The following is a 46,827-nucleotide window of genomic DNA, read 5'->3' on the forward strand; positions in this document are numbered from 1 at the left end:
ATCTCACCGGCGCCTTTCTCATCGGGCGCGAGGCGATCAAGCATTTCCGCAACAAGGGCCTGCGCGAGGAGGTCAGCCGCGCCAGGGGCAAGCTGATCTTCAATTCCTCCGTGCACCAGATCATCGCCTGGGCCTTCCACGTGAACTACGCGGCCTCGAAGGGCGGCATCCACATGCTGATGCAGTCGCTGGCGCAGGAAGTCTCCTGCGAGAAGATCCGGGTGAATTCGGTGGCGCCGGGCGCGATCGCCACGGCGATCAACGCGGCGGAGCGCGAACGCAACCTCGCCGGCATGCTCAAGCTCATCCCCTATGGCCGCGTCGGCGAGCCGGAGGATGTCGGCCGCGCCGTCGCCTGGCTGGCCTCGGACGCGGCGGATTACGTGGTCGGCCAGACGATCTTCGTCGACGGCGCCATGACCCTCTATCCGGAATTCCGGGGCAACGGCTGAGCCGTCGCCCCTTTTCGATCACGCCGAAGCGGGACCGCCTCAGTAGCGGTCCTCGTCCTCGTCCTCGGCCGGGTTGCGCTTCATCGAGGAGAGCTTGGCGAAGACCGCCGCCGCGTCGAGCTCCTCCTCGTCGTCCTGGCGGTCGCGCGAGCGGTAGTTCTGGGTCTGCGCGGCGGAGAGCAGGCGCTCCTCCTCCGCCACCTCTTCCGGCCGCACGATGCCGCGCGAGGCCTTCTCGATCTCGATGTCGAGATCGATCTGCGAGCAGAGGCCGAGCGTCACCGGGTCCATCGGCTGGAGATTGGCGGAGTTCCAGTGGCTGCGGTCGCGGATCTGCTGGATCGTGTTCTTGGTCGTGCCGACGAGGCGCGAAACCTGCGCGTCCTTCAGTTCGGGATGGTTGCGCACCAGCCAGAGAATGGCGTTCGGCCGGTCCTGGCGCTTGGAGACCGGCGTGTAGCGCGGGCCCTTCTGCTTGGCCTCCGGCACGCGGACCTTCGGCGGGGCCAGCTTCAGGCGGTGCTTCGGATCGGTCTCGCCGCGCTTGATCTCCTCGCGGGTGAGCTGGCCGGTCAGCGTCGGATCGAGGCCCTTGATACCCTGGGCCGACTCGCCGTCGGCGATCGCCTTCACCTCCAGGGGATGCATCGTGCAGAACTCGCCGATCTGCTCGAAGGACAGGGACGTATTGTCCACGAGCCAGACCGCCGTCGCCTTCGGCATCAGAAGCTGCTCGGCCATGAATATAGTCCTTTAACGGGCCAGCTCCTTGTCGGAGGCAGGCGGTGGCAATCGATCACGAATGCGGGGATGCAGCTTTTATATGAATTCGCCGCCGCTTCCGCAAGAAACTCCGCGCCGAACCATCAGGAATCCGAAGCGAATTTCGTGGTGAGCACGATTTTCCCGATATGGTCGGCCTCTATCCGCCGATGCGCCTCGGCGGCTTCGGTCAGCGGAAAGGTGCTGTCGATCAGCGGCCGGACGCGCCCGTCAGTGAGAAGCGGAAAGACCTTCGCCTCGATCTCGCGGGCGATGGCGGCCTTGTAGGCGGGGCTCTGGGCGCGCAGCGTCGAGCCGGTCAGCGTCAGGCGCTTCGTCATGATCAGCGAAAGGTCGATCGCCGCGTCCTTGCCGCGCAGGAAGGCGATCTGGACCACCCGGCCCTTTTCGGCCGCCGCCCGGAGATTGCGGTTGAGATAGTCGCCGCCCACCATGTCGAGGATGAGGTCGACGCCGCGCCCGCCCGTCGCCTCGCGCGCCGCCGCGACGAAGTCGCTCTTGCGATAGTCGATCGCATGGTCGGCGCCGAGCCGGCGCGCCGCCTCCGCCTTGTCGGCGCTGCCGACGGTCGCGAGGACCGTGGCGCCGAAGGCCTTGGCGAGCTGGATGGCGGTGGTGCCGATCCCGGACGTGCCGCCATGGACGAGAAAACTTTCGCCCGCCGTCAGGCCGCCGCGCTGGAAGACATTGTGCCAGACGGTGAAGAAGGTCTCGGGAATGGCCGCCGCCTCGATCAGGCCGAGGCCTTCCGGCACCGGCATGGCGCTCGTTTCGGCGACGCTCGCATGGTCGGCATAGCCGCCGCCCGGCAGGAGGGCCATCACCCGATCGCCGACGCGAAAGCGCGTCGCGCCCTCCCCCACCGCCGCGACGAGCCCCGCGATCTCGAGGCCCGGCCAGTCCGGCGCGCCCTTCGGCGGCGGATAATGGCCGAGGCGCTGGAGCACGTCCGGCCGGTTGACGCCGGCGGCATGGACCTCGACCAGGATCTCGCCCGGCCCGGCCGTCGGACGCGGCACGTCGCGGGGAACCAGCACCTCCGGCCCGTCGAAGCCGTCGAGGACCACCGCCGTCATCATCTGCGCCATAGCGTCGCCCCGCCGCTTCTCCACGTCATTTGGCGATTGAGGTAGCCGAAATCGCAAGGCTTCAAGATGGTGTTAACGCTTCATCAACCTTGTTCGGCGTAAATGTCCCCAGCCAGTTCGCTGGCTGGCATTGTGGTTTCCACCGTGTCTCCCTGTTGCGACTCCAAAAGCCGTACCTCGCGTACGGCTTTTTTTTCGCGCCGAGGCGCCCGCGCGACGGTTAACCAGCTTTGCCGAGGCGGCTTGCAAATGCCGGCGGAAGGACGCACCCTTGCCCCCGTCGCGCCGCCGTCGGCGGAACCCTTCCGTCGCCAGGCGCGTTGACCCGACAGTTCCCGAAAGTCGCCTTCTGCCATGACGAATCGAAAAGCCGACACGGACGAGCAGGACAAGCCGATCCGGCTCGCCGAGCACATGGCCTTTTCCCGTTCGTTCCAGACGCTGTTCAACGACGGCATGGCGCTTGTCGACGAGACGGCGGTCTATCTCGATGGTCCCGGCCGGACGGAGGCGAAGGCGCTGTCGCGCCAGGCCGCGACGCTCTATGCCGCCGAATCGATGCGCCTGACGACGCGCCTGATGCAGATCGCCTCGTGGCTGCTCCTCCAGCGCGCCGCCAACCAGGGCGACATGTCGCGTGCCCAGGTCGAGGCGGAGAAGTCGAAGGTGCGGCTCGAAAGCGTCGGCAGCGGCCAGGACTCGCATTACTTCACCGAACTGCCAGTGGATTTCCGCGATCTGGTCGACAAGGTCATCAAGCTGGAACGCCGCATCGCGATGCTCGATCGCGAGATCTATGGCACGGTGCCGGAAGCGGCGGAGCCGCCAAGCAATCCGGTGGCCGAGCAGCTCAGCCTGCTGAAGACCGCGTTTCGCGGCTGAGCCTCAGACCTTCGAGCCTTCCGACGATCCCGGCCACCGCGCCGGGATTTTCGTTTCGGCAAGGCCTCGTCCCGCGTGGCGCCCCTCCACCCGCCTCCCCCGACATTCCGAACGGAGCCCGGAGGACAGGCAATAAAAAAGGCCCGGCTTCGCGCCGGGCCTTCTTCGTTTCCAGCGCGGCAGGCGCCGATCAGATGCCGAGACCCTCGTAGCGCTTCTTGAAGCGCGACACGCGGCCGCCGCGATCGAGAAGCTGCTGGTTGCCGCCGGTCCAGGCCGGATGCGAGGTCGGGTCGATGTCGAGGTTGAGGCGGTCGCCTTCCTTGCCCCAGGTGGAGCGGGTCTGGTACTCGGTGCCGTCCGTCATCACCACGGTGATCGTGTGATAATCGGGATGGATATTCGCCTTCATGGTCGGGTCCGTCTTCTTCTTGGCGCGATCATGAAGAAAGACCTCGGAACGCCAGGGTCCGGAGGCAAAACCGCGCGGTCGCTTTCAAACTGTCGGGCGAGCCTTTACATGATCGGCCGCGACGGCACAAGGCGAGACGCCCGGGCCGGCGCCGGAAGCAGCGGAGCATTCATGAGCAGACGGACGGCGACGGCGAAGGAACCGGGCTCGCGGCGCACGCTCGGCCCCCTGAAGCGTCTTTCCCCCTATCTCGCGCGCCAGCGGGCGCGCATCGCCGGCGCGGTCTTCAGCCTCGTCGTCGCGGCCCTCACCACCCTGTCCCTGCCGATCGCCGTCCGCCGCGTCATCGATCACGGCTTCATCGGCGAGGACACGCGCTTCATCGACGCCTATTTCGGCATGCTGGTCATCCTGGCCTGCATCCTCGCGATCGCCAGCGCCGCTCGCTACTATTTCGTCATCACGCTCGGCGAGCGGCTGGTGGCGGATCTGCGCCGCGACGTCTTCGCCCATGTCATGCGCCTGTCGCCGGCTTTCTACGACCGGACGCTGTCCGGCGAGATCGTCTCGCGGCTCACCGCCGACACGGTGCAGATCAAGTCGGCGGTCGGCGCCACCGCCTCGGTCGCGCTGCGCAATCTCATCCTCTGCTTCGGCGCGCTCGCCATGATGGCCTGGACGAGCCCGGGCCTTTCCACCATCGTCATCGGCGCGCTGCCGCTCATCGTCCTGCCGCTCGTCGCCTTCGGCCGCTCGGTGCGCCGCAAGTCGCGCCTCGCGCAGGACACGCTCGCCGATGCCGGGGCCTATGCCGGCGAGGCGATCGGCGCGGTCAGGACCGTCCAGGCCTTCACCAGCGAGGCGACCGTGACGGAGCGCTACCGGCGCGCCGTCGATGCCGCCTTCGAGGCGGCCCGCGCCTCCGTCGTCTCGCGCGCCGGGCTGACGGCCGTCGCGATCTTCCTGGTCTTCGCCTCTGTCGTCGCCGTGCTCTGGGTCGGCGCCCACCGGGTCGCGGCCGGCACGATGAGCGGCGGCACGCTCGGCCAGTTCGTGCTCTATGCCGTCTTCGCCGCCGGCGCCCTCGGCGCGCTGTCGGAAGTCTGGGGCGAGCTGACCCAGGCCGCCGGCGCGACGGAGCGGCTGACGGAGCTTCTCGGCGAACCGGCCTCGATCGCCGCCCCCGCCGCGCCCCGGGCGCTGCCCGTGCCGTCGCTCGGCACGCTCGCCTTCCAGGGGGTCTCCTTCGCCTATCCGGGCGACGACCGGCGGCCGACGCTCCGCGACGTGTCCTTCACTGTCGCCCCCGGCGAGACGGTGGCGATCGTCGGCCCGTCCGGCGCCGGCAAGTCGACGCTCTTTTCCCTGATCGAGCGCTTCTACGATCCGGTGCAAGGCGCGGTTTCGATCGACGGTCTCGACCTGCGCGAGGCCGATCTGGAGGCCCTGCGTCGGCGCATCGCCATCGTGCCGCAGGACGTGACGGTCTTCGCCGCGAGCGTCGCCGAGAATATCGCCTTTGGCTCGCCCGGCGCCTCGCGCGCCGCCATCGAGGCGGCCGGCAAGGCCGCTCTGGTCGAGGATTTCGTCCAGCGCCTGCCGCGAGGCTACGACACGCAGATCGGCGAGCGCGGCGTGCTCCTGTCGGGCGGCCAGCGCCAGCGCATCGCCATCGCCCGGGCGATCCTGCGCGACGCGCCGATCCTCCTCCTCGACGAGGCGACCTCGGCGCTCGACGCCGAAAGCGAGCTTCTGGTGCAGCAGGCGCTCGACCGGCTGATGCGCGACCGCACCACGCTCGTCATCGCCCATCGCCTCGCGACCGTCCTGAAGGCCGACCGCATCCTGGTAATGGATCAGGGGCGGATCGTCGAATCCGGCACCCATGCCGAACTCGTCGCCGGGGGCGCGCTCTATGCCCGCCTCGCCCGGCTGCAATTCGACATGGCCGACATGGCGACCGCCGCCGAATAGGCGTCAGCGCTCGGTCAGCTTCAGTTCGATGCGCCGGTTGCGGGCCCGCGCTTCCGGCGTGTCGGCCGGATCGAGCGGCTGATATTCGCCGAAGCCCGCCGCCGCCAGATGGTCGGCCGGCACGCCCTGCGAGACGAGGAAGCGCACGACGGAGGCGGCGCGCGCCGAGGAAAGCTGCCAATTGTCGGTGAAGCGCCCGCCGCCGATCGGCACATTGTCCGTATGGCCGTCGACGCGGATGATCCAGTTGATGTCGGAGGGGATCTCGCGCGCCAGCTGCTTCGCGGCATCCGCGAGCTTGGTCATCTCGGCGGCGCCCGCCGGCTGAAGCTGGTCGCCGCCGGACGGGAACAGCACTTCCGACTGGAAGACGAAGCGGTCGCCGACGATGCGGATATTCTCGCGGTCGGCCAGGATCTCGCGCAGGCGGCCGAAGAAGTCGGAACGGTAGCGCGCCAGTTCCTGCACGCGCTGGGCCAGCGCGATGTTGAGGCGGCTGCCGAGATCGGCGATCTTGGTCTGGCTTTCGCGGTCGCGCGTCTCGGAGGCCTGGAGCGCGTCCTCCAGCGCGGCGATCTGCTGGCGCAGCGCCGCGAGCTGCTGGTTGAGAAGCTCGACCTGGGCCTGCGCCCGCTGCGAGATGGCCGTCTGGGAGTCGAGCGCGGTCTGGAGGCCGCCCGCCTTCGCCTCGGCGCTCGCCGCCGCGCCGGAGCCGGACGACAGTGCCTCCTGCAGACGCGAGCGCTCGGTCTCGCTCGACTGGAGCGAGGCCTGGAGCCCGGCGATCTGATCCTGATAGTCCTGGCCGGTCGAGCGCTCCAGCGCGAGAAGCTGGGTGAGCTCGGCGATCTGCGAGTTCAGCCGGTCCAGCACCTCGTCCTTGCCGCTCACCTCGCGCGTCAGCAGGAACTGCGCCATCACGAAGACGGAGAGCAGGAACATGATGGCGAGGAGCAGCGTCGAAAGGGCGTCGACGAAGCCCGGCCAGTAGTCGACGGTGCGCTCGGACCGGCGGTTGCGCGACAGCGCCATGGCTCAGCGCCGCTCCGTCTCGGCATCCGCGACGCGGGCGAGGCGATCGAGCACCGCCCGCAATTCGCGCTGCTCGTTGGCCTGCGCCTCGACGAAATCGCGCAGCAACTGCTGTTCGCTGCGCATGTGCTGGACGAGGCCCTGGATGCTCTCGGCGAGGCTCGCCATGGCGGTGGAGGTGCGCGGGCTCGCCGCCTGGTCCTGCACCAGCTTGGTCAGGCGCTCGGAGATGATCCGCATCTCCTCGCTGCTATTGCTCGCCACCGGCACGATCGGGGCCGCGCCGCCGGGCGGGAGCAGCATGTCCGAGCCGACATCGGTGATGGAGGAGAGCCAGTTCTCGAACTCGGTATAGAAGCGGTTCTGCGCGCGGCCGACCTGGAGGTCGAGAAAGCCGAGGACCAGCGAGCCGGACAGGCCGAAGAGCGAGGAGGAAAAGGCGGTGCCCATGCCGGACAGCGGCGCCGACAGGCCGGCCTTCAGCGCGTTGAGGACGCTCGCCGCGTCGCCCGCCCCCGGATCGAGCCCCTGGATCGTCGCGCCGATCGAGCCGATCGTGCCGAGAAGGCCCCAGAACGTGCCGAGAAGGCCGAGAAAGACGAGGAGGCCGATGAGATAGCGGGCGATGTCGCGCGTCTCGTCGAGACGCGTCGCGACCGAATCGAGCACGGCGCGCATCGAGGTGGTGGACAGGGCGATCTGCCGGCGGCGGCCGATCAGCCCGCGCATCGGCGCGAGCAGGACCGGATCGCGCAGCCGCTCGAAATTCGGAGCGTTCTCGCGGAAGGCGTTCACCCAGCGCACCTCGCGCGCGAGGCGGATGATCTGCGCCAGCGCCAGGAGGATGCCGATGGCGAGGACGCCGGTGATGAGGCCGTTAAGGCCGGGATTGGTGACGAAGGCCGTCCTCACCTGCCGCGACAGGATGAGGGCGACGAAGCCGACGAGGCCCAGGAAGACCAGCATCGACCACAGGAACACCATGGGGCTGCCGAGCCGCCCGACCGCGTAACCGTCCGGCCTCGTCCGATCGTTCGGCGAAGTGAAGACCTGCATGACCCGTCGTGGTTCCCGAAAGCCGCGCGAAACTGGCCGGGACCCTAGCCGACAAAGCGCTCCGAGGAAATGGAGGCGCTTCGCAAAGCGCCGGAAGGGTTTACCGGCGCTTCGCCCCTCTGTCAGGCCGCGCTGGTCTTCGTCATGCGGATCGCGTCGTCGGCGCGCTTCAGCTGGTCGAGCAGCGCCTTGTGGATCGCCTCGTTGCCGCAGGCGATGTCGCCGGCGATCGGATCGAAGCGGCTACCGTCGAGCGCGGTGACGATGCCGCCGGCCTCGCGCACGATGATCGAGCCGGCCGCGCAGTCCCACGGCGCGAGGGCGTGTTCCCAGAACGCGTCGAGGCGGCCGGCCGCGACCGCGACGAGATCGAGCGAGGCGGCGCCGAAGCGGCGGATGCCGGCGGTGTTCGCCATGATGTTGCGCGCTTCGTAGAGGAAGCGCGCATGGTCGCCATGGCCGAGAAAGGGCGCGCCGCAGCCGATCAGCGCGTCGTTCAGCTTGCCGCGCGCGGCGACGCGCAGGCGCCGGTCGTTCGAGAAGGCGCCGCCGCCGCGCTCGGCGGTGTAGAGCTCGTCCGTCGCCGGGTTGAAGACGACGCCGGCGACGATCTCGCCGGCCCGTTCCAGCGCGATCGACACGGCGAAATGCGGAATGCCGTGGAGGAAGTTGGTGGTGCCGTCCAGCGGATCGACGATCCAGCGATGCTCGGGATCGCGCCCCTCGACCGCGCCGCGCTCCTCCATCAGGAAGCCCCATTCGGGACGGGCGCGCGACAGTTCCTGGAAGACGATCTCCTCGGCCTTGCGGTCGGCGGCCGAGACGTAGTCGGCCGGCCCCTTCATCGAGACCTGGAGGTTCTGCACCTCGCCGAAGTCGCGCGTCAGCGAGCGTCCGGCCTTGGTCGCGGCCTGCGTCATGACGTTGAGGAGCGCCGAGCGGGCCATGATCTTGATCCTTTGCGAAATGATGGAGGGCGAAGCCCCGCGTCGGGTCCGGGGCGGCGCGAGAGCCGCTCGCCGCCGGTCCGGTCGCGACGGGCGGCGGAAGACACCCCCGGCCCTTCCCCGCTCAAGACCACAAATGCGCCGGAGCATCAAGACCGACGCGGCGGCGGCCCGGCCTCAGCTCGGCCGGAAGCGGTTCGCGGCCTCCAGCGCCGACTTCTTGGTGTCCTCGTCCAGCTTGCGGAAGAAGTCGTCCAGCGTCGCGTCGTCGTTGTCGGCGCGCTTGGCGAGCACCGACCATTTCGCCGCCTCGACCTTGCTCGCCTCGACGCCGACGCCGTCCTTGTAGAGATGGGCGAGCCGGTTCATCGCGATGGGATTGCCTCGCGCGGCGGCGCGGCGCAGCCAGCCGGCGCCGAGCGCCGCGTTCTTGGCGCCGCCCTTGCCGTTGATCATCCAGATGCCGAGCTCGATCTGCGAGACGACATGGCCGTTGCGCGCGGCGGCGGCGAGAAAGGCGCGGGCCTGTTCGAGATTCGGCCGCTCGACGCCCCGGCCATAGGCGAGGACCTGCGCCATGGCATATTGCGCGTCGGGCACGCCGGCGCCGGCCGCCTTGGCGAAATAGGGCATGGCCTCGGCGAAGCCGGCATTGGGCGAGGCCTCGATCAGCATCTGGCCGTAATTGTAGCCGGCGAGCGGGATGCCGCCATCGGCCGCCGCCTTCATCAGCCGCTTGGCCTCGGCGTAGTCCTTGTAGCCGGCCGAGCCGTCGAGCAGCATCAGCCCATAGCGGAACTCGCCATAGGGATGGTTGGCCTTCGCCGCCGCCTTGTACCAGCGCGCGGCCTCCTCGTCGCTGCGCGGCACGCCGAGGCCGCGCCCGTAGATCTCGCCGACGAGCGTCTGAGCGACGGGATCGCCGAGCTTGGCGATCGGCAGGGCGATCTTGAGCGCCGTCAGGTAATAGCCGCGCTGGAGCGCGCCATAGGCCCGGTCGTCCGCCGAGACGGGCTTGGCCGACAGCGCCTTGCCGCCCGGCACCTTCGTCGCGGCCGGATGCGGCAGGATATGGGCCGCCGGCTTCTTCTTCGTCTCGGCGCCGGCCGCGAGGCCCGGCACGAGAAGCGCGAGGACGAGGAGCGGCAGGAAGCGCCTCATGCGGTCAGACCCTCCGAGACTTCGTCGATGAGCCGGTTCGCGCGCTCGACCTTGGCCGCGACGGCGGCCGGCGCCGGATCGGCGAAGACGGCCGCCGAAAGCGCGACGAATTCCGCGCCGCTCCGCACCGCCTCGCCCAGCGTCTCGACATCGCCGCCGCCGAGGACGATGCAGGGCACCTCGACGATCTCCGCCCACCATTCGGCGAGTTCCAGATCCTCCGGTCGCGGGCCGGCGGCGCGGTCGGCCCCGAAGGCGCCGAAGAGGATGTAGTCGGGCAGGAGCTCGCCCGCCTCCAGCGCCTCGTGGCGCGTAGTGAAGCCGGAGGCGCCCACCATGGCGCGGGGCGCGAAGCGCTCCACCGCCTCGCGCAGGGCCTCCAGATCGTCGCCGACGAGATGGAAGCCGTCCGCCTTCGCCCGCCCGGCGACGCGCGTGTCGCCCGCCACCATGACGGCGACCTCGTATTCGCGGCAGGCCGCCACCGCCGCCTCGGCGAAGGGCTGGAACTCCGCCTCGCTCCGCCCCGCCGGATCGACGATGACGCTCGCGACGTCGCCGGCGCCGAGCGCGGCGCGCAGCGCCGCCGCCGCGCCCGCCGGATCGGCGAGCGGCGTCGTGATGAGAACGAGTCTCGGGCGGGCGAAATCCTGGCGCATGGGCACTTTCGGCGATCGATCCGTGAAGCGCCCGCGAATATCACGGCGAAAACGACTTTCGAAGGGCCGGCAAGCGGATCGGCGCGGCGGTTGTCCCCTCCCCGCCCGCCGGTGTATCGGCAAAGGTCCGCGCCGAGTGCCCCCATGATCACCGATCCGCTTTTCTACGCCCTCGCCATTCCGGCGGTGATTCTCGTCGGCCTGTCGAAGGGCGGCTTCGGCGGCTCGATCTCGATGATCGGCGTGCCGCTGATGGCGCTGGCGATCTCGCCGGTGGCGGCCGCCGGCATCATGCTGCCGATCCTGATCCTGATGGACATCGTCGCGCTCGTCGCCTGGCGCGGCGTCTACGACGCCCGCGTGCTGCGGCTGATCCTGCCGGCCTCGCTCCTCGGCATCGCGCTCGGCTACGCGACCTCGGCTTCGATCCCGGAGGCGGGCGTCCGCCTCACCATGGGGCTCCTCTGCCTGATCTTCGCGGTGCAGTGGTTCTTCTCGGGCCGGCACAAGACGGTGCCCGCCGAGGCGAGCCGGCCGATGGGCGTCTTCTGGGGGGCGGTGGCCGGCTTCACCAGCTTCGTCAGCCATTCGGGCGGACCGCCCTTCCAAGTCTATGTGATGCCGCTGAAGCTCGATCCCGCCGTCTTCGCGGGCACGACGGTGATCTTCTTCGCCGTCACCAATTTCGTGAAGCTGATCCCCTACTTCCTCCTCGGCCAGTTCTCGGCGGAGAATCTCGCGACCTCGGCGATGCTCCTGCCGCTGGCGCCGATCGCCACGGTGGTCGGGGTCTGGCTGGTGAAGCGCACCGAACGGGAGAAGTTCTACCTCATCACCTATTCGCTGCTGATCCCGGTCGGGATCAAGCTCGTCTATGACGGCTTGCGCGGCTGGATGTTCTGAAAAATCTTTCCTTGGCCGGCGGCCGAGGACCGGGCGCGGGCCATGCCGCACCCGGTCCCCGCCGGGATTTCGCGTCAGTGCCTGCTGTTGCGCAGTCTCTCCATCTCGTCCTTCAGCAGCAGCTTGCGCCGCTTCATGTCACGGATTTCCACATCGCTCATGGCCGGGCTGAGGATAGCGGCTTCGAGTTCGGCTTCGATCGCCGCGTGCTTCTGCTGCAGCGTGGCCAGATGCCCATCCAAAGACATGATCGCTCCTTTCGATCTGTTGGGGTGATGAGGCCCGTCCTTGCCTCAACTCCACTCACGGACCTCACGTGACGAGGCTGTCATAAAAGCGCGCGTCCGTCGACAGGTTGCAAAAGCTTTCGGTTCCCCTAGCGCGAGCGGACTGCTAATCGATCACGAACATTTTGAAGAGTCGGCCGCCCGGCCGTCGACGAGGAGGCCGAAGGGAAACGAATGGCCGATCAGGAACAGGCGGCGCTCCGCATGCTCGCCGCTCGTCTGCGCCAGGAACATGCCGACTACGACGCCGCGATCAACGCGATGGAGAAGGTCGGCTGCGATCGCCTCCAGGTCCAGCGCATGAAGAAGAAGAAGCTGCAGGTGAAGGACCGCCTGCAGGATGTCGAGGACCAGATCGTGCCGGACATCATCGCATGAGCGGCGACCGACGCGACGTCGCGGTGGTGATGGGCAGCCAGTCCGACTGGGCCACCATGAAGAACGCGGCCGACATGCTGGAAGGGCTCGGCGTTTCCCACCGCGCGCTGATCGTCTCCGCCCATCGCACGCCCGAGCGGCTGTTCGAGTTCGGCCGCGGCGCGAAGGCCGCCGGCTATCGCGTCATCATCGCCGGGGCCGGCGGCGCGGCCCATCTGCCCGGCATGCTCGCCTCGCTGACGCCGCTGCCGGTCTTCGGCGTGCCGGTCGAATCGAAGGCGCTGTCCGGCGAGGACAGCCTTCTCTCCATCGTGCAGATGCCGGCCGGCATCCCGGTCGGCACCCTGGCGATCGGCCGGGCCGGCGCGGTGAACGCCGCCCTTCTCGCCGCCAGCGTCCTCGCGCTCTCGGACGAGGTGCTGGCCGAACGGCTGGAGGCGCATCGCCGCGCGCAGACGGAAGCCGTCGCGCTGGCGCCCGCGCCGGAGACGGCCGGATGACCCCGCTGCCGTTGAACGCCGCGATCGGCATCGTCGGCGGCGGCCAGCTCGGGCGCATGCTGGCGCTCAGCGCGGCGCGGCTCGGCTATCGCATCGTCGTGCTCGATCCGAATCGGCACTGCGCCGCGGCGCAGGTCGCCAACGAGATCATCGTCGGCGCCTATGACGATGCCGGGGCGCTGGCCGAGCTCGCCTCCCGCGTCGCGGTCGTCACCTACGAGTTCGAGAATGTCGCCGTCGACCCGATGCGCCGCATCGCGGAGACCGTGCCGGTCCTTCCCCCGCCTCATGCCCTCGAAGTGTCGCAGGACCGCGTGGTGGAGAAGGCCTTCCTCAACGGCATCGGCGTCGCCACCGCCGAATGGCGGGCGGTGGACGACGTGCAGGAGCTCGACCACGCCTTCCAGGATCTCGGCGGCGACTGCATCCTGAAGACGCGGCGCTTCGGCTATGACGGCAAGGGCCAGGCGACGATCCGCCAGCGCAGCCCGCATGCGGAGGCCTTCGCCAGCCTCGGCGGCGTGTCCTCGATCCTGGAAAAGAAAGTGCCCTTCGACTTCGAGCTCTCGGTCGTCGCGGCGCGCGGCGCGGACGGCGCGATCGCCGCCTTCGATCCGGCCGAGAACGTCCATTCGCTCGGCATCCTGCGGACCTCCACCGTGCCGGGGCGGATCACGCCGGAACTCGCCCACGCGGCCCAGGCCGTGGCCGCCCGCATCCTCGAACATCTCGACTATGTCGGCGTCATCGGCGTTGAGTTCTTCGCGACCGATGGCGGGCTGGTGGTCAACGAGATCGCGCCGCGCGTCCACAATTCCGGCCATTGGACGGAGGCCGCCTGCACCGTCTCGCAGTTCGAGCAGCATATCCGCGCCGTCGCCGGGCGCCCGCTCGGCTCGCCCGCCCGCCATGCCGACTGCGTGATGGAGAACCTGATCGGGGCGGAGATCGAGCAGGCGCTGGATCGGCTCGCCGAGCCGGACACGGTGGTCCATGTCTATGGCAAGGGCGACGCCAAGCCCGGCCGGAAGATGGGCCACGTGACCCGTTTGCACCGCCGGGATCGTTGACAAAACGACACCCTGGCTTTACCAAGCCGTCACATAAGGCGCGCCAGAGATGGCGCGCTTTTCGTTGGACGGCGAGCCCTCCGGGCCGAGCCGGAGAAAGGACGCAAGGTCGATGAAGATCAAGAACTCGCTAAAGACCCTCAAGGGCCGTCATCGCGCCAACCGCATGGTTCGCCGCAAGGGCCGCATCTACATCATCAACAAGGAGGCCCCGCGCTTCAAGGCGCGTCAGGGCTGAGCGGTCCGGCCGCCGATTCGGGCGGCCGATCACGCGATTTTCGATTTGTCGGGCGCGCGGCGGGACCTTAAGGTTTCCGGATGCGCGCCCTTCTTTTTTGCCTGCCTCTCCTCCTTCTCGCCGCCGTGCCGCCGGCACCGGCGCAGACGGGTGCGAATTCTCCCGCCGAGCCGGCCCTCCCGCGCGGCGCGGGTCCGTCCGGCGGCGGGCGCGGCGCGCCATCGGGCGAGACGCCGCTGAAGGCGCCGGAGGAGCCCGGCGCGCAGGCGCGGCGGCTCGACGCGCTCTTCGCCGAATTGAAGCAGGAAGCCTCCGCCACCAAGGCCGCCGCCATCGCCGAGAAGATCAATGCCGAATGGGGCCGGAGCGGCAGCGCGACGGTCGATCTCCTGGTGCAGCGCGCGACGCTCGCTATGGCGAAGCAGGACGGCGCGGCGGCGCTCGACTTCCTCGATCAGGCCCTCGTGCTCGACCCGGATTATGCCGAGGCCTGGAACCGCCGCGCGACGCTGAACTACACGAACGACGATTACGGCAAGTCGCTGGACGACATCCGCCAGACCCTGCGGCTGGAGCCGCGCCATTACGGCGCGCTGATGGGCTTCGGGGCGATTCTGGAGGAGACCGACCGCAAGCCCCAGGCGCTCCAGACCTATCTGAAGGTTCTTGAGCTCTATCCGACGCTGAAGCCCGCCCAGGACGCCGTGGCACGGCTGTCGGACGAATTGGCGGGACAGGCGCTGTAGGGGGAGCCAAGCCCCCGAGAGCGCCGGCAAGGCACCGAAACGAAGAAGGCCGCCCGGAGGCGGCCTTCGCATTCGCTTGATGAGGAAAGGCGCTCAGACCGCCGAGAGGCCGTCCGAGCCGATATGCGCGATGCGCAGCATGTTGGTCGAGCCGGGGATCTTCAGCGGCACGCCGGCGATGATGATCACGCGGTCGCCGGCATGGGCGAAGCCCTCCTCCACCGCGACGCGGCAGGCGGTGTCGATCATCGCGTCGATCGATTCCTCGTCCTTGGTGATGACGCAGTGGAGACCCCAGACCACCGACAGGCGGCGGGCGGTGTTGATGACCGGCGACAGCGCCAGGATCGGCAGCTGCGGGCGCTCGCGCGCCGTGCGCAGGCCCGTCGTGCCCGTCGCGGTATAGGCGACGATCGTCGCGACCTTCAGCGTCTCGGACATCTGCCGCGCGGCGAGCGACACGGCGTCGGCCCCGGTCGGCTCCGGCGCCGGCCGCTGGGCGAAGATGATGCCCGGATAGACCGGATCGCGCTCGGTCGCCTCGGCGATGCGACTCATCATCGAGACCGCCTCGATCGGATACTGGCCGGCCGCCGATTCGGCCGACAGCATGATCGCGTCGGCGCCCTCGTAGACGGCGATGGAGACGTCGGAGACCTCGGCGCGGGTCGGCACCGGCGCGGTGATCATCGATTCCAGCATCTGCGTCGCGACCACCACCGGCTTGCCAGCCTTGCGCGCGGCGCGGGTGATACGCTTCTGAATGCCCGGCACCTTTTCCAGCGGCATCTCGACGCCGAGATCGCCGCGCGCCACCATCAGCGCGTCGGACAGCTCGATGATCTCGTCGAGACGCTCGACCGCCTGCGGCTTCTCGATCTTGGACATGAGGCCGACGCGGCCGCGCGCCACCTTGCGCGCTTCCGCCAGATCCTCGGGGCGCTGGATGAAGGACAGCGCCACCCAGTCGACCTCGGCCTCAAGCACCGCGTCGAGATCGCGCCGGTCCTTCTCGGTCAGGGCGCCGGTGCCGATCGTCGTATCCGGCAGGCTGACGCCCTTGCGGTTGGAGATCTTGTTGCCGGCGACGACGCGGCATTTCACGCGCTTGCCATCGGCCTCGATGGCGATGAGCTGGAGCTTGCCGTCGTCGATCAAGAGGCGATGGCCCGCTTCGACGGCTTCCAGGATCTCGGGATGGGGCAGATGGACGCGCGTCGCGTCGCCCGGCTCCGGATTGTTGTCGAGCGTGAATTCCTGCCCGACCTCGAGCGACACGGCAGTGTCGTGGAAGGTGCCGACGCGCAGCTTCGGCCCCTGGAGATCGGCCAGGATGCCGATCGGCCGGCCGACCTCGGCCTCGACAGAGCGGATGCGCCGCACCAGCTCGCGCATCAGGTCATGGTCGGTATGGCTCATATTGATGCGGAACACGTCCGCGCCCGCCTCGTGCAGGCTGCGGATCATCCGCTCCTCGGAGGAAGCGGGTCCGAGCGTCGCGAGAATCTTGACCCGTCGGTTGCGTCTCATGGGTTGGTCGCTTCTCCGCGGGGCGCCTCGGTGAGCTGCACCATCCAGCTCCCCTGTTCGCCCGTGTCGTATTCACGGAACCCTAATTTCTGAAAGCCGCGCGCGAAGCAATCCTTCACGTCGACGATCTTGAACTCTTTGTCGGCGACGCAGAAGTTCACGTTGCCGGCCCAGAGCCCGCGCCCGTCCTGATCCTCCGCATAGAGGTAGTAGTAGCGCGAGGCGAGCGGGCCCTCGATCACCGACTTGCAGGTGGTCGCGGGGATCTGCCACCAGCCCTCCGCCGTCCAGCCGCCCTCGGCGCGATAGCCGACGGCCACGCCCACCAGCGACTGCGTGCCGTTGCAGACGCGGAAATCCGCCCGGGCGCTGCCGGCGGTGAAAGGCGCGAGAGCCAGAAATCCGAGACAGGCAAGCGCCAGCGGCGCGCGGAAGCGACGCCAGCGGGCAAGCGTTCGTGGCAGCATCGATCGATCCTGAATTGGCAGGCGCGAACCTGGCGGTTCCCGCGAATTGTCCGCTTCGCCGCAATTTGTGTCAACGAAGGGGCGGGATCAGCCGACCCAGCCGCGCAATTCCCGCCGGACCATGGCCTCGATCACGTCCATGCCCGGCTCGCTGTCGTTGAGACAGGGAATATGCGAGAAGCGCTCGCCGCCATTGTGCAGGAAGCTTTCGGCCACCTGGCCGGCGATCTCCTCCAGCGTCTCCAGACAATCGGAGACAAAGCCCGGATTGAGCGCGGCGATTCGCTTGACGCCCTGTTTCGCCAGTTCCTCCACCGTCTTGTCCGTATAGGGCTGGAGCCATTCCTCCGGCCCGAATCGCGACTGGAACGTGGTGAGGAGCCGGCCCTTCGGCCAGCCGAGCCGCTCTTCCAGGAGCCGCGAGGTCTTCTGGCAATGGCAGTGATAGGGATCGCCATTGCGGAAATAGCTTTGCGGAATGCCGTGATAGGAGGCGATCACCTTCTCGGGCTCGAAGTCGAGGCCGGCGAGATGCGTCTCGATCGAGCGGGCGAGCGCGTCGATATAGACCGGCTCGTCGTGATAGGCCGGCACCGTGCGCAGCGCCGGCATCCAGCGCTTGGTCATCAGATGCTCGAAGGCCTTGTCGTTCACGGTCGCCGTGGTCGAGGCCGAATATTGCGGATAGAGCGGATAGACGAGGATGCGGTCGCAGCCGGCCTCCTGCAATCGGTCCAGCTTCTCGGCGATCGAGGGCGTGCCGTAGCGCATGCCCCATTCGACCATCACCTCTGCCTCGTCCGCCAAGCGTTCGGCCAGCTTCTCGCCCTGGGCGCGTGTGAAGGTGCGCAAGGGCGATTCGTTGCGCTCCCGGTTCCAGATGAGATCGTAGGCGCGGCCCGACTTCTTCGGCCGCGTGTTGAGGACGATGCCGTAGAGGATCGGATACCAGGCGGCGCGCGGCCATTCGATCACGCGGCGATCGGACAGGAACTCCTTCAGATAGCGCCGCATCGGCGCATAGGACGTGCCGTCGGGCGTGCCGAGATTGACGAGGAGGACGCCGACCTTGCGCGCCTTCACGGGCGGGTGGCCGGCCGGCAGAGGTCCGACGGCACGGCCGTTCGAGGGCGGAGAATGCATGTTCATGAAGACGCCTTACGAGCGCGGAGACGGGCTGCTGGCGCTCATATAAGGGCAAAGCCCGGCCGTGGAATGGCTCCCATTCCGATCGAAGCCGCCCTAAGCCGGGAATCGCGCCGCGGCAAGGCGCGGCGCGTCAGCCGCGGCGGGTGAATTCGAAGCGGCTGCCGTTCGAGGAGGCGCAGGCGAGACGGTCGGGCTCGACCTGATTGCAATTGGCCGCGATCCGGGTGCCCCGCACCCGGGACGTATATTCGATCGTCACCTGGCCCGGTCCGAGCGGGCGATAGGTGCCTTCGGCGAGAACGGCGCCGGTGCCAGATTCCGTCGAGGTGAAGGTGCCGTTGGTGAAATTGGCGTTGTAGGCGACGGCGCCGCCGGTCGAGGCCCAGCTGCCCTCGATGCCGCGCGGGGCCGGCGGCGGCGCGACGGCGGCCGTCTGCTGCGTGGAGGCGCAACCGGCGAAAGCCGCCAGCGCGGACAGAAGGGCAACGATGGTCTTCCGGGACATGGGCCGATCCTCGCCGTCGGGAAATCCTAGAGCTTGATGAAAATTGCTAGCGAAGCGGCGGCGTCCTGTCACCCGGCCGGCGGGGCGACGGATGGCGGACGCGACGGTCATCCACCAGAAATCGCTCGCCCGTCCCGTCAGGCGGGGGCGACCTCGCCGACCTTGGCCGGAAAGACGGAATGGATCGAGCTGATCGTCTCGACGCTGCGGATGCGCGAATCGGAAGTGAAGACGAACCAGCACATGGTGGTGCCGGTGACGAGCGTGCCGTTGCGCTCGTCGCGCCGCGTCCAGTTGTAGAGCGTCGCGGCCGACTCCTCCTCGACCACCAGACCGCGCTCCTCGTAGGAGATGTATTTCGCCCGCCGCATCAGCTCGCTGAGGAAGGACCGCGCCTCCACCTCGCCTGCCAGCCGGAAGTCACCTTCCAGCCGGTCGAACCAGGGCGCGTCGATCACCCCGGCATTCGAGCGGTTGGAGAAGACGAGACCCGGCGCGAAATGACGCGAGACGACGCCGATCCTGCCGGACATCAGGGCATCCAGCACTTCCCGCAGAACGATGCGCTTGCGATCGGCGTTGTCCACGGCGACGACCATCGGTCCGTTTCCCACTGACTAACTCGGCGGGAAGGACAGTTAGGAGTCAACTCCTAGTAACAAATGCTCACGAACGCGATCGGGCCTCGCCAAGCCTTTGAAGTTGCACAAACTCCACCGGGGCGAGCAGAGATATGGGTCAAGAGACCGTCGCCGTTAAAAGCCGCCCCCGAAATAAGCCAACCAGGTCAGCGGTTTAGCAAATTTGCAGACCGTCTGGCTCGTGACCGAACGCAGGAATTGCGTCATTTCGACGCAAGAAAGGTCGGAGGCGGCGGCAAGCGCCGCCTCCGAAAGACCCGAACTCGTCAGTGGTCGTGGACCAGCACGTTGCGGAACTGCCAGGGATCGCTCTCGTCGAGATCCTCCTTGAACAGGCCCGGGCGGTCGGTCAGCGGATTCCAGTCGGTGAAATAGCCCTTCACCGGACCGAGATAGGGCCTCTGGATCTCCAGGCAGCGATGGAAGTCCATCTCGTCCGCCTCGACGATGCCGGCTTCCGGGTTCTCCAGCGCCCAGACCATGCCCGCGAGCACGGCCGAGGTGACCTGAAGGCCGGTGGCGTTCTGATAGGGCGCAAGGCTGCGCGCCTCGTCGAGCGACAACTGCGAGCCGTACCAATAGGCGTTCTTGGCATGGCCATAGAGCAGGACGCCGAGTTCGTCCGCGCCGTCGACCAGTTCCTCCTCGGTGAGGACATGATGGACCGGCTGGATGCGGCCGGCCGCGCCGAACAGCTCGTCGATCGACAGAAGCGCGTCGTTGTTCGGATGGTAGGCGTAATGGCAGGTCGGCCGATAGACGATCTCGTCATGCTTGTCGCGCACGGTGAAATAGTCGGAGATCGAGATCGCCTCGTTATGGGTGACGAGGAAGCCGTGCTGGGGGCCGGGCGTCGGGCACCAGGTCCGCACGCGCGTCGCCGCGCCCGGCTGTTCGAGGAAGATCGCCGGCGCGTCCTCCTTCTTGTGGAGGCGGGCGGTCTTCGGCATCCAGGTCTCATGGGTGCCCCAGCCGAGCTCGGCCGGCTGCATGCCTTCCGAGATGAAGCCCTCCACCGACCAAGTGTTCCAGAAAACGTTGAGGGGCTTGGGCTGCCTGGCGCGCTGGGTGTCGCGCTCGGCGACATGGATGCCCTTCACGCCGGCCTTGCGCATCAGCTTGGCCCAGCCCTCGCGATCCCGGGCGCCCGGCTCCTCGAAGTCGAGGCCGATCTCGCGGGCGACGTCGAGCAGCGCCTGCTTGACGAACCAGGAGACCATGCCCGGATTGGCGCCGCAGCAGGACACCGCCGTGCGACCGCCCGGATGCTTGCGTGCCTCCTTCTTCACCGCCTTGCGCAGCGCGTAGTTGGTGCGGTCGGCATTGGAGAGCTTGTCGTCGAAATAGAAGCCGAGCCAGGGCTCGACCACCGTGTCGATATAGAAGGCGCCGAGCTCGCGGGCGAGGCGCATGAGATCGAGCGAGCCGGTATCGACCGACAGGTTGACGAGAAAGCCCGGCCCCTCGCCGCCGGAAAGCAGCGGCTTCAGCACGTCCTCGTAGTTCTTGCGCGTCAGCCCCTGCTGGACGAAGCGGATGCCGCGCTCGTCCAGAAGCTTGCGATCGGTATCCTTGGGATCGATCACCGTGAAGCGCGACTTGTCGAAGCGGAAATGCCGCTCGATCAGCGGCAATGTGCCTCTTCCGATCGATCCGAAGCCCACCATGACGATGGGTCCCTGGATTTCGGCATAGACGGGATCGTGCGTTGCGTCGCCCATCGCAGCAGGTCCTTTTTGGCTGGAGATGCTCTCGAGGTTTCACCCTGCGGCTATCGGAAGCGGGACCTAAAAGAAAGCGGCGAGTTTCCTGTTCTTGAACTTTAGCGAACTTCCCTCGCCGACTTCGTTGGAAAATCGGGACTTTCGAGAACTCCGGCACGGCGCTCGCGCCGTGCCGTTCCACTCTCGGCGACCCCTCGGCCGCGAAGAATCGCCGGTGCGTCCGGGCGGCGACCGGCGCGGGCGACTCAGCGGTCGAAGCTTTCCAGCTCGTCGATGAAGCCGGAAATGACGGAGAGGCCCTTCGACCAGAAGGTCGGATCGGAGGCGTCGAGCCCGAAGGGCGCGAGGAGTTCCGAATGGTGCTTGGTGCCGCCCGCCCGCAGCATGTCGAAGTATTTCTGCTGAAATCCGGCCTCCGAGTGCTGGTAGACCGCGTAGAGCGAGTTCACCAGACAGTCGCCGAAGGCATAGGCATAGACGTAGAAGGGCGAATGGATGAAATGCGGGACATAGGTCCAGAAGGTCTCGTAGCCGGCGCCGAGCCGGATGGCGGGACCGAGGCTCTCGCCCTGCACCTTCAGCCAGATCTCGCCGATCCGCGCCGAGGTCAGTTCGCCGTTGCGCCGCTCCTCGTGCAGCTCGCGCTCGAACTGGTAGAAGGCGACCTGGCGCACGACCGTGTTGATCATGTCCTCCACCTTGGCGGCGAGGAGCCCCTTCCTTTCGCGCGGATCGGCGGCGCCGTCGAGCAGCGAGCGGAAGGTCAGCATCTCGCCGAAGACCGAGGCCGTCTCGGCCAGCGTCAGCGGCGTCGGCGCCATCAGCGCGCCCTGCGGCCCGGCCAGGACCTGGTGGACGCCATGGCCGAGCTCGTGGGCGAGCGTCATCACGTCGCGCGGCTTGCCGAGATAGTTGAGCAGCACATAGGGATGGGCGGAGGGCACGGTCGGATGGGCGAAGGCGCCGGGCGCCTTGCCGGGCCGGATGGCCGCGTCGATCCAGCGCTTCTCGAAGAAGCGGTCGGCGATCTCGGCCATCTCGGTCGAGAAGCCGGAATAGGCCGAAAGGACCGTGCGCCGCGCCTCGTCCCAGGCGATCTCCCGGCGCGGCGCCTGGGGCAGCGGGGCGTTGCGGTCCCAGAACTCCAGGGCGTCGAGCCCCAGCCAGCGCGCCTTCAGCGCGTAGTAGCGATGCGAGATCGCGCTATAGTTCGCGCGGACGGCGCCGGCGAGCGCGTCCACCACCGGCCGCTCGACGCGATTGGCGAGATGGCGGGAATCGGCGACATCCTCGAAGCCGCGCCAGCGATCGGAAATCTCCTTGTCCTTGGCGAGCGTGTTGGTGATCAGCGTGAAGATGCGCAGATTCTCGGCGAAGACCTTGGCCAGCGCCTCGCCCGCCGCGCGGCGGCGGTCGCGATGCTCGTCCTGCAGAAGGTTCAGCGTCTCCTCCAGCGCCAGATCCTCGCCGCCGACCTCGAAGCGCAGCGCCGTCATCGTCTCGTCGAAGAGGCGGTTCCAGGCATTGCGGCCGGTCATCGCCTTCTCGTGGAACAGCTCTTCCACCCGGTCCTCGAGCTGGAAAGGCTTGTCGCGCCGGAGGTCGACGATCCAGGGCCGGTAATGGGCGAGCGCCGCATTGGCGGCCATCGCCGCGTCGAGGAGCTCGTCCGGCACGCGGTTCAGTTCCAGCGGGAAGAAGAGAAGGCGCGAGGAGATCTCGGTGATCCGCCCCTGGATGTCGCCGTAGAACTTGGCCTTGGCGCTGTCCGACGTGTCGCCCGAATAGACGAGGCCGGCATAGGAGATGAGGCGGCCGAGGATCTCCTCCAGCGCCTCGTAATCGGCGAGCGCCTCGGCCAGCGCGCCGCCGCCCGGCTCCGCCGCGGTTTCGGCGAGCCGGCCGCGCCAGCGCGCGCCGAAGGCGGTCGCCATCGCGTCGCCGCGTTCGAGATCGGCCTCGATCTCCGGCGCGTCCATCGCGGCATAGAGATCGCTCAGGTCCCATTCGGGCAGGGTGCCGAGCCCCGCGCGCGCGCCGTCGGAGGCGGCGGAAAAGCTCAAGGTCGCGTGGGGCATCGGACTATCCGGTTGCGGCTGGTCGGTTGACGCCCCGTTAACTTCGCGGCAAGCCTCGCCGTCAAGCGGCTCGAAGGACGGCGCCGCGCGAATTAGGTTCCCCAGCGCGTGCCGACGAGCCGGAAGGCCTTGATGACCCAGCAGCTTCTTCTCGTCGATGACGATCCGGTGCAGCGCCGCCTCCTGGAGGCGCAGGTGGCGCGCATGGGCTACCGGTCGATCAGCTGCGAGGGCGGACGGGCGGCGCTCGACGCGCTGCGCATGGCCGCGCCCGGCCGGCTGCCGGCGGCGATGGTGCTCGATCTTTCCATGCCGGACATGGACGGCGTGGCGGTGATGGCGGAAATGCGCCGGGCCGGGCTCGACGTGCCGGTGGTGGTGCAGACGGCGAAGGGCAGCGTCGACACCGCCGTCGAGGCGATGCGCGCCGGGGCCTTCGACTTCGTCGTGAAGCCCGTCTCGCCCGAGCGGCTGCGGGCGACGCTGGAGGATGCCGTGCGCCTGTCGCAGGCGCGCCGGCGGCGCGCGCGGGCCGAGCGCGACGCGAGCCCGGCGGCCCGGCTGGAGGCGGCGAGCGAGGCGATGGCCCCTGTGATCTTCCAGGCCAAGCGCGCCGCTGCCTCGCAGATCCCGATCCTTCTCGAAGGCGAGACCGGCGTCGGCAAGGAATGGCTCGCCGCCGCCATTCTCGCCGCAGGGCCACGGGCGGCCAAGCCCTTCGTCGCCGTGAATTGCGGCGCCCTGCCCGCCGCGCTCGCCGAGAGCATTCTCTTCGGCCATGCCAAGGGCGCCTTCACCGACGCCTCCGAACGGCGGCCCGGCAAGTTTCTCGAAGCCGATGGCGGCACGCTCTTTCTCGACGAGATCGGGGAATTGCCGCTCGACATCCAGGCCAAGCTCCTGCGCGTCGTGCAGGACGGGCGCATCGATCCCGTCGGCGGCCAGGGCGGGACGCAGACGGATGTGCGCATCCTTTCCGCCACGAACCGCGATCTCGAAAAGGACGTCGCGGCCGGCCGCTTCCGCGAGGACCTTTATTTCCGCCTCAACGTTCTGGCGATCCGCGTGCCGCCGCTGCGCGAGCGGCGGGAGGAGATCATCCCCCTGGCGCGGGGCTTCCTCGCAGAATTCTCCGCGAGCGACCGGCCGGGCGAGACCCTGGCCTTCGCGGCCGACGCCCTGCATCTCCTCCAGAACTTCGACTGGCCCGGCAATATCCGGCAGCTGGAGAATGCCATCCACCGCGCCGTCGTCCTGGCGGAGGGGCCGGAGCTCGGCGCGGCCGACTTCCCGCAGATCGTCGCGCAGATGCCCGCCCTGCCGATGCCGGAGGCGCCGCGACCGATCGACACGCCCCTCCCCGACGCGAGCGAGGCGGCCCCGCCCGTCCGCCTTCTCGGCGAGGACGGCGAGATCCGTAGCCTGGAGGCGATCGAGGCCGATCTCATCCGTTTCGCGATCCTGCGCTATGGCGGCCGGCTCAGCGAGGTCGCCCGCCGCCTCGGGATCGGGCGCTCGACCCTTTACCGGAAATTGCAGCAATACGGTCTCGAAGACGTGTCGCAGACTTGAGGCGCGGCCGGAAATACGCTGTGGAAGCGCAAGCTCCACGAGCAATCGAGCAAATTGACTCGGGCTTTCGCCAGATCAAGGCCAAGATTCGCGAATATAGGGTAGCTGGCGCAGATTCAGCCGAAGTCGAACGGAATCAAGGCCATGGTTGCCGAAAGATTGCGCCTCGGTCCGCAGGTTCACACAAGCTTAACCCTTTTCTTTTGAAATGGCTTCAGAATGAGGCTAATGTCATCTTCATGCCGCAGTCCTGGCGGATTGGACGATGGTTGCGTCTTTATAAATTGTGCTCTGGGCTTCTGGGGAAAGCTGAAGTCGGGAGCGGGGATCGAGGGGACGAGTTCCGAATGCTCGGATTGACCGACGCTGTCGGCCGCGCCGCGACGCGCGCTGCCTCCTACGCCGCAATCTGCGTCCTCACCGTCTGCGCCGGCTCGGCTGTGGCGAAGGCGGAGACCCGGACCCTCAAGATCTACCATCTCCATACCCACGAGAAGGAAGAGATCGCCTACAAGAAGGACGGTCGGTACATTCCCGATGGTCTGAAGCGGTTGAACTGGATCCTGCGCGACTGGCGCAAGGAAAAGCCGGTCAACATGGACCCCCGGCTACTCGACCTGATCTGGGAAGCCTACCGCCAGTCCGGCTCGCGCGCCTATATCAATGTCGTCTGCGGCTATCGCTCGGCGGAAACCAACGGCATGCTGCGGTCCCGCACCTCCGGCGTCGCCAAGGAAAGCCAGCACATGCTCGGCAAGGCGATGGACTTCTACCTGCCGGACGTCTCGCTCGCCAAGCTGCGCGCCATCGGCCTCAAGATGCAGATCGGCGGCGTCGGCTATTATCCGACCTCCGGCTCGCCCTTCGTCCATTTCGACGTCGGCAATGTCCGACACTGGCCGCGCATGAACCGTCGTGAGCTGCTCGCCGTCTTCCCGAACGGCAACACCGTGCATGTGCCCTCCGACGGCAAGCCGCTGCCGGGCTACGAACAGGCCCTCGCCTCCTATAAGGCGCGCAAGGGCGCCAGCTCGATCGAGGTCGCCAATGCCGGCGCGGCGCCGGCCGCCTCGTCCTCCGGCGGCGGCAAGACGCTCTTCGCCATGCTCTTCGGCGGCGGCGGAGCCGACGAGGAAGAAGACAATGCCGAGTCCGACGCGCCGGCCGCGAAGCCGAGCCGCGTGGTCAGGGAAGCGCCGAAGCCGGCTCCGGTCGAGACCAAGCCCGCCCGCGAGGAGACGGTGGCCGTCGCCGCCCTCGCCGCCCCGCCGAAGCGCGAGGTGCTGCCGAACGGCGTGCCGCTGCCGATCCGCGACACGTTCGACACCAGCGCCCCGAAGGCGCCGATCCCGCCGGCGCCGCTGAAGCAGGACGAGAAGGCGGCCGAGGCCGAGCCGACCGAGGTCGCCGCGCTCGATCTCTCCCGCATCCCGCTGCCGAGCGCCGCGCCGATCCGCGAGACGGTCGCCGTCGCCGAGGCGATGAAGGTGCCGGTGCCCTCCGCACCCGCCGCCGAAGCGATGGTCGCCGCGCTGGAGACCGCGCCGAAGGCGGAAGAGGACGTCGCCGCCAAGGAATCCGGCCAGCTCGCCTATGCCGTGCCGACGCCGCGCAGCCGGCCGCCCTTCGCCAGCATCCTGAAGGACGAGACCCCGGCGCGCTCGGACACTTCCGCCGCGCTCAGCGCCATCATCGAGACGGCCGAGGTCGAGACGCCCGCCGCCGCCGCTCCGGCCCCGTCGCACGCTTCGGCCGCCATCGCTGCCGTCACGGCGCCCGCCCCGGTCCTGGCGATGGCTCCGCCGCCGGTCCTCACGAAACATGCCGACAAGCTCGTGCTCGCCTCGCTGGCGCCGCCCGTCCACAAGGCGAGCGAGACCGTGGCGGCCAATCCCGCCGTGATCCCGGAGGGCAAGACGGGCCGTTTCAAGCGGCATAGTCCGGCCGAGAGCGCCAAGGCCGCCACGTCCGAAACCCGCGTCGTGCAGAAGGCGGTCAGCGATCGCATCCGCATGGCCAATCTCGTCACCGATCCCAACACCCGCCGCGAAGTGGCGGCGATGGGGCGGCCGAACGCCACGGTGCTGGTGCGCAACGCGCCGACCTCGGTTCTGGCCGCCGGCTTCACGTCCCAGCCGGTCATGACCCAAGCAACCTATAGTTTTGCCGGGTCGGCCGTGAACTTCATGCCGATGATCAAGGTCGACTGATCCGCATCATCGCGGCAACACCGAAGACAGGCGACGGACGGGCGGCCAGGCCGCCCGTTTTCCGTTTCGGGACCAATGAAAACAAGGGACTCGGAGCCAGAATGGCCGATCGCGCCAAGCTTCGGGCCGGCACGATCGAAATCCGCCCTCGCCGCGACTGGCGACTTCCTCATAACGAATAGTTGAAATCGCATTCCCGCGTGGGGAATGCTGGTGCATCCCTAGCGGGCGCCGCCCCGGCCGGTCCTCGGCGGCCGTCTGACCATGTATAGGCCGCTCCGCTTCGCCAAGAGAGCTTTGGAAATATTCCTTCTGCTTCCAAACCGTCTTGACATCAAATATTGAATTATAAATACAAAGGCATCGGCACCGAGTTCTCGGTTCGCGCCGAAGATGACGAATTAGCACTCATGCTATTCCCGCAACACTCGGCAGGATCAACCGGCCGGATCGTTGCATGCGGAAACGATCGTGGGAAACGAGCGATACGATGGACCAGAACGAACGTCCTGAAAACAACGAGATGCTCATGGAACTGACGGCGGAAGTCGTCGCGGCCTATGTGAGCAACAATTCGCTTGCGGTCTCCGAAATTCCCGCCCTGATCTCGGACGTCTACGGGGCGCTGGGCCGCACCCATGTCGCCCCCCAGGCGCCGGTCGTCGAGAAGCCGAAGCCGGCCGTCGCGGTCAAGAAGTCGGTGACGGACGACTACATCGTCTGCCTCGAGGACGGCAAGAAGTTCAAGTCGCTGAAGCGGCACCTCATGACCCACTACAATCTCTCGCCGGAAGAATACCGCGAGAAGTGGGATCTGCCGGCGGACTACCCGATGGTGGCGCCGAACTATGCGGCGGCCCGTTCGCGCCTCGCCAAGCAGATGGGTCTCGGCCACAAGCGCCGTCGCGGCGCGCGCGGCTGAGAGGCCGGACGGCCGGAGGCGAAGCTCCGGCCCCGGATCGCCCTTCCCCTCTCCGATCTCGAACGGGACGGGGAACGGGCGACAAACGAAAAAGCCCGGCACCGCGCGAGCGGGCCGGGCTTTTTCGTTGCCGGAGGGGCCGGCCGTCGATCCTCGCGACCGGCGGCGCCCGATCGGCGCTCAGGCCATGCCGAGCGCCTGCATGTAGAGGTCGAGCACCGCGTCCTGTTCGGCGCGCTCGTTCTGGTCCTGCTTGCGGATCTGGATGATCTTGCGCAGCACCTTCGTGTCGAAGCCGTTGCCCTTGGCTTCGGCATAGACGTCCTTGATGTCGTCGGCGATGGTCTTCTTTTCCTCCTCTAGCCGCTCGATCCGTTCGACGATCGACTTCAGCTGGTCCTGGGCGACGCCCTCGACATCCGACATCGGCTCAATTCCAATCCATTCGATGCCGCGCCCGCGGCCTTGTCCTTCGTGGCCCGCACCGGCCCGCGAAGGAGCGTGGCGGCCAACGGCGCCACCATGCTTCGGCGATCCTGCGCGTAGCGGAAGGCCGTTCGATAAAAGAGTGCGGCGCGAAAGGGAAGGCCCGTCTTACTCCGGCGGACGGGCCGCGAAGGAGGCCTGCGCCGTCGGTGTCGCCTCGGTCTGGTGGCGGGCGCGCCATTCCTCGTAGGGCATGCCATAGACATGCTCGCGCGCCTCGTCCTTGGTCATCGTCTCGCCCCGTTCCTCTGCCGCCTCGCGATACCAGTTGGCAAGGCAGTTGCGGCAGAAGCCGGCGAGGTTCATTAGGTCGATATTCTGCACATCGGTGCGCTGGCGAAGATGGTCGCGCAGGCGCCGGAAGGCGGCTGCCTCCAACTCGATCCTCGCCTGATCGTCGGCATTGGTCATGGCGCGTCTCCTGTGGCTTGAGGAGGAGATATCATTCGCCGGCCGAGGTGACGCAAGGTGGCCGGGCGGCAAGCTTGCGGCAAAGCGACGGCTCTAGGTTCGGGGCCGTCGCCTCGCCTCGGATGCCGTCTTGATCGAACCGCGCCGCCTCTCTTCCGCTTCGGACGACGTCCGCAAGCTGCGGCTCGCCACGGGACTGGCGGGCCTGATGCTCCTGCTGGCGCCGCCCCACCCCGTCCGAGCCGCCGAGGACGGACCGAGCGGCGACGGCCTCGGTACGGGCGAGTTGCGCAAGGCCGAGCCCGATCTCGCCCGCGACTTCCGCGCCCCGCCCGTGACGCTCGCCGCTCCGACCTTCCCCATCGATCCGGGACTGACGGATGCGGGAGACGCGCCGGCCGAAGCGCCCACGGCCGAGCCGGAGGCGACGGAAGACATGTCGCCGCCCCGATCGCGGCCGAAGCTCGATCTCTTCGAAGGCCCTTCCTCGGGCCGGGCAACGCGGCAGAACGGCGCCACCACGCCGGCCGGACCCAGCGCCGCGCCGATCGGCGACACCGCCTCGCAGGCGGACGGGGCGGAAGCCGGACAGCGTGCCGCGCCGTCCGCGCCGGAAGCCGCCACCGGTGACCGGCCGGACAGTCTGACATTGCCGGCCGCCGCCAGCCGCGCGCCGCGCATCGGCCAGGTCGGCAGCCGCCTCAACCTGCGCACCCTGCCCTTGCGCGGCGGGCTGACCGCCACGGGCGACGAGCCCTTCGCGCCCGTCGGCACCCGGGTCGGCAGCTTCACGCTGACGTCGGCGCTGGAGCAGAGCCTCGGGCTTTCCTCCAATCTCGACGCCGCGCCGGGCGGCAAGGGCGGCGCCTTCAGCGACACCGCGCTGTCGGCGCGCTTCGTCTCCGACTGGTCGCGCCACGCGGCCGAGATCGAGGGGCTGGCGAACTATCGCCGCAATTTCGGCGGCGACCAGCCTTCCGATCCCGACGTCGCCTTAGATGGCCGCCTGCGGCTCGACATCGACCGCCTGACCACGGCGACGCTGCGGGGCGGCTTCGAATATCGCAAGGAGAATGCCGGCGATCTCGATTCGCTGAGCACCGACGGGGAAAGCCCGGACCGGTTCAACTACACGAGTTCCGCCGAGATCGAGCGCGCCTTCGGCCGGGCCTATGCACGGGGCACGCTTGCGGCCCTGCGCCAGACGATCGAGCGGAGCGACGGCATCCCGCGCGCCGACGATCAGGATTTCGACACCTATTCCGGCACGCTGCGGGCCGGCTACCGCTTCAGCCCGGCCTTCGCGCCCTTTCTGGAAACGGGCCTCGGCCGGCGCGTCTTCGACGAGGCGCGGGACGGCGCGGGCCGCGACCGCGATTCGCTGATCGAGACGCTGCGCGGCGGCATCGGCTTCGATCTCGGCGAGAAGCTCGGCGGCGAGATCGCCGCCGGTCTCGCCCATAACCGCCCGGACGAGGACGGGGCGGACGCCGTGACGAGCCCGACATTCGACGCCAAGCTTTCCTGGTCGCCCCGGCGCGGCACGGATGTCGCGCTGACAGCCGCGACGACCTTCGATCCCGATCCGGCCGGAACCTCCACCGCGACGCTCTACGAGGCGGGCCTGGCCGTGCGGCATCGCGCGACGGCGCGGCTGGCGCTCGACGGCGCGCTGACGGCCGGCTATCGCGACAGCGATCTCGCCACCGACACGGAGGCGACCTTCGGCATCAGCGCCGGCTTCAGCTACTGGTTCAACCGCTCCCTGGCGCTGATCGGCCTCGCCTCGCATCGCGAGGTCGAGCGCAGCGGCGGGAATGCCGATTACGCCGTCAGCTCGGTGAAGCTCGGCCTGAAAGTGCAGAACTGAGGCCGCAAATGCCAACGGCCCGCCGATGGGGCGGGCCGTCGACGGCATTTTCGAACCTGAGGGATCAGGCGCCCTGGATGAGGGCCAGGAGGTCGTCCTTCACCTTGTCGCGCAGGCCCGGCTGGGCCATGGCATAGGCGACATTGGCGCGGATGAAGCCTTCCTTGCTGCCGCAGTCATAGGTCGCGCCCTTGAAGACATAGCCGAAGAAGTCCTGGCCCTTGGCCAGCTTCAGCATGCCGTCGGTGAGCTGGATCTCGTTGCCGGCGCCGCGCTCCTGCGTTTCCAGGATATCGAAGAGCTCGGGCTGGAGGATGTAGCGGCCGGAGATGGCGAGATTGGAGGGCGCCTCCTCGACCTTCGGCTTCTCGACCATGCCCTCGATCTTGAAGCCGCTGCCGGCATCGACGCCACGGCCGACGATGCCGTATTTGTTGACTTCCTTCGGATCGCATTCCTCGACCGACAGGACGTTGCCGCCGGTCGTCTCGTAGACCTCGATCATCGAGGCCAGGCAGCCGCGCTCGGCCTTCATGATCACGTCGGGCAGCAGCACCGCGAAGGGCTCGTCGCCGACCAGTTCGCGCGCGCACCAGACGGCATGGCCGAGGCCGAGCGGCGCCTGCTGGCGGGTGAAGCTCGCCATGCCCGCCTTCGGCTGCATGGAATCGAGGAGCTCCAGCTCCGCCTTCTTGCCGCGCTGCGACAGCGTGTCGTTGAGCTCGTACTGGAGATCGAAATAATCCTCGATCACGGCCTTGCCGCGACCGGTGACGAAGATCAGATGTTCGATGCCGGCCTCGCGGGCCTCGTCGACGACATATTGCAGGATCGGACGGTCCACCACCGTCAGCATCTCCTTCGGAACGGCCTTGGTGGCCGGAAGGAAGCGCGTGCCCAGGCCGGCCACGGGAAACACGGCCTTGCGGACTTTCTTCATCGAATTCTCCTGCCTTTGCGTTCGGGCGCTGAATTCCGAGGGCTGTTTAGCTCGCGATTCTGCCGAGAACCAGCGGTGACATGCTCACGACGCTTTTCAAGGTAAATTCAAATCTTCGAATCGCTTGCAACCCGCGTGGTAAAGCACCTCTTAACGGGAGCCAAGCTATTCTCGGGTCGATCGACGGCGGAAGCCTCCGCATCGCCGTCGCCAGGATCGCCCGCATGCCTCGACCGGCGGAGGGCGCATGGATTCGAACGAACGGGATGCCCATGACGAAAGCCATCTCCTCCCGCGCCGTCCTTCTCGCCTCGGCGCTCGCCGCGACGCTCCTGGCGGGCGGCACCGCGCCCGCCTTCGCCGATGCCGGCTTCAAGCGCTGGATCGCCGATTTCGAAACGGTGGCGGCGAAGAGCGGCATCAGCCGCAACACCTATCGCGCCGCCTTTGCCGGCATCGACGAACCGGACCCGGACGTGATCCAGAAGGCGGCCTTTCAGCCGGAATTCCAGGACCAGATCTGGGACTATCTCGACAACCGGGTGAACGAGGTCTCGGCGGCCGAGGGCCGCGCCCGCCGCCAGCAGCTGAAGCCCTGGCTCGACCGGATAGAGGCGCGCTTCGGCGTCGACCGCGACATCCTTCTCGCTATCTGGTCGATGGAATCCGATTTCGGCCGCGTCCTGGAGCGCCAGGACGTGGTGAAGAACGTGCCGCGCTCGCTGGCGACCCTCGGCTACATGGATCCGAAGCGCGGCAAATATGCCAGGGCCCAGCTCGTCGCGGCGCTGAAGATGCTGCAGGAGGGCGACGTCTCGGTGAAGGGTCTGACCGGGTCCTGGGCGGGCGCGATGGGCCATACCCAGTTCATCCCGACGAGCTACCTCCTCTATCAGGCCGACATGGACGGCAACGGCCATGCCGATATCTGGACCTCGGTGCCGGACGCGCTGGCGACCTCCGCCAATCTCCTGCGCAAGAACGGCTGGCAGACCGGCAAGACCTGGGGCTACGAGGTCGCCCTGCCCTCCGCCAAGGCGGCCGCCCTCGCCGGGCGCAGCATGAGTCTCGCCGCCTGGAGCGACAAGGGCTTCCGCCGGGCGGCCGGCGGCCGCTTCGCCTCCCCCTCCGACCGCGCGACGCTCGTGCTGCCGGCGGGTATCGACGGTCCGGCCTTCCTGATGACTAAGAACTACTACGTGCTGAAGGCCTATAACAATGCCGACAAATACGCGCTCGCGGTCGGCCATCTCGCCGACCGGATCGCCGGCGGCGGCGCCTTCGTCATGGACTGGCCCCGCGGCTACACGCCCCTGTCGATGAAGGAGCGCTACGAGGTGCAGCAGCATCTGACCAGCCACGGCCTTTACGACGGCAAGATCGACGGCAAGATCGGCTCGACCTCGAAAAGCGCCATAATGGCCTATCAGCGTGCGGCGGGCGTCGAGGAAGACGGCAATGCCTCCAAGGCGCTGCTCGACATGATGCGGAAGAGGTAGGGAATGGCGGCGGGCGTGATCGGCGGGAAGCGGCGGCGTTCGGCGCGGCTCTGGGGACTGCCCCTGGCCGCGTTCGTCCTTCTCGTCGGCGACCTGCCCCTCGCCTTCGGTCCGGTACCGGCCGTGGCGCAGGAAGGCGCCTTCGGCTTCTTCGGCCGCATCTTCGAAAGCCGGCCGCGCCGCTATATCGAAGCGCCGCAGCCGGGCTACCAGCCGCGCCCCAAATATTACATCGATCCGCCGGTGAACCGCGCGCCGCCGTCCCGCCGCACCGACGCGCCGAAGGCGAAGGCGGCGGCACCGAAGGCCGCCGCGCCGGGCGAGACCAGCCGCGCCGCCGGGACCGGGGCCGCCGCGCCGCAGGCCCCGGCGCCGGAGCCCGTCGCGAAGGCGGCGGATGCCAAGGTCGTCCTCGTCGTCGGCGACTTCATGGCCCTGTCGCTCGCCAAGGGTCTGGAGGCGAGCGTCGCCGACAAGGCGACGATCCGCATCGCCGATCGCACCGACGGGTCCTCGGGCCTCGCCCGCGACGATCATTTCGACTGGCCGGCGCGCATCGCGGCGATCATCGACGAGGAGAAGCCGGCGGCGGTCGCGGTGATGCTCGGGGCGAACGACCGGCAGACGATCCGAACCGGAGACGACGCCTTCGCCTTGCGTTCCGAGGAATGGGTCGAGGCCTATAAAAGCCGCGTCGACGCCCTCGCCAAGGCGGTGCGAGACAAGAACGTGCCGCTGATCTGGGTCGGGTTGCCGGCCTTCAAATCGGGCAAGGCGAGCGACGACGCCGCCTATTTCAACGAACTCTACCGCCAGGAAGTCACCGAGGCCGGCGGCGAATTCGTCGATGTCTGGGACGGATTCGTCGATGCCGACGGCGCCTTCGCCGCCAGCGGCCCGGACATCGCCGGCCAGCCGGCGAAGCTGCGCAACAGCGACGGCATCACCATGACGCCGCAGGGCGGGCGCAAGCTGGCCTTCTTCGCCGAGAAGCCGCTCGACAAGCTCTTCGGCGGCAGTCTGGAGGCGATGCCCGCCGCGGCCGATCCGAATGGCGGCAAGGCGGTGCCGCAGAACCCGGCCAATGCCAGCGCCGTGCCGGCCATGGCGCTGAACAGCCCGTCGCTCGACGGCGGCGAGGCGCTGCTCGGCGGATCGGGTCCGGCGGCGCAGGCTTCCGCCGGCGCCTCGCCCTCGCCGCGCGAGCGCCTGGTGCTGGCCGGCGCGCCGCTGGCACCGGCACCGGGCCGCGCCGACGACTTTTCCTGGATGACGAAATCGGGGCCGGTCGGACCCGGCCGTCCCGGCGAGGCGCCGATCGTCTCGCGCGGCTCGGTCGATCTGGAGGCGATCCGCAGCGGCCGCGAGCGGCCGGTGCCGCTCGGGCCGATGCCCTCGCTTCAGGATGCGATCATCGACGACTGGCAGTCCGGGGCGAAGGACGCCCCCGTCCCGCGCTGAGGCACCTTCGCGGCAGGGCCGCGAAGACGAAGCGCCGCGTCAGAGCGGCAGGGTCGTCGCGCCCATCAGTTCGAGATCGATCGCCCGCGCCGCCTGCCGGCCCTCGCGGATCGCCCAGACGACCAGCGACTGGCCGCGCCGCACGTCGCCGGCGACATAGAGCTTGTCGATCGAGGTGCGATAGTCGCGGTCGCTGGCCTTGATCGAGACATTGCCGCGATTGTCGGCGCGCGTTTCCAGCGCCTGTCCGGCCTCCGCCATGAAGCCGCTGTCGAACGGCCCGGCGAAACCGATGGCGATGAAGGCGAGATCGGCCTTGATGACGAATTCCGTGCCGGGAACCGGCTTGCGGCGCTCGTCCACCTCGCAGCATTTCACGCCCGTGAGATGGCCGTCCTCGCCGACGAATTCGAGCGTGGCGACCTGGAACTCGCGGATCGCGCCCTCGGCCTGGCTGGAGGAGGTGCGCATCTTCGTCGCCCAATAGGGCCAGACCTCGAGCTTGTTCTCGGTCTTCGGCGGCTGCGGCCGGATGTCGAGCTGCGTCACCTTCACCGCGCCCTGGCGGAAGGCGGTGCCGACGCAGTCGGAGGCCGTGTCGCCGCCGCCGACCACGACAACATGCTTGGCGCCGGCCCAGATCTCGGGCGCCGCCCAGGCGGTGGACTGGACGTTCTCGCCGCCGACCCGGCGGTTCTGCTGCACGAGATAGGGCATCGCGTCGTAGATGCCGGACAGTCCGTGGGTCGGGATGCCGGCATCGCGCGGCCGCTCGGCGCCGCCGCAATAGAGCACCGCGTCATACTGCGCCGTCAGCTCGGCGAGCGGCTTGTTCTTGCCGATCTCGACGCCGCAGAAGAAGGTGACGCCCTCGCCCTGCATCTGCTCGACGCGGCGGTCGATCAGGTGCTTCTCCATCTTGAAGTCCGGAATGCCGTAGCGCAGCAGGCCGCCCGGCCGCGTCTCGCGCTCGAAGACATGCACCTCGTGGCCGGCGCGACCGAGCTGCTGCGCGGCGGCGAGGCCCGCGGGACCGGACCCGATCACCGCGACGCGGCGCCCCGTCGCGGTCTTGGCCGGCTGCGGCCGGACGAAGCCGAGCTTGTAGGCTTTGTCGGCGATCGCCTGCTCGATGGTCTTGATGGCGACCGGCGTGTCCTCGAGATTCAGCGTGCAGGCCTCCTCGCAAGGGGCGGGGCAGATGCGGCCGGTGAATTCCGGGAAGTTGTTGGTGGAATGGAGATTGCGGATCGCGCCTTCCCAGTCGTCGGAATAGACGAGATCGTTCCAGTCCGGGATCTGGTTGTGCACCGGACAGCCGGTCGGGCCGTGGCAATAGGGCACGCCGCAATCCATGCAGCGCGCCGCCTGGCGCCCGACCTCCTCGTCCGACATCGGCAGCACGAATTCGCGGAAATGCCGAATTCGGTCCGAGGCCGGCTGATATTTCTGCGTCTGCCGGTCGATCTCAAGAAAGCCCGTGACCTTACCCATGGTCGCACCCCTTTCCCTTTCGTCCCGGCCGCCAGGGCCGCGAGCCAAGACCCGCCGCGCTTCTGCCGCCCGTTCTTGGAATGCCTACAATGAATGCCCCCGGTTTCGCACGCGCGAAACGGCCCGGCGCATCAAAAAGGCGGATGCGTGGTCGCATCCGCCTCTCGAAATACGGCAGCATTACTGCCCTATTTTTCCCGCCGCCGCAAGCGCCGGGGCGCCGATTGTCAAGGGGCGGTGGTCTGGAAGCTTTCCAGCCCCTCGATGCGGCTCCACCATTCGCCGGCGCCCGGCAGGGCGGTGAACTCGTCCAGATGCGGCACCATGGCGAGATAGGCGAAATGCGGCGCGAGATAGAGATCGGCGATCGACAGTTCGGCGCCGGCGAGCCAGGGCGAATCGCCCTTGATGCGGAAGATCTCGCTCACCGCCCGCTTGGCCGCGCCGATCGCCTCGCGATGGGCCGCCTCGTTCTTGCCGCCGACGAAATCGGGAAAGAGGTGATAGCCGACGACCCCGCCGATGATCGGGCCATAGGCATAGGAGTCGATGATGCCGGTGACCATGTCCATGCGCGCCGCGTCCTTCGGCTCGCGCGGCACCAGCGCCTTGCCGGGCAGCACGGCATCGAGATAGCGGGCGATGGCGGCCGTCTCGATCAGCCGGAAGCCGTCGACATCGACCACCGGCACCTTGCCGAAGGGATGGCGCCGGAGATGCTCGTCGCTCTTCGGCTCGCCCTTCAGGACATCGACAGGCACCTGCTCGTAATCCGCGACGCCTTTCTCGGCGAGCAACATGCGAATGGTGCGGACATAGGTGGAGCCGCTGAAGCCCCAGAGCGTGATGGCGGGCATGAAGTCCTCCCTCGGTCGCGGCCGCCGACCGGCAGCCCTCGCCGCCGAAGATAGGCGCGCCCGGAACGGGGGCGATGATCCTGACGAAGCGACCACCTGTCGCGTCAATCGCGCAGCCAGTTTTCGACCTTGAGGTTCCGAACACGCTCGAACTCGCGGACATTGCGAGTGACGAGCGTCGCATCGAGGCTGAGCGCATGGGCGGCGATGAGGAGATCGTTCGCGCCGATCATGTTGCCGGTGCGTCTGAGCTCGGCTCGGATGTCTCCATAGATCTCGTCGGCGGGCTGGGTCCACGGTTCGACGGGCAATCGGGTCAGAATGACGTCCAGGCGTCGCCGAAGCTTTTCCGACCGTTTCCAAGCGACGCCGTATCTCAGTTCGGCGATGACGATGACGCTCGTCAGGACGGAGGCGGTCGGGACCTGCGCTATATGCTGGGCAATGTGCCCGTAAGGCTCCTCCATCAGATGGGAGAGGACGTTCGTATCGAGGAAATAGATCATCGCCCCGCGATCGGTTCCGGCCATGCGAAGTCCGGCTCCTCGGGCGGCAGATCCACGAAATCGGGAATGCCCTCTTCCAGAGGCTCGAGGGTCGCGAGAAGCGCCAAGAGCGACGGCACCGACATTCTGGGGGCAACAGGCTCCAACACGACGCCCGCGCCCTGTCGTCGCGCGGTCCATTCGCCCTCGGCAAGCGTCATGCCGATCGGAAGTTCGACGAATTGCAGGCCATCGCGACTGATGATCTTCACGCGCTCGTTCATCGTCATCTCCCCAACGATGGTGTGCCGATCCTTCGAGCGGCACACCACGATGCAAGATAGGCCTTATTCCGCCGCGACGCTCATCCGCATGCGCTCCATCTCCATGAGGGCGCGGCGATATTCCACCGGCATCACCTTCACGAATTTCGGACGGTGGTGCTCCCAGTCGTCCAGCATCGCCTTCGCCCGGGTCGAGCCCGTGTAATGGTGATGGTTGAGGATCAGCTGGTACAGCCGCTCGTCGTCGTGACCCGTCATGTTCGAGCTGACGTCGACGCGCCCCTTGTGCTGGAGATCGCCGCCGTGATGGTGCAGCTTCTCCAGGAGGTCGTCCTCCTCCGGCACCGGCTCCAGTTCGACCATGGCCATGTTGCAGCGCTCGGCGAAGTCGCCCACCTCGTCATAGACATAGGCGACGCCGCCCGACATGCCGGCCGCGAAGTTGCGCCCGGTCTGGCCGAGGATCACCACGACGCCGCCGGTCATGTATTCGCAGCCATGGTCGCCGACGCCCTCGACGACCGCGATCGCGCCGGAATTGCGCACCGCGAAGCGCTCGCCCGCGACGCCGCGGAAGTAGCATTCGCCGGCGATCGCGCCGTAGAGCACGGTATTGCCGATGATGATCGACTCCTCCGGCACGATGCGCGTCTCGGCGCGGGGCTTCACGACGATGCGCCCGCCCGAGAGACCCTTGCCGACATAGTCGTTGCCGTCGCCGGTCAGCTCGAAGGTGACGCCGCGCGCCAGGAAGGCGCCGAAGCTCTGGCCGGCGGTGCCGGTGAGCGCGACCTTGATCGTGTCGTCGGCGAGCCCCTTCAGGCCGAAGCGCTTGGCGACCTCGCCCGACAGCATGGCGCCGGCCGAACGGTCGACGCTGCCGATCGGCGTCTCGATCTCGACGCGCTGGCGCGTCTCGAGCGCGACCTTCGCCGCCTCGATCAGCCGGCGGTCGAGCACCTCCGCGATCGGGTGCTCCTGGCGCTCCGTCCAGCGCAGCTGGTCGGCCGTGCCGTCCGGCTTGAAGAAGACCTTCGAGAAGTCGAGGCCCTGCGCCTTCCAATGCTCGATCATCCCTTGCTTGTCGAGGCGGTCGGACTGGCCGATCAGCTCGGAGAGATGGCGCACGCCCATCGCCGCCATCAGCTCGCGCACCTCTTCCGCCACATAGAAGAAGAAGTTGATGACGTGCTCCGGCGTGCCCTTGAAGCGCTGGCGCAGCACCGGGTCCTGCGTCGCGACGCCCACGGGGCAGGTGTTCAGATGGCACTTGCGCATCATGATGCAGCCGGCGGCGATCAGCGGCGCGGTGGAGAAGCCGAACTCGTCGGCCCCGAGCAGCGCGCCGATGATGACGTCGCGGCCGGTGCGCAAGCCGCCGTCCACCTGCAGGCAGACGCGCGAGCGCAGCCCGTTCAGCACCAGCGTCTGCTGGGTCTCGGCGAGACCCATCTCCCAGGGCGAGCCCGCATGCTTGATCGAAGTCAGCGGCGAGGCGCCGGTGCCCCCGTCATAGCCCGACACGATGATATGGTCCGCCCGAGCCTTGGCGACGCCGGCGGCGACCGTGCCGACGCCGACCTCGGAGACGAGCTTCACCGAGATGTCGGAGGCCGGATTGACGTTCTTCAGATCGAAGATCAGCTGCGCCAGATCCTCGATCGAATAGATGTCGTGATGCGGCGGCGGCGAGATCAGGCCGACGCCCGGCGTCGAATGCCGGGTCTTGGCGATGGTCGCGTCCACCTTGTGGCCGGGCAGCTGGCCGCCCTCGCCGGGCTTGGCGCCCTGCGCGACCTTGATCTGCAGCATGTCGGCATTGACGAGATATTCCGTCGTCACGCCGAAGCGGCCGGAGGCCACCTGCTTGATCGCCGAGCGCTCGGGATTGGCCGAGCCGTCCGGCAGCGGCAGGTAGCGGTCGCTCTCCTCGCCGCCCTCGCCCGTGTTCGACTTGCCGCCGATCCGGTTCATGGCGACGGCGAGCGTCGCATGCGCCTCGCGCGAGATGGAGCCGAAGGACATGGCGCCGGTACAGAAGCGCTTCACGATGTCCTTGGCGGGCTCCACCTCGTCGAGCGGCACCGGCTGGAGACCGACATCCTCGGCGAGCTTGATCTCGAACAGGCCGCGGATCGTCGAGGCATGCACGGCCGAGAGATCGACGATCTTCGAATATTCCTTGAAGCGTTCCCAGGAATTGCCGCGCACGGCATGCTGGAGCGTCGCGACCGCGTCCGGCGACCAGAGATGCGCCTCGCCGCGCATGCGATAGGCATATTCGCCGCCGACTTCCAGCGAGCGGGCGAGGACCGGGTCGTCGGAAAAGGCGAGCCGATGCCGGTCGGCCGTCTCGCGCGCCACTTCCTCCAGCCCGACGCCTTCGATCGTCGTCGCCGTGCCGCTGAAGTAATGCGCGACGAAGTCGGACTTCAGGCCGACGGCGTCGAAGATCTGCGCGCCGCAGTAGGACTGGTAGGTCGAGATGCCCATCTTCGACATGACCTTCAGGAGGCCCTTGCCGACCGACTTGATGTAGCGCGTGACGAGCTCGCCCTCGTCCACCTCCGGCGGGAACTCCTTGCGCTTGTGCATGTCGAGGAGCGTGTCGAAGGCGAGATAGGGATTGATCGCTTCCGCGCCGTAGCCGGCGAGGCAGGCGAAGTGATGCACCTCGCGCGGCTCGCCGCTTTCCACGACGAGGCCGGCGGCGGTGCGCAGGCCCTTGCGGATGAGGTGATGGTGCACGGCGGCGCAGGCGAGCAGCGCCGGGATCGGGATGCGATCCGGCCCCATCTGCCGATCCGACAGGATGATGATGTTGTAGCCGCCGACGACCGCCGCCTCGGCCCGCTCGCAGAGCCGGTCGAGCGCGCCCTTCATGCCCGCCGCGCCCTGGTCGGACGGGTAGGTCGTGTCGAGCGTCTTGGTGTCGAAGCGGTCCTCCGTATGGCCGATGGTGCGGATCTTCTCCAGATCGCCATTGGTCAGGATCGGCTGGCGCACTTCGAGCCGCTTGCGGCGCGAGGAGCCTTCGAGATCGAAGATGTTCGGCCGCGGCCCGATGAAGGAGACGAGGCTCATCACCAGCTCCTCGCGGATCGGATCGATCGGCGGATTGGTGACCTGCGCGAAGTTCTGCTTGAAATAGGTGTAGAGCAGCTTCGACTTCGCCGACATGGCCGAGATCGGCGTGTCGGTGCCCATGGAGCCGACCGCCTCCTGGCCCGTGGTCGCCATCGGCGCCATCAACTGGCGGGTGTCCTCGATCGTGTAGCCGAAGGCCTGCTGGCGATCGAGCAGCGAGACGTCGGCGCGCGAGGCGCGGGGCGCCACGGGCTTCAGGTTCTCGAGCACGAGCTGCGTCGACTTCAGCCAGTCCTGATAGGGATGCTGGGTCGCGAGTTCCTGCTTCACTTCCTCGTCGGTGACGATGCGGCCCTTCTCGAGATCGATGAGCAGCATGCGGCCCGGCTGCAGGCGCCACTTCTTGACGATCCGCTCCTCCGGCACGTCGAGCGTGCCGGCCTCGGAGGCGAGGATCACGAGATCGTCGTCCGTCACGACATAGCGCGCCGGCCGGAGGCCGTTGCGGTCGAGCGTCGCGCCGATCTGCCGGCCGTCGGTGAAGCAGACGGCCGCCGGCCCGTCCCAGGGCTCCATCAGCGCGGCGTGATATTCGTAGAAGGACTTGCGCGCCTTCGACATCTGCTTGTTGCCCGCCCAGGCTTCCGGGATGAGCATCATCATCGCATGGGCGAGCGGGTAGCCGCCCTGCGTCAGGAATTCCAGCGCGTTGTCGAAGCAGGCCGTGTCCGACTGCCCCTCGTAGGAGATCGGCCAGAGCTTGGCGATGTCGTTGCCGAAGAGCTCGGAATCGACCGAGGCCTGCCGCGCCGCCATCCAGTTGACGTTGCCGCGCAGCGTGTTGATCTCGCCGTTATGCGCGACCATCCGATAGGGATGGGCGAGCCGCCAGGACGGGAAGGTGTTGGTCGAGAAGCGCTGGTGGACGAGCGCCAGCGCCGATTCGAAGCGCGGGTCGGCGAGGTCCTTGTAATAGTCGCCGAGCTGGTAGGCGAGGAACATGCCCTTGTAGACGACGGTGCGCGCCGAGAGCGACACGACGTAGAAGCCGAGATCCTCGCCCTGCCCTTCGGCATGGACGCGGTTCGAGACGACCTTGCGGATGATGAAGAGCTTGCGCTCGAACTCCTCGTCCGAGGCGATGGCGGGCGAGCGCGCGATGAAGACCTGCCGATGCACCGGTTCGGTCGCGACGATCTCCGGGGCCTGCGACAGGGAGCCGTTATAGACCGGCACGTCGCGCCAGCCGAGCACCTGCTGCCCTTCCTCGGCGGCGGCCTTTTCGAACAGTTCCTTGAAATGGAGGCGCCGCTCCTCGTCGCGCGGCATGAAGACATGGCCGACGCCGTAATGGCCGGGCTCGGGCAGGGTCACGCCCTTCGCCGCCATCTCCTCCTGGAAGAAGCGGTGCGGGATCTGCACGAGCATGCCCGCGCCGTCGCCCATCAGCGGATCGGCGCCCACCGCGCCGCGATGGGTGAGGTTCAGAAGGATCTGCAGGCCCTTCTGGACGATCGAATGGGACTTCTCGTTCTTCATATGGGCGATGAAGCCGACGCCGCAGGCGTCGTGCTCGTTGCGCGGATCGTAGAGGCCGAGGCGCCGCGCATCCGCGATGCGTTTCGAGGCGGCGGTTCCCAGACCCGTCGTGGATGGCGTATCGATCGTCATCGCGTCCTCTCTTTCGCTCGTTGCCGGCCTTATCTTAAGGCCCTTCTCCCCGGTCCTCCACCGCCATCGCGACAAAACGCCCGCCGAAGCGCTGCCTTCGGCCAAAATACGACAGCAATGTTGACCTATCTCGGCGCTTATGACAGAGCGCGCGCCAATTCGCAAGGTCGCGGATCACGGCAAAGGTGGAGGAATTCCAAACGGCGCGGCCTCCGCAAGGTCGCCCGGATGAATTTCCCAAGTTTTCGGGCTCGCGCACTCGAAGGATCGGCGTGCCGCGCCCTTCAATATCCGGCCTCCTTCTGATGCCGGATGGCGAGAAGCACGACCTCCTCCCGTCTCAAACGATAGAGCACCGCTTAGCCGCTGCCGCCAAAACGAATGAGCCATTCGCGAAAATCGGGCTCGTCGTCGTCGATCGCGCGACCGATGCGCGGCTGCTCGGCGAGAATCCGCACTCCGGCGCGAATGGCCCGCACGGCCCGTTTCGCCGCCTCGCGATCGCGCGAGTTCAGGAAACGGTGCAGCCTTTCGACATCCGCCAGGGCCGCCGGTGTCCAGATCAGCCGTGACATCGCGGCGGAACGACATCCTCGCCCGCCTCCAGATCGGCAAGCCAGCGATCGGCTTCGGCTTCGGTGAGATGCAGACCGGTTCGGGAATAGTCGTCCCAAGCCTCCCTGCCATCGCGGATGAAAGCCTCGCGCCGTTCCTCGCGCTCGACATACTGGGAAATCTCCTCGCGCATCAGCGAACCGGCGCTCCGCTCACGCGAGGCCGCGAGCCGACGCATACGAGCCTTCAACTCCCCGCCGATCGCCCCTGATCCTGCCATGCCGACAGCCCTCCGGCCGGCCGATCCGGCATCGCAACCTTTCGACCGAAGATAATGGTCGGGCGTCCGAGCGTCCATCGCCTTCGAAGGCGCGACGCGACGCGGCCTTGCCTAGAACACGGCCGGGCGATACCGAGATCGCCATGATCTTCGCCTCCGACAACTGGTCCGGCCCGCATCCGGACATCAACGCCGCCCTCGCCGAGCATGGCCGGGGCATGGCGGCCGCCTATGGCACGAGCGAGCTCGACAAGGCGGTCGAGCGCCGCTTCAACGAGATCTTCGAGCGCGAGGTCGCCGTCTTCTTCGTCGGCACCGGCACGGCGGCCAATTCCCTGTCCTTCGCCGCGCTCAACCGGCCGGGCGGCGTCGTGCTCTGCCATCGCGAGGCGCATGTCGTCGAGGACGAGTGCGGCGCGCCGGAATTCTTCACCCATGGCGCGCGCATGGCGCCGGTCGACGGGTCGCTCGGCATGATCGACCCGTTCAACCTGCGCCGCGAGCTGAAGCGCTTCAATCCCGGCTTCGTCCATGCCGGCCAGCCGATGGCCGTCTCGATCAGCCAACCGAGCGAGGCGGGCACGATCTATCCGCTGGAGGGGCTGGAGGCGATCGCCGACATCGCGCACGAGCACCAGCTCGCGCTGCACATGGACGGCGCGCGCTTCGCCAACGCGCTCGTCGCCAGCAATCTTTCGCCGGCGGAGATGAGCTGGAAGCGCGGCGTCGACGTCATGTCCTTCGGCGCGACGAAGAACGGCTGCTGGTGCGCCGAGGCCGTGGTCTTCTTCGATCCCGAGAAGGCGAAGCAGTTTCCCTATATCCGCAAGCGCGGCGCGCAGCTCTTCTCCAAGACGCGCTTCGTCGCGGCGCAGTTCATGGCCTATTTCGAGAACGGTCTCTGGCTGGAGCTCGCCCGGCACGCCAATGCCATGGCCGACGACCTGCGCGGGGCGCTGGATCGCGGCACCCATGCCAAGCAGGCCTGGCCGACCCGGACCAACGAGGTCTTCGCCATCATCGAGAAGGACACGGCCGAGCGGCTGCGGGCGGCGGGCGCCGTGTTCTACGACTGGAACCCGCCCCATTCCTCCCACGATCTCCTGAAGGAGGGCGAGATCCTCGCCCGGCTCGTTACCAGCTGGTCGACGACGCCTGAGGATGTGGCGGGCTTCGCATCGCTCATCGCCTGAGCGAAGAATTCCGGGAACCCGGCGCCCGGCTCACCGATTTTCCCTCCACCATTGGAGGGAGAATCCATGAACACGGGTACCGATGCTTTCGCGCAAGGCAAGCTCGCCTTCCAGAACAACCATCCGATGTCGTCCTGCACCTATCCGGTCGGCTCCAGCATCCGCGAGGAATGGATGCGCGGCTGGACGGAGGGGCGCAACGCCTCGCCGGGCGGCGACGGCGAGGCGGCGGGAAACAGCCATCCCAGCATGATGGGCGACGGCACCGAGGAACAGAATCTCAACCAGCGGGGCGACCCGTCGGCCCGCATCTCGGAAAGCGACGTGAAGGCGGCCTTCGGCAATAGCTGAGGCGGCCTTCGCCGGAAGAGGACGGCGGCACGACGCGACCGATATCCTCTTTCGTCAGTCGAAACGAAAAACGGCGCCCCGAAGGACGCCGTTCCAGCATTTCAGAGAAGCGGAAGGCCGCTCAGGCAGCATTCGCCTCGATCTGCTTGGCATTCGCATTGCCAACCGTCGCGATGTCGATCTTCCGGGGCTTCATCGCCTCGGGGATGACGCGGACGAGATCGATATGCAGAAGGCCGTTCTTGAGCGTCGCGCCCTTCACCTCGACATGGTCGGCCAGCTGGAAGCGGCGCTCGAAGGCGCGCGAGGCGATGCCGCGATGCAGCACCTCGACGCCCTCCGCCTTTTCCTCGGCCTTCTCGCCCTTCACGGTGAGGGTGTTCTCGCGCGTCTCGATCGCCAGATCGGACTCGCCGAAGCCGGCGACGGCCATGGTCACGCGATAGGCGTTCTCGCCCGTGCGCTCGATATTGTACGGCGGATAGGCCGGAGCGGACTCACCCTGGGACAGGGAATCCAGCGCCGAGAACAGACGATCGAAGCCGACGGTCGAGCGGTAGAGGGGCGCAAAGTCGATGGCACGCATGTTCGTTCTCCTTGAGAGCAACAGGTTCTGCGGTTGGGCTTCCGGTCCCTGGATCCCCTGACAGGCGGACCGACCGGCAACCCGCGATCCCTTTCGGCGATCGCAGGAGGAATGTGGGAAAGGCGGTTTTCGGCCGCAAGAGCCGCGACAGCGAAAAAATTCGCCCGGCTCCGCCGGCTGAACGCCACATGAATGGCGGCTTCCGATTTCGTTCAGGTGGCGGGCGCTACAAAGGCGGTCATCGATCCGGTGGACACGGATCACCGCCCGGAGCCAAGGCTCATGAAGACCATCCTCGCCGCGCTGGCCGGACTGACGGCCGCCCTTGCCCTCACCGCCCCGGCCTCGGCCGAGAACGGCTGGTTCGATGCGCCCGTCCCCTATGTCCAGGCCCGCGATCATGGCTGGGGCGGGGGCGGCGACTGGCGCGATCGCGGCGACTGGCAGCAGCGCCCCGGCCGCTGGGACGAGGACGACGACGCCCTGACCGAGCGCCAGATCGCCCGCCGCGTCATGCGCGAGGGCTTCGTGCGCATCGTCGACATCGACCGGCGGCGCGACCGCTATATCGTCACCGCCGTCCGCCCGAACGGCGCCCTCGTGCGCCTCGCGCTCGATGCCTATGACGGCGAGGTCATCGCCCGCGAGCGTATCGGCTGGGCGGCGGGCGATCGCGGCCCGGACCGTTTCGACCGGCGCCCGGCCAACGGCATCACCTTCGATCTCGGCTCCGGCACGCTCGGCATCTATTCCCGCTGAGCGCCGCCGCGCCCTTCCAAACGTCCGCGACGTCCCGTCCCTTCCGTCGCGGCCGCCGGGCCGGGAGCCTCCTCGCGAGGCTCCCGGCCCACCCGCGTGTCGCCGGTTGACTTTGGCCCGGCTCGGCGCGTTCTAGACCCATGACGCTTTCCCCCGCCCGCCCCGATCTCGCGGACATCGCCGGCAATCCGCGGCCGAAGGGCATCGAGCCCGGCACGCTGCGCACGGCGGACGGCATCGAGCTGCGCTATGCCGTGACGCCCTCGCAGCGCTTCGCGACGCGCGGCACGATCCTGCTTCTCCAGGGGCGCAACGAGGCGATCGAGAAATATTTCGAGACGATCGAGGACCTGTCGGCCAGAGGCTATTGCGTTCTTACCTTCGACTGGCGCGGCCAGGGCGGCTCGCAGCGCGTGACGCGCAACCCGGCCAAGGGGCACATCACCCATTTCGACGCCTACTTCCGCGATTTCGAGGCCGTGTTCCGCGATGTCGCCCTGCCCGACTGCCGGGGTCCCTATGCGGTGCTCGCCCATTCGATGGGCGCGGCGGTGGCGATTCTCGGCGCGAAGGCCTTTCTCAACCGGATCGAGCGCATCGTCGCCAGCGCCCCGCTCGTCGCGCTGGCCGGCGCCAGGCCGCGCACCAACCAGTTCTTCGTCGCCGCCAATCTCCTGCGCTGGACCGGCTTCAGCGGGCTGCCGGTGCGCGGCGGCCGGGGGGCCGCCGCCTATACGCCGGCGCGCAATCCGCTCACCAGCGATCGGCACCGCTTCGAGCGCAACCGCCGACTGGCGGCGGAAGCGCCGCATCTCTTCGTGAACGGCCCGACGGCCGGCTGGCTGGCCGCCGCGACCGGCGCGATGCGCCGGCTGGACGATTCGGACGTGATCGCCGAGTTGCATGTCCCGACGCTGATCGTGACTGCCGGCGCCGATGCCGTCGTGTCCAGCGCGGCGGCGGAACGGCTCGGCTGGCGCATGCGCTCCGGCCATGTCCTCGCCCTGCCGGAGGCGCGGCACGAACTGCTGCAGGAGGCCGACCGCTTCCGCGCCCCCTTCCTCGCCGCCGCCGACGCCTTCATCGGCGGGGCGATGCCGGAGGCCTAGAGCAGGTCTTTTGAACTCGGAGTCGCTTCAGTGGTGACGGCTGGGCTGGTTCGTGATTCACGTTGTCCTTTGGGGAGGCGACG

46 protein-coding genes (1 of these 46 running past the window's edge) are annotated in these 46,827 nt (G+C 68.0%); 19 read left to right on the forward strand and 27 right to left on the reverse strand.

Annotated features, from left to right (window positions below):
• Positions 1-452 carry the 3' portion of an SDR family oxidoreductase gene (locus IEY14_RS06135; protein WP_188907277.1) on the forward strand. The gene continues 358 nt to the left of window position 1, outside the view, so only the last 452 of its 810 coding nucleotides appear in the window; its start codon lies off the left edge, out of view; its stop codon occupies positions 450-452.
• A gap of 39 nt (positions 453-491) precedes the next feature.
• Here IEY14_RS06135 and IEY14_RS06140 read toward each other — a convergent pair whose 3' ends face one another.
• Together IEY14_RS06140 and IEY14_RS06145 are read right to left on the reverse strand one after the other, a co-directional pair.
• Positions 492-1,193 (reverse strand): DUF1013 domain-containing protein, encoded by a 702-nt coding sequence (locus tag IEY14_RS06140; RefSeq protein ID WP_188907278.1) that lies wholly within the window; start codon positions 1,191-1,193, stop codon positions 492-494.
• Positions 1,194-1,318: 125 nt separating this feature from the next.
• Entirely contained in the window at positions 1,319-2,323 is a 1,005-nt protein-coding gene (locus IEY14_RS06145; RefSeq protein WP_188907279.1) for an NAD(P)H-quinone oxidoreductase, read from the reverse strand.
• Between the two features lie 354 nt (positions 2,324-2,677).
• On the opposite strand from IEY14_RS06145, the gene rcdA reads away from it, so the two are divergent.
• Positions 2,678-3,205: a protease adaptor protein RcdA gene (gene rcdA / locus IEY14_RS06150; protein ID WP_188907280.1), complete on the forward strand. Its 528-nt coding sequence runs from the start codon at positions 2,678-2,680 to the stop codon at positions 3,203-3,205.
• A gap of 190 nt (positions 3,206-3,395) precedes the next feature.
• Here the strand turns inward: rcdA and rpmE are convergent, their stop codons facing one another.
• On the reverse strand, positions 3,396-3,617 hold the full coding sequence (gene rpmE, locus IEY14_RS06155) for a 50S ribosomal protein L31 (protein ID WP_188907281.1): 222 nt from the start codon (positions 3,615-3,617) through the stop codon (positions 3,396-3,398).
• A 171-nt stretch (positions 3,618-3,788) separates the two neighbouring features.
• On the opposite strand from rpmE, the gene IEY14_RS06160 reads away from it, so the two are divergent.
• Entirely contained in the window at positions 3,789-5,591 is a 1,803-nt protein-coding gene (locus tag IEY14_RS06160) for an ABC transporter transmembrane domain-containing protein (protein WP_188907282.1), read from the forward strand.
• Between the two features lie 3 nt (positions 5,592-5,594).
• On the opposite strand, the gene IEY14_RS06165 is transcribed toward IEY14_RS06160, so the two are convergent.
• From IEY14_RS06165 to IEY14_RS06185, 5 genes are all read right to left on the reverse strand, one after another.
• Complete coding sequence (locus IEY14_RS06165; protein WP_188907283.1) at positions 5,595-6,623, reverse strand: peptidoglycan -binding protein; 1,029 nt, start codon at positions 6,621-6,623, stop codon at positions 5,595-5,597.
• A 3-nt stretch (positions 6,624-6,626) separates the two neighbouring features.
• Positions 6,627-7,679 (reverse strand): MotA/TolQ/ExbB proton channel family protein, encoded by a 1,053-nt coding sequence (locus tag IEY14_RS06170; protein ID WP_188907284.1) that lies wholly within the window; start codon positions 7,677-7,679, stop codon positions 6,627-6,629.
• Positions 7,680-7,801: 122 nt separating this feature from the next.
• Positions 7,802-8,626, reverse strand: coding sequence for an inositol monophosphatase family protein (locus IEY14_RS06175; protein WP_188907285.1), 825 nt, complete (start codon positions 8,624-8,626; stop codon positions 7,802-7,804).
• A gap of 177 nt (positions 8,627-8,803) precedes the next feature.
• Positions 8,804-9,787: a tetratricopeptide repeat protein gene (locus IEY14_RS06180; RefSeq protein ID WP_188907286.1), complete on the reverse strand. Its 984-nt coding sequence runs from the start codon at positions 9,785-9,787 to the stop codon at positions 8,804-8,806.
• Entirely contained in the window at positions 9,784-10,446 is a 663-nt protein-coding gene (locus IEY14_RS06185; protein ID WP_188907287.1) for a thiamine phosphate synthase, read from the reverse strand. Before IEY14_RS06185 ends, IEY14_RS06180 begins: the two co-directional genes overlap by 4 nt.
• A gap of 144 nt (positions 10,447-10,590) precedes the next feature.
• Here IEY14_RS06185 and IEY14_RS06190 point away from each other — a divergent pair, with 144 nt between their 5' ends.
• Complete coding sequence (locus IEY14_RS06190; RefSeq protein ID WP_188907288.1) at positions 10,591-11,349, forward strand: sulfite exporter TauE/SafE family protein; 759 nt, start codon at positions 10,591-10,593, stop codon at positions 11,347-11,349.
• Between the two features lie 74 nt (positions 11,350-11,423).
• On the opposite strand, the gene IEY14_RS06195 is transcribed toward IEY14_RS06190, so the two are convergent.
• Positions 11,424-11,600, reverse strand: a complete 177-nt coding sequence (locus IEY14_RS06195) for a YdcH family protein (protein WP_373288931.1) — start codon at positions 11,598-11,600, stop codon at positions 11,424-11,426.
• 210 nt (positions 11,601-11,810) lie between these two features.
• Here IEY14_RS06195 and IEY14_RS06200 point away from each other — a divergent pair, with 210 nt between their 5' ends.
• The 5 genes from IEY14_RS06200 to IEY14_RS06220 all read left to right on the forward strand — a co-directional run bounded on the left by IEY14_RS06200 (position 11,811) and on the right by IEY14_RS06220 (position 14,568).
• A complete protein-coding gene (locus IEY14_RS06200; protein WP_188907290.1) occupies positions 11,811-12,014 on the forward strand; it encodes a YdcH family protein in 204 nt (67 codons plus the stop codon).
• Positions 12,011-12,514 (forward strand): 5-(carboxyamino)imidazole ribonucleotide mutase, encoded by a 504-nt coding sequence (gene purE, locus IEY14_RS06205; RefSeq protein ID WP_188907291.1) that lies wholly within the window; start codon positions 12,011-12,013, stop codon positions 12,512-12,514. Before IEY14_RS06200 ends, purE begins: the two co-directional genes overlap by 4 nt.
• Positions 12,511-13,584, forward strand: coding sequence for a 5-(carboxyamino)imidazole ribonucleotide synthase (locus IEY14_RS06210; protein WP_188907292.1), 1,074 nt, complete (start codon positions 12,511-12,513; stop codon positions 13,582-13,584). The genes purE and IEY14_RS06210 overlap by 4 nt, the downstream gene beginning before the upstream one ends.
• 112 nt (positions 13,585-13,696) lie before the next feature.
• Positions 13,697-13,822 (forward strand): type B 50S ribosomal protein L36, encoded by a 126-nt coding sequence (gene ykgO, locus IEY14_RS06215; RefSeq protein WP_150970893.1) that lies wholly within the window; start codon positions 13,697-13,699, stop codon positions 13,820-13,822.
• Between the two features lie 80 nt (positions 13,823-13,902).
• Positions 13,903-14,568, forward strand: coding sequence for a tetratricopeptide repeat protein (locus IEY14_RS06220; RefSeq protein WP_188907293.1), 666 nt, complete (start codon positions 13,903-13,905; stop codon positions 14,566-14,568).
• Between the two features lie 93 nt (positions 14,569-14,661).
• Here IEY14_RS06220 and pyk read toward each other — a convergent pair whose 3' ends face one another.
• From pyk to IEY14_RS06255, 7 genes are all read right to left on the reverse strand, one after another.
• Positions 14,662-16,098: a pyruvate kinase gene (gene pyk / locus IEY14_RS06225; RefSeq protein WP_188907294.1), complete on the reverse strand. Its 1,437-nt coding sequence runs from the start codon at positions 16,096-16,098 to the stop codon at positions 14,662-14,664.
• Positions 16,095-16,565, reverse strand: coding sequence for a DUF1036 domain-containing protein (locus IEY14_RS06230; protein ID WP_188907295.1), 471 nt, complete (start codon positions 16,563-16,565; stop codon positions 16,095-16,097). The genes pyk and IEY14_RS06230 overlap by 4 nt, the downstream gene beginning before the upstream one ends.
• Before the next feature lie 87 nt (positions 16,566-16,652).
• Positions 16,653-17,714, reverse strand: a complete 1,062-nt coding sequence (hemH, locus tag IEY14_RS06235) for a ferrochelatase (protein ID WP_188907296.1) — start codon at positions 17,712-17,714, stop codon at positions 16,653-16,655.
• Positions 17,715-17,844: 130 nt separating this feature from the next.
• Positions 17,845-18,219, reverse strand: coding sequence for an Omp10 family outer membrane lipoprotein (locus tag IEY14_RS06240; RefSeq protein WP_188907297.1), 375 nt, complete (start codon positions 18,217-18,219; stop codon positions 17,845-17,847).
• Between the two features lie 137 nt (positions 18,220-18,356).
• Positions 18,357-18,818 carry a nuclear transport factor 2 family protein gene (locus IEY14_RS06245; protein WP_188907298.1) on the reverse strand — a complete coding sequence of 154 codons (462 nt, stop codon included), beginning with the start codon at positions 18,816-18,818 and terminating at the stop codon, positions 18,357-18,359.
• Between the two features lie 308 nt (positions 18,819-19,126).
• Positions 19,127-20,581, reverse strand: a complete 1,455-nt coding sequence (locus IEY14_RS06250; protein ID WP_188907299.1) for a homospermidine synthase — start codon at positions 20,579-20,581, stop codon at positions 19,127-19,129.
• Between the two features lie 248 nt (positions 20,582-20,829).
• Positions 20,830-22,662 (reverse strand): M3 family oligoendopeptidase, encoded by a 1,833-nt coding sequence (locus IEY14_RS06255; protein WP_188907300.1) that lies wholly within the window; start codon positions 22,660-22,662, stop codon positions 20,830-20,832.
• 132 nt (positions 22,663-22,794) lie between these two features.
• On the opposite strand from IEY14_RS06255, the gene IEY14_RS06260 reads away from it, so the two are divergent.
• The 3 genes from IEY14_RS06260 to IEY14_RS06270 all read left to right on the forward strand — a co-directional run bounded on the left by IEY14_RS06260 (position 22,795) and on the right by IEY14_RS06270 (position 27,366).
• Positions 22,795-24,234, forward strand: a complete 1,440-nt coding sequence (locus IEY14_RS06260) for a sigma-54-dependent transcriptional regulator (protein ID WP_188907301.1) — start codon at positions 22,795-22,797, stop codon at positions 24,232-24,234.
• A 347-nt stretch (positions 24,235-24,581) separates the two neighbouring features.
• Positions 24,582-26,444, forward strand: coding sequence for a peptidoglycan L,D-endopeptidase MepK (locus tag IEY14_RS25745; RefSeq protein WP_210318284.1), 1,863 nt, complete (start codon positions 24,582-24,584; stop codon positions 26,442-26,444).
• A 490-nt stretch (positions 26,445-26,934) separates the two neighbouring features.
• Complete coding sequence (locus IEY14_RS06270) at positions 26,935-27,366, forward strand: Ros/MucR family transcriptional regulator (protein WP_188907302.1); 432 nt, start codon at positions 26,935-26,937, stop codon at positions 27,364-27,366.
• Between the two features lie 180 nt (positions 27,367-27,546).
• On the opposite strand, the gene IEY14_RS06275 is transcribed toward IEY14_RS06270, so the two are convergent.
• Entirely contained in the window at positions 27,547-27,792 is a 246-nt protein-coding gene (locus tag IEY14_RS06275; RefSeq protein ID WP_188907303.1) for a DUF2312 domain-containing protein, read from the reverse strand.
• Positions 27,793-27,960: 168 nt separating this feature from the next.
• Positions 27,961-28,263: a DUF1244 domain-containing protein gene (locus tag IEY14_RS06280; RefSeq protein ID WP_188907304.1), complete on the reverse strand. Its 303-nt coding sequence runs from the start codon at positions 28,261-28,263 to the stop codon at positions 27,961-27,963.
• 130 nt (positions 28,264-28,393) lie between these two features.
• Here IEY14_RS06280 and IEY14_RS06285 point away from each other — a divergent pair, with 130 nt between their 5' ends.
• On the forward strand, positions 28,394-30,133 hold the full coding sequence (locus IEY14_RS06285; RefSeq protein WP_188907305.1) for an outer membrane beta-barrel protein: 1,740 nt from the start codon (positions 28,394-28,396) through the stop codon (positions 30,131-30,133).
• Between the two features lie 64 nt (positions 30,134-30,197).
• Here the strand turns inward: IEY14_RS06285 and galU are convergent, their stop codons facing one another.
• Positions 30,198-31,073, reverse strand: a complete 876-nt coding sequence (gene galU, locus IEY14_RS06290) for a UTP--glucose-1-phosphate uridylyltransferase GalU (protein WP_188907306.1) — start codon at positions 31,071-31,073, stop codon at positions 30,198-30,200.
• Between the two features lie 272 nt (positions 31,074-31,345).
• Here galU and IEY14_RS06295 point away from each other — a divergent pair, with 272 nt between their 5' ends.
• Complete coding sequence (locus IEY14_RS06295; RefSeq protein WP_188907307.1) at positions 31,346-32,572, forward strand: lytic murein transglycosylase; 1,227 nt, start codon at positions 31,346-31,348, stop codon at positions 32,570-32,572.
• A gap of 3 nt (positions 32,573-32,575) precedes the next feature.
• The gene (locus IEY14_RS06300) at positions 32,576-34,033 is read left to right on the forward strand and encodes an SGNH/GDSL hydrolase family protein (protein WP_188907308.1); all 1,458 of its coding nucleotides are present in this window, start codon (positions 32,576-32,578) and stop codon (positions 34,031-34,033) included.
• Between the two features lie 39 nt (positions 34,034-34,072).
• Here the strand turns inward: IEY14_RS06300 and IEY14_RS06305 are convergent, their stop codons facing one another.
• From IEY14_RS06305 to IEY14_RS06335, 7 genes are all read right to left on the reverse strand, one after another.
• Positions 34,073-35,527 (reverse strand): glutamate synthase subunit beta, encoded by a 1,455-nt coding sequence (locus IEY14_RS06305; RefSeq protein ID WP_188907309.1) that lies wholly within the window; start codon positions 35,525-35,527, stop codon positions 34,073-34,075.
• Positions 35,528-35,754: 227 nt separating this feature from the next.
• Positions 35,755-36,384, reverse strand: coding sequence for a glutathione S-transferase family protein (locus tag IEY14_RS06310; RefSeq protein WP_188907310.1), 630 nt, complete (start codon positions 36,382-36,384; stop codon positions 35,755-35,757).
• Positions 36,385-36,488: 104 nt separating this feature from the next.
• Positions 36,489-36,890, reverse strand: coding sequence for a type II toxin-antitoxin system VapC family toxin (locus tag IEY14_RS06315; RefSeq protein WP_188907311.1), 402 nt, complete (start codon positions 36,888-36,890; stop codon positions 36,489-36,491).
• Positions 36,887-37,153, reverse strand: coding sequence for an AbrB/MazE/SpoVT family DNA-binding domain-containing protein (locus tag IEY14_RS06320; RefSeq protein ID WP_188907312.1), 267 nt, complete (start codon positions 37,151-37,153; stop codon positions 36,887-36,889). The genes IEY14_RS06315 and IEY14_RS06320 overlap by 4 nt, the downstream gene beginning before the upstream one ends.
• Before the next feature lie 63 nt (positions 37,154-37,216).
• Complete coding sequence (gene gltB / locus IEY14_RS06325; RefSeq protein ID WP_188907313.1) at positions 37,217-41,911, reverse strand: glutamate synthase large subunit; 4,695 nt, start codon at positions 41,909-41,911, stop codon at positions 37,217-37,219.
• Positions 41,912-42,270: 359 nt separating this feature from the next.
• Positions 42,271-42,486: a type II toxin-antitoxin system RelE/ParE family toxin gene (locus tag IEY14_RS06330; protein WP_210318286.1), complete on the reverse strand. Its 216-nt coding sequence runs from the start codon at positions 42,484-42,486 to the stop codon at positions 42,271-42,273.
• A complete protein-coding gene (locus IEY14_RS06335; RefSeq protein ID WP_244639315.1) occupies positions 42,474-42,704 on the reverse strand; it encodes a CopG family ribbon-helix-helix protein in 231 nt (76 codons plus the stop codon). Before IEY14_RS06335 ends, IEY14_RS06330 begins: the two co-directional genes overlap by 13 nt.
• A gap of 185 nt (positions 42,705-42,889) precedes the next feature.
• On the opposite strand from IEY14_RS06335, the gene IEY14_RS06340 reads away from it, so the two are divergent.
• Together IEY14_RS06340 and IEY14_RS06345 are read left to right on the forward strand one after the other, a co-directional pair.
• A complete protein-coding gene (locus IEY14_RS06340) occupies positions 42,890-43,939 on the forward strand; it encodes a threonine aldolase family protein (protein ID WP_188907315.1) in 1,050 nt (349 codons plus the stop codon).
• 66 nt (positions 43,940-44,005) lie between these two features.
• On the forward strand, positions 44,006-44,290 hold the full coding sequence (locus tag IEY14_RS06345) for a ribosome modulation factor (protein WP_188907411.1): 285 nt from the start codon (positions 44,006-44,008) through the stop codon (positions 44,288-44,290).
• 121 nt (positions 44,291-44,411) lie between these two features.
• On the opposite strand, the gene IEY14_RS06350 is transcribed toward IEY14_RS06345, so the two are convergent.
• Positions 44,412-44,876: an Hsp20 family protein gene (locus IEY14_RS06350; protein ID WP_188907316.1), complete on the reverse strand. Its 465-nt coding sequence runs from the start codon at positions 44,874-44,876 to the stop codon at positions 44,412-44,414.
• A gap of 282 nt (positions 44,877-45,158) precedes the next feature.
• On the opposite strand from IEY14_RS06350, the gene IEY14_RS06355 reads away from it, so the two are divergent.
• On the forward strand, positions 45,159-45,635 hold the full coding sequence (locus tag IEY14_RS06355) for a hypothetical protein (RefSeq protein WP_188907317.1): 477 nt from the start codon (positions 45,159-45,161) through the stop codon (positions 45,633-45,635).
• Between the two features lie 140 nt (positions 45,636-45,775).
• On the forward strand, positions 45,776-46,744 hold the full coding sequence (locus tag IEY14_RS06360) for an alpha/beta fold hydrolase (RefSeq protein ID WP_188907318.1): 969 nt from the start codon (positions 45,776-45,778) through the stop codon (positions 46,742-46,744).
• The last annotated feature ends 83 nt before the right edge of the window (positions 46,745-46,827 follow it).

Origin of the sequence: Aureimonas endophytica (assembly GCF_014642635.1) — a bacterium.
Taxonomy (GTDB): Bacteria; Pseudomonadota; Alphaproteobacteria; order Rhizobiales; family Rhizobiaceae; genus Plantimonas; species Plantimonas endophytica.

What these genes read in the sequence shown, in the direction of transcription:
- IEY14_RS06140 (WP_188907278.1), bottom strand. Translation starts at nt 1,193, where the DNA reads ATGGCCGAGCAGCTTCTGATGCCGAAGGCGACGGCGGTCTGGCTCGTG.
- IEY14_RS06145 (WP_188907279.1), bottom strand. Translation starts at nt 2,323, where the DNA reads ATGGCGCAGATGATGACGGCGGTGGTCCTCGACGGCTTCGACGGGCCG.
- rcdA (WP_188907280.1), top strand. Translation starts at nt 2,678, where the DNA reads ATGACGAATCGAAAAGCCGACACGGACGAGCAGGACAAGCCGATCCGG.
- rpmE (WP_188907281.1), bottom strand. Translation starts at nt 3,617, where the DNA reads ATGAAGGCGAATATCCATCCCGATTATCACACGATCACCGTGGTGATG.
- IEY14_RS06160 (WP_188907282.1), top strand. Translation starts at nt 3,789, where the DNA reads ATGAGCAGACGGACGGCGACGGCGAAGGAACCGGGCTCGCGGCGCACG.
- IEY14_RS06165 (WP_188907283.1), bottom strand. Translation starts at nt 6,623, where the DNA reads ATGGCGCTGTCGCGCAACCGCCGGTCCGAGCGCACCGTCGACTACTGG.
- IEY14_RS06170 (WP_188907284.1), bottom strand. Translation starts at nt 7,679, where the DNA reads ATGCAGGTCTTCACTTCGCCGAACGATCGGACGAGGCCGGACGGTTAC.
- IEY14_RS06175 (WP_188907285.1), bottom strand. Translation starts at nt 8,626, where the DNA reads ATGGCCCGCTCGGCGCTCCTCAACGTCATGACGCAGGCCGCGACCAAG.
- IEY14_RS06180 (WP_188907286.1), bottom strand. Translation starts at nt 9,787, where the DNA reads ATGAGGCGCTTCCTGCCGCTCCTCGTCCTCGCGCTTCTCGTGCCGGGC.
- IEY14_RS06185 (WP_188907287.1), bottom strand. Translation starts at nt 10,446, where the DNA reads ATGCGCCAGGATTTCGCCCGCCCGAGACTCGTTCTCATCACGACGCCG.
- IEY14_RS06190 (WP_188907288.1), top strand. Translation starts at nt 10,591, where the DNA reads ATGATCACCGATCCGCTTTTCTACGCCCTCGCCATTCCGGCGGTGATT.
- IEY14_RS06200 (WP_188907290.1), top strand. Translation starts at nt 11,811, where the DNA reads ATGGCCGATCAGGAACAGGCGGCGCTCCGCATGCTCGCCGCTCGTCTG.
- purE (WP_188907291.1), top strand. Translation starts at nt 12,011, where the DNA reads ATGAGCGGCGACCGACGCGACGTCGCGGTGGTGATGGGCAGCCAGTCC.
- IEY14_RS06210 (WP_188907292.1), top strand. Translation starts at nt 12,511, where the DNA reads ATGACCCCGCTGCCGTTGAACGCCGCGATCGGCATCGTCGGCGGCGGC.
- ykgO (WP_150970893.1), top strand. Translation starts at nt 13,697, where the DNA reads ATGAAGATCAAGAACTCGCTAAAGACCCTCAAGGGCCGTCATCGCGCC.
- IEY14_RS06220 (WP_188907293.1), top strand. Translation starts at nt 13,903, where the DNA reads ATGCGCGCCCTTCTTTTTTGCCTGCCTCTCCTCCTTCTCGCCGCCGTG.
- pyk (WP_188907294.1), bottom strand. Translation starts at nt 16,098, where the DNA reads ATGAGACGCAACCGACGGGTCAAGATTCTCGCGACGCTCGGACCCGCT.
- IEY14_RS06230 (WP_188907295.1), bottom strand. Translation starts at nt 16,565, where the DNA reads ATGCTGCCACGAACGCTTGCCCGCTGGCGTCGCTTCCGCGCGCCGCTG.
- hemH (WP_188907296.1), bottom strand. Translation starts at nt 17,714, where the DNA reads ATGAACATGCATTCTCCGCCCTCGAACGGCCGTGCCGTCGGACCTCTG.
- IEY14_RS06240 (WP_188907297.1), bottom strand. Translation starts at nt 18,219, where the DNA reads ATGTCCCGGAAGACCATCGTTGCCCTTCTGTCCGCGCTGGCGGCTTTC.
- IEY14_RS06245 (WP_188907298.1), bottom strand. Translation starts at nt 18,818, where the DNA reads ATGGTCGTCGCCGTGGACAACGCCGATCGCAAGCGCATCGTTCTGCGG.
- IEY14_RS06250 (WP_188907299.1), bottom strand. Translation starts at nt 20,581, where the DNA reads ATGGGCGACGCAACGCACGATCCCGTCTATGCCGAAATCCAGGGACCC.
- IEY14_RS06255 (WP_188907300.1), bottom strand. Translation starts at nt 22,662, where the DNA reads ATGCCCCACGCGACCTTGAGCTTTTCCGCCGCCTCCGACGGCGCGCGC.
- IEY14_RS06260 (WP_188907301.1), top strand. Translation starts at nt 22,795, where the DNA reads ATGACCCAGCAGCTTCTTCTCGTCGATGACGATCCGGTGCAGCGCCGC.
- IEY14_RS25745 (WP_210318284.1), top strand. Translation starts at nt 24,582, where the DNA reads ATGCTCGGATTGACCGACGCTGTCGGCCGCGCCGCGACGCGCGCTGCC.
- IEY14_RS06270 (WP_188907302.1), top strand. Translation starts at nt 26,935, where the DNA reads ATGGACCAGAACGAACGTCCTGAAAACAACGAGATGCTCATGGAACTG.
- IEY14_RS06275 (WP_188907303.1), bottom strand. Translation starts at nt 27,792, where the DNA reads ATGTCGGATGTCGAGGGCGTCGCCCAGGACCAGCTGAAGTCGATCGTC.
- IEY14_RS06280 (WP_188907304.1), bottom strand. Translation starts at nt 28,263, where the DNA reads ATGACCAATGCCGACGATCAGGCGAGGATCGAGTTGGAGGCAGCCGCC.
- galU (WP_188907306.1), bottom strand. Translation starts at nt 31,073, where the DNA reads ATGAAGAAAGTCCGCAAGGCCGTGTTTCCCGTGGCCGGCCTGGGCACG.
- IEY14_RS06295 (WP_188907307.1), top strand. Translation starts at nt 31,346, where the DNA reads ATGACGAAAGCCATCTCCTCCCGCGCCGTCCTTCTCGCCTCGGCGCTC.
- IEY14_RS06300 (WP_188907308.1), top strand. Translation starts at nt 32,576, where the DNA reads ATGGCGGCGGGCGTGATCGGCGGGAAGCGGCGGCGTTCGGCGCGGCTC.
- IEY14_RS06305 (WP_188907309.1), bottom strand. Translation starts at nt 35,527, where the DNA reads ATGGGTAAGGTCACGGGCTTTCTTGAGATCGACCGGCAGACGCAGAAA.
- IEY14_RS06310 (WP_188907310.1), bottom strand. Translation starts at nt 36,384, where the DNA reads ATGCCCGCCATCACGCTCTGGGGCTTCAGCGGCTCCACCTATGTCCGC.
- IEY14_RS06315 (WP_188907311.1), bottom strand. Translation starts at nt 36,890, where the DNA reads ATGATCTATTTCCTCGATACGAACGTCCTCTCCCATCTGATGGAGGAG.
- IEY14_RS06320 (WP_188907312.1), bottom strand. Translation starts at nt 37,153, where the DNA reads ATGAACGAGCGCGTGAAGATCATCAGTCGCGATGGCCTGCAATTCGTC.
- gltB (WP_188907313.1), bottom strand. Translation starts at nt 41,911, where the DNA reads ATGACGATCGATACGCCATCCACGACGGGTCTGGGAACCGCCGCCTCG.
- IEY14_RS06330 (WP_210318286.1), bottom strand. Translation starts at nt 42,486, where the DNA reads ATGTCACGGCTGATCTGGACACCGGCGGCCCTGGCGGATGTCGAAAGG.
- IEY14_RS06335 (WP_244639315.1), bottom strand. Translation starts at nt 42,704, where the DNA reads ATGCGTCGGCTCGCGGCCTCGCGTGAGCGGAGCGCCGGTTCGCTGATG.
- IEY14_RS06340 (WP_188907315.1), top strand. Translation starts at nt 42,890, where the DNA reads ATGATCTTCGCCTCCGACAACTGGTCCGGCCCGCATCCGGACATCAAC.
- IEY14_RS06345 (WP_188907411.1), top strand. Translation starts at nt 44,006, where the DNA reads ATGAACACGGGTACCGATGCTTTCGCGCAAGGCAAGCTCGCCTTCCAG.
- IEY14_RS06350 (WP_188907316.1), bottom strand. Translation starts at nt 44,876, where the DNA reads ATGCGTGCCATCGACTTTGCGCCCCTCTACCGCTCGACCGTCGGCTTC.
- IEY14_RS06355 (WP_188907317.1), top strand. Translation starts at nt 45,159, where the DNA reads ATGAAGACCATCCTCGCCGCGCTGGCCGGACTGACGGCCGCCCTTGCC.
- IEY14_RS06360 (WP_188907318.1), top strand. Translation starts at nt 45,776, where the DNA reads ATGACGCTTTCCCCCGCCCGCCCCGATCTCGCGGACATCGCCGGCAAT.